The sequence below is a fragment of the Pseudomonas sp. GW821-FHT01E05 genome, assembly GCF_059422425.1.
The window spans coordinates 1-41,740 of sequence record NZ_JBWKWW010000022.1 but is presented as its reverse complement, the minus strand read 5'-3'; the positions used below and the strand labels follow the sequence as shown (position 1 = coordinate 41,740).

Sequence of the window (41,740 nt, the reverse complement as noted above, 5' to 3'; positions counted from 1 at the left end):
TTTGTTTACCAAGGAGTTTTCCGTTTCGACTGCGCCGGAAGTGGGGCGAATTATAGGCTTCCAGATTCTGCCGTCAACCTCTATTTTCACAATTCTGTCATATGAGTCAAAAAGACCCTGAAAAGCAAAAGGCCGGTACCTTTTTTCAAATAAGGGAGCCGGCCGTTTTACTCTTCTACTTATAAGCTAGGGAAAGCGAACTGCGAAGCTTCGTGACTGGCACGTTGCGGCCAGCGCTGGGTAATTGCCTTACGGCGGGTATAGAAGCGCACACCATCCGGGCCATAAGCATGCAGGTCACCGAACAACGATCGCTTCCAGCCGCCAAAGCTGTGGTACGCCACTGGAACCGGCAGCGGTACGTTGACGCCCACCATCCCCACTTCAATCTCGTCGCAGAACAACCGGGCCGCTTCACCGTCACGGGTAAAGATGCAGGTGCCGTTGCCGTACTCGTGATCGTTGATCAGTTGCATCGCCTCTTCAAGGCTGTTCACTCGCACGATGCACAGCACCGGGCCGAAGATCTCTTCTTTATAGATACGCATCTCTGGAGTGACGCGATCGAACAGGCAGCCGCCGAGGAAGAAGCCCTCTTCGTGGCCCGTTACGCTCAGACCACGACCATCGACCACCAACTCAGCGCCGGAAGAAACCCCGTCTTCTATATAGCCACTGACTTTGTCGCGATGCTGACCGGTCACCAGTGGGCCCATGTCCAGACCACAAGAAGTGCCGGCACCGATTTTCAGCGCCTTGATTTGCGGCACCAACTTGGCGACCAATGCATCCGCCACCTGATCGCCGACACACACGGCCACCGAGATCGCCATGCAACGCTCACCGCAAGAACCATAGGCCGCGCCCATCAAGGCACTGACTGCGTTGTCCAGGTCTGCATCCGGCATCAGCACCGCATGGTTCTTCGCCCCGCCCAATGCTTGCACACGTTTGCCGCGCTTGGTGGCTTCGGCATAGATGTATTCAGCAATCGGAGTCGATCCGACAAAGCTAAGCGCTTTAACCTCTGGCGCTTCGATCAACGCATCCACCGCACCTTTGTCGCCGTGCACCACGCTCAACACACCTTTCGGCAAGCCGGCTTCTTGCAGCAGCTGGGCGATCAGCAGCGTTGAACTCGGATCACGCTCGGAAGGCTTGAGGATGAAGCAGTTTCCGCACACGATCGCCAATGGATACATCCACAGCGGAACCATGGCCGGGAAGTTGAACGGCGTGATGCCGGCAACCACGCCCAACGGCTGGAAGTCGGACCAGGCATCGATGTTCGGGCCGACGTTACGGCTGTACTCGCCCTTGAGGATTTCCGGAGCCGAGCAGGCGTATTCGACGTTCTCGATACCGCGCTTCAGTTCGCCAGCGGCGTCTTCCAGGGTCTTGCCGTGCTCTTCGCTGATCAACTGAGCGATACGCGCTTCGTTCTGCTCGAGCAGTTGTTTGAAGCGGAACATCACCTGAGCACGCTTGGCCGGCGGTGTGTTGCGCCATGCAGGAAAAGCAGCCTTGGCCGTGTCGATGGCTTTTTGCACTGTTTCGCGACTTGCCAGAGGAACCTTGTGAATCGGCTGGCCGGTGGACGGGTTGAACACATCAGCGCTGCGACCGTTGTCGGTCACCAGTTCGCCGTTGATCAAATGCTGGATAAGACTCATGCGGGGCTCCTGGAAAGTTGTCCACAGGCGCCCGACATGGGGCACCTGCTAAATAAAGATGGCTTTTTGTAGGAGCACGGCTTGCCGGCGATGGCGTCCTTGAGGCCCATCGCGAGCAAGCTCGGCTCCTACAGGCTGGATCAGTCGACTTTGTTCAGCACTTCGCCGACCGCGTCGAACAGGCGATCAAGATCCTGCGGCTTGCTGTTGAAGGTTGGGCCGAACTGTAAGGTGTCGCCGCCGAAGCGCACGTAGAAACCAGCTTTCCATAGCGCCATACCGGCTTCGAACGGACGCACGATGGCGTCGCCGTCTCGCGGGGCGATCTGAATCGCGCCTGCCAGGCCATAGTTACGAATGTCGATAACGTTCTTCGAACCCTTCAAACCGTGCAAGGCATTCTCGAAATGCGGCGCGACTTCAGCCACGCTCTGCACCAGGTTTTCCTTGTGCAGCAGATCCAGTGCAGCCAAACCAGCCGCGCAAGCCACCGGGTGCGCCGAGTAGGTGTAGCCGTGGGGGAATTCCACCGCGTATTCCGGCGTCGGTTGATTCATGAAGGTCTGATAAATCTCGGAACTGGCAATCACCGCGCCCATAGGGATTGCGCCGTTGGTGACTTGCTTGGCGATGCACATCAGGTCCGGGGTCACGCCAAAGCTGTCAGCACCGAACATCGAGCCGGTACGACCAAAGCCAGTAATCACTTCGTCGAAGACCAGCAGGATGTTGTGTTGATCACAGATTTCGCGCAGGCGCTTGAGGTAACCCTGAGGCGGAACCAGCACACCAGCGGAACCGGCCAGCGGCTCGACGAACACGGCGGCGATGTTCGAGGCATCGTGCAACTCGATCAGCTTGAGCAGCTCATCGGCCAGGGCAATACCGCCCTGCTCCGGCATTCCACGGGAATAGGCATTGCTCGCCAGCAAGGTGTGCGGCAGATGGTCGACATCCATCATTGCCTGACCGAACATTTTGCGGTTGCCGTTGACGCCGCCCAGACTGGTGCCGGCGATGTTCACGCCGTGGTAGCCACGGGCACGACCGATCATTTTGGTCTTGGTCGCCTGACCTTTCAGACGCCAGTAGGCACGCACCATCTTCACCGCGGTGTCAGCACACTCGGAGCCGGAATCGGTGAAGAACACGTGATTCAGGTTACCTGGGGTCAGCTCGGTGATTTTCTCTGCCAGCTGGAAAGACAGTGGGTGACCGTACTGAAAGCCCGGCGAGTAATCGAGGGTGCCCAACTGCTTTGCAACAGCTTCCTGGATTTCCTTGCGGGTATGCCCCGCACCACAGGTCCACAGACCGGACAACGAGTCATAGACCTTGCGGCCCTTGTCGTCGATCAGGTAGCTACCTTCTGCGGCAACAATCAGTCGCGGGTCGCGCTGGAAGTTGCGGTTGGCGGTGTAAGGCATCCAGTGAGCATCGAGCTTGAGTTGGCTGGCCAGGGAGACCGGAGCGTTTTCAGGCAAGTTCATGAGCAAAACCTCGCAGGGCAATAAGCGGCGTAGGGATCAAAAGCGTTCTTGCAGCTAAATTGCCACGGGGATAAAGTCGGTGAAATCCAACTTTTCTAACGTTCAGTCAGGCCAGCACTAAACTATGAGCAGTCGTCGCCCCGATCCGCTGGCGCAAGTCAGTGACTTTGATATCCGTCTGCTGCGCATATTTCGCAGCGTCGTCGAATGCGGCGGCTTCTCCGCAGCGGAAACCGTGCTGGGGATCGGCCGCTCAGCCATCAGCCAGCAGATGAGCGACCTTGAACAACGCCTCGGCCTGCGTCTGTGCCAACGCGGTCGCGCAGGGTTTTCTCTGACCGAGGAAGGACGCGAGGTCTATCAGTCGGCCTTGCAACTACTCAGTGCGCTGGAAAGCTTTCGCACCGAGGTCAACGGCCTGCACCAACATCTGCGCGGTGAGCTGACCATCGGCCTGACCGACAACCTGGTCACCCTCCCCCACATGCGCATCACCCATGCTTTGGCGCAGTTGAAGGAGCGGGGCCCGGACGTGCAGATTCAAATCCGCATGATCGCCCCCAACGAAGTGGAGCAAGGTGTACTCGACGGCCGTTTACATGTCGGTGTGGTGCCTCAGGCCAGCGCACTCTCGGGCCTGGAATACCAGCCGCTGTACAGCGAGCGTTCGCTGCTCTACTGCGCGGTCGGGCATCCGCTGTTTTATGTCGATGACAAACAACTGGATGACCAGCGGCTCAACAGTCAGGACGCCATCGCACCGACCTTCCGTTTGCCGTCCGAGATCCAGGCGCATTATCAGGCACTCAATTGCACCGCCAGCGCGTCGGATCGGGAAGGCATGGCGTTTCTGATTTTGACCGGACGCTATATCGGATACCTGCCGGACCATTACGCCAGCCTCTGGGTGCAGCAAGGCCGACTGCGCGCTTTGAAACCCAAGGCGCGCTTCTATGACCTGAGCCTGGCTTCGGTCACCCGCAAGGGACGTCGCCCTCATTTGGTATTGGAAAGTTTCTTGGAAAGCCTGGCGGCCACGCGGTAAAACCGAACGGCTTCGAGGCTTTTATGGTGACAAGGCTTGTCTGATTCTTGTGGGTGCGCTATCAACGCATTGGTTGCACCCACAGAACTGCTCGGAAACGTCCATGACCCTTGAAGTCCCAGCCCACACCGGCAAACCTGCCAGCCGAATTCGCCAAAAAAACGAAGACGCAATCATCAAGGCCGCCGAAGACGAGTTCGCTCGTCACGGGTTCAAAGGCACCAGCATGAACACCATTGCGCAGAATGCCGGACTGCCCAAGGCTAACCTGCATTACTACTTCACCAACAAGCTCGGGCTCTATGTGGCGGTGCTGAGCAACATCATCGAGTTGTGGGACAGCACCTTCAACACATTAACCGCCGAAGACGATCCGGCCGAAGCGCTGACGCGCTACATCCGCGCCAAGATGGAGTTTTCCCGCCGCCAACCGCAAGCCTCACGGATCTTCGCCATGGAGATCATCAGCGGCGGGGAATGCCTGAGCGAGCATTTCAGCCAGGACTATCGCGTCTGGTTCCAGGGCCGTGCAGGTGTATTTCAGGCCTGGATCGACGCTGGCAAGATGGACCCGGTCGACCCGGTAAACCTGATCTTTCTGTTGTGGGGCAGCACCCAGCATTACGCCGACTTCGCCACACAGATTTGTCGCGTGACAGGCCGCACCAAGCTGACCAGGCAGGACATGGAAGACGCTGGTAACAACCTGATCCGTATCATTCTCAAGGGCTGCGGCCTCAAGCCAACCCTTTAAAAGATCCTCGCACATGCCTTTTACCCTCGCCGGCCTTTGCGAATACCGCGAAGAAATTCGCAAAAGCCGCTTCATCGCCCTCGCTGCGCCGATCAGCAGCGCCGTTGATGCTCAGGCGTTCATCGAGCAGCACAGCGACTTGAATGCCTCGCACAATTGCTGGGCCTGGAAGCTCGCCGATCAATACCGCAGCAGCGACGATGGCGAACCGGGCGGCACTGCCGGACGGCCGATTCTGGCGGCCATCGAAGCGCAGGATTGTGATCAAGTAGCGGTAGTGGTGATTCGCTGGTACGGCGGCATCCAGTTAGGTACCGGCGGACTCGCTCGGGCCTATGGCGGCAGTGCCAACAAGTGCTTGCAAACCGCTGAACGAATTGCGCTGATCAGCCGGGTGCCGTTGCATTGCGCCTGCGGCTTCGGCGAATTGGCGCTGGTCAAACTACGGGTGGCCGAACTCGGGGGCCTGATGCTGGAAGAAACCTTCACCGCCAATGGCGTGGAGTTGCACCTGGCCGTAGGTGAATCACAGATCCAGACCCTGCAAACGCAACTGGCCGATCTGAGTCGCGGACGCATTCTGTTGCAGCGGTAAAAGGCTGCGATCTTTTGGGGCAAGACTTAATCCAAGTGTTTCCACGACTTGCCCACATCTGCTGTGCACCCGACTGTGGATAACCTGAGCACATTCCCCGCAACCCCTTTTGCAACGTGGCTTTGCGGCCATTGTTCATTTTTCGTCCAATCGCCCTTCTTCGGGATTAATCCCACTGAAAAACAATCAGTTAGAGCGGTTTATCGCCTTTAGAAGAAAGCCTTTCAGTGCTTATGCCTGGGCTTTTGGCTTGCGCACAAATACTGTGGAGCAATCTGTGGATAACCCGTGCAAGGCTGGCTCAGTCGCATAGGCAGCAACGCTCTCCGTCGGCTGCTCATTTTTTAACCAGTTCGATACGGGCGAAACCGGGGCCTTATCGACAGGCTTGCCCTGAAGTGGTGCCGGAGCAGGGATCAGTATATTGCGCGAGAGGCTGCGGAGCAGGCAGAACAACGACGACACCGGGTTTTCCTGACTCAATGGCCAGGAAATTGCTTTATCCACAGGCACAACTTCAATTGTCCCGAGCCTGTCATGCCAAATCCCGTGCCGATCCCTGATCAAACACCGCGTCTGCAATTGCGCAGAATCAGCAAACGCTATCCCGGCTGCCTGGCCAATGACGGTATCGACCTGAGTATTCAACCCGGTGAGATCCACGCCCTGCTCGGTGAAAACGGCGCCGGGAAAAGCACCCTGATGAAAATTATCTACGGCGTGACCCATGCCGACTCGGGCGAGATGATCTGGCAAGGACAACACTTGACCATGCGCAACCCGGCCCAGGCGCGCAGTCTGGGGATTGGCATGGTGTTCCAGCATTTCTCGCTGTTTGAAACCCTGAGCGTGGCGCAGAACATTGCCCTGGCCATGGGCGCTGCGGCAGGCACACCCACGCAACTGGAGCCGCGCATTCGTGAAGTCTCGCAACGTTATGGCATGGCGCTGGAGCCAGAACGGCTGGTGCACAGTTTGTCGATTGGCGAGCGTCAGCGGGTGGAGATCATTCGTTGCCTGATGCAGGACATTCGCCTGCTGATTCTCGATGAGCCGACCTCGGTCCTGACTCCGCAAGAGGCGGACGAGTTGTTCGTCACCCTGCGTCGATTGGCCGTCGAGGGCTGCAGCATTCTGTTTATCAGCCACAAGCTCGGCGAGGTTCGGGCGCTGTGTCATAAGGCCACGGTGCTGCGCGGTGGTCGAGTGGCCGGACATTGCGTTCCAGCCGAGTGCACGGATCAGCAACTGGCTCGTTTGATGGTGGGTGATGCGGCGGGGTTGATCGCTGATTATCCGAAGGTCGGCGGCCGCGAAACTTTCTTGCAGATACAAAAGCTGTCCTGGCATAACCCGGATCCGTTCGGCTGCTCACTGAGGGATATCCACCTTGAAGTGCGCAGCGGCGAAATCGTTGGGATCGCCGGTGTCGCCGGGAATGGTCAGGACGAATTGCTGGCCCTGCTCAGCGGCGAAGAATGCCTTGCACGTAATGACGCCGCGACCATCAGTTTCACCGGGCAACCGGTCGCTCATTTACGCCCCGATGCAAGACGCCGCCTCGGCCTGGCATTTGTGCCGGCAGAACGCCTCGGCCACGGGGCAGTGCCGCAATTGAGTCTGGCAGACAACGCCTTGCTGACCGCTTTTCAGCAAGGGCTGGTCAGCAATGGCCTGATTCAGCGTGGCAAAGTCCAGGCATTGGCCGAAGAGATCATCCGCTGCTTCGGGGTCAAGACACCGAATACTGAAACCTGTGCTCGCAGCCTGTCCGGCGGCAATTTGCAGAAATTCATTCTCGGCCGGGAAATCCTTCAACAACCGAAACTGCTGATCGCGGCGCACCCGACCTGGGGCGTGGATGTGGGTGCCGCGGCGGTGATCCATCGCGCGTTGATTGCCCTGCGCGATGCGGGTGCCGCGATCCTGGTGATCAGCGAAGACCTCGACGAATTGTTCCAGATCAGCGATCGACTGGCGGCGCTATGCAGCGGTCGACTGTCGACGCTCAAACCGACCGCGCAAACCAGCCTGATCGCAGTCGGTGGCTGGATGGCGGGGCAGTTCGACACGTCTCACCAATCCACGCCTTTGCCGGTTTAACGGAGTTTCACATGCTGCTTTCTCTCGAACCCCGTGGCCAGCAATCGCGCCTGATGCTGTGGTGCTCGCCGCTACTTGCCGCAACGTTGACCCTGGCTTGTGGCTCGCTGCTGTTTATTGCCCTCGGTCACGACCCTTTGATGACCTTGCACACCTTGTTGATTGCGCCGATCAGTGACCTGTATGGCGTCTCTGAGCTGTTGGTCAAAGCCTTGCCGATTCTGCTGTGTGCGTTGGGTCTGGCGGTGGCGTATCAAGCGCGGATCTGGAACATCGGCGCCGAAGGTCAGTTGCTGCTCGGCGCTCTGGCCGGCAGTGCACTGGCAGTGAATATCATCAATGTGCAAAGTCGCTGGGCGCTGGTGTCAATCCTGATGATCGGCACGCTGGCCGGTGCTGCCTGGGCCGGGTTGACGGCATGGCTGCGCACGCGGTTCAACGCCAATGAAATCCTCACCAGCATCATGCTCAATTACATCGCCCTGAACCTGCTGCTGTTCTGCGTCCACGGGCCGCTGAAGGACCCGGCCGGCTTCAACTTCCCGGAATCGGCAATGTTCGGCGAGGCCAGCCGTTTACCACTATTGCTGGAGGACGGCCGAGTGCATGCCGGGGTGTATTTCGCCCTGCTGGCGCTGGTTGCCGTTTGGGTGCTGCTGCACAAGAGTTTTGTCGGTTTTCAAATCAAGGTGCTCGGCCTGGACAAGCGCGCCGCCGGTTTCGTTGGTTTTCGCGAGAAGCGGCTGATCTGGCTCGCGCTGTTGATCAGCGGTGGATTGGCGGGGCTGGCTGGCGTTTGCGAAGTCACCGGGCCGATCGGACAACTGGTGCCGCAGGTATCGCCCGGTTATGGCTACGCGGCGATCACTGTGGCATTTCTTGGCCGACTGAATCCCATCGGCATTTTGTTCTCCAGCCTGCTGATGGCGCTGCTGTACATCGGCGGCGAGAGCGCGCAGATGAGCCTTAACCTGCCGCAGGCGGTCACCCAATTGTTCCAGGGCATGATGCTGTTTTTTCTGCTCGCCAGTGATGTGCTGATTCTCTACCGCCCGCGCCTTAACCTGCGCTGGGCACGGCACTCCTCGACCACCTCTGAACGCGTTGGAGCCCTGTGATGGATATCGATCTGCTGAGTAATATTTTCTACGCCATGGTCCGCTGCGGCACGCCGCTGCTGTTGGTGGCCTTGGGTGAACTGATCTGCGAAAAAAGCGGCGTCCTCAACCTCGGTCAGGAAGGCATGATGCTGTTCGGCGCGGTGATCGGTTTTATCGTCGCCTTGAGCACCGGTAACCTCTGGCTCGGCGTGTTGCTGGCGGTGCTCGCCGGTATGTTGCTGTCGACGCTGTTTGCCTTGGTGGCGCTGGTGTTCAACGCCAATCAGGTGGCGACCGGGCTGGCGCTGACTATCTTTGGCGTCGGCCTTTCGAGCTTTGTCGGTGCGGCCTGGGTTGGCAAGCCGCTGGCGGGTTTCGAGCCAGTGGCGATTCCTTTTCTGAGCGAGATCCCGCTGATCGGGCGGATGCTGTTTGCTCAGGATCTGTTGGTCTATCTGTCATTCGCGCTGTTTGCGCTGGTGGCTTGGGCGATTCTGAAAAGCCGCGTAGGCCTGATCGTTCAGGCCGTCGGGGAAAATCCGGACGCTGCCAGCGCCATGGGATTGCCGGTGCTTGGTGTGCGCACACTGGCGGTGCTGTTCGGTGGCGCCATGGCCGGGTTGGCCGGTGCCTATCTGTCACTGGCCTATACACCGATGTGGGCGGAGAACATGAGCGCCGGCCGTGGCTGGATTGCCCTGGCGCTAGTGGTGTTTGCCAGTTGGCGCGTATGGCGTTTGCTGCTGGGCGCTTACCTGTTCGGGCTCGCCAGCATCTTGCACCTGGTTGCCCAAGGCTTGGGGCTGGCGATCCCTTCGAACCTGCTGGCGATGCTGCCCTATGCCGCGACCATTCTGGTGTTGGTGCTGCTGTCGCGGAACGCGCTGCGAACACGCTTGTACGCACCGGTTTCGTTAGGGCAGCCGTGGCAGGCGGGGCATTAGGTTCTGCCTGGAACAGCAGGCTCTTCGTAGCAGCTGGCGAAGCCTGCGTTCGGCCGCGAAGCGGTCGTAATCCTGACGACTCGAATTTCGTCCAGAATCGCGTTATGGCCTTTACGACTACTTCGTAGCCGAACGCAGGCTGCTACGGGGGCTTCGGTCATCTGCGAGATGCTTGACCGGCAACAACTGTGCAACGCCCCACGCCAGTTCGAAGAACAGGAAAACCGCCAGCAATGAGCTGGCGCCGTGGGCCAGGGCATAGATCTGCCACGTTGCGAACAAAAACCGTCCGGCTGCGTCATAGCGGCCGAACGCTTGCTGCGGATCACAAATCCGTAACACCGACCAGACGCAAACGATCGAGCCCAACAGATTGGCCATCAGCATGTGCATCGGTTCGAACGGCGGCAGTTCACCAGATAGATTGAATGTCCGGGAAAGACTCAGCATCAACCCGTGTAGCGCCATAAAACTCCAGGGGGTGACGAAAGCGACGGTCACGAGCAAGTCGTACCAGCCGCTCGCACGAACCAGTTGACGGTATTGGCTTGCAGTCCACATTGAGGCGTCTCCATTTATTCAGGGAGCACGCAGGCTAAAGCCTGGAGTATGCTCCAGGGTCAAACCTCAAAGAGTCTTCAAGATGCGTATCGGTGAATTAGCCCAGGCCAGCGCCGTCAGCCGCGACACCCTGCGCTTTTACGAGCAACGGGGATTGATCGCCGCCCAACGCAGCGCCAACGGTTACCGCGACTATCCGGCCGAGATGGTGCAACTGGTGCTCTACATCAAGACCGCCCAACGCCTGGGCTTCAGCCTCGGCGAAATCGGTAGTAGTGTGGCCTCGCTGTGGCAGGCCAAAGACCCTGACAGCGCCGTGACCCGGTTGCTGCAAGACAAACTGAGCCTGATCGAAACCCGCATCGCCGAACTCGGTGAGCTACGCCAGGAGTTACAACTACGGCTCAGGCAGAGTTGCCCATTAAGACCGTGATCCTCTTTTCCAAAGGAACCCGTTTATGAACGCTGCAAAAAACGCATTAATCATCGGCGCCTCCCGTGGTTTGGGCCTCGGTCTGGTACAACGCTTGCTGGCCGACGGCTGGCAAGTCACCGCCACCGTGCGCAATCTGCAGAAAGCCGAGGCCTTGCAGGCATTGGGTAACGTCCGGATCGAGCAACTGGACATGGATGATCAGCAAGCCGTCATCGCCCTGAGCCAACGGCTGAAGGGCCAGGTGTTCGACTTGCTGTTCGTCAACGCCGGCGTCAAAGGACCGGATGATCAGACTCCAGGTAATGCAACCCTCGCCGAGGTTGGACAGTTGTTCTTCACCAACGCCGTGGCCCCGATCAATCTGGCTCAGCGCTTCATCGGCCAGATTCGCCCGGACAGCGGTGTGCTGGCGTTCATGAGTTCGGTGCTCGGCAGCGTGACCATGCCCGACGCGCCGGAACTGGCGCTGTACAAGGCCAGCAAAGCCGCGTTGAACTCCATGACCAACAGCTTCGTCACTCAGTTGGGCGAGCAGAAAATGACTGTACTGTCGTTGCATCCGGGCTGGGTGAAAACCGATATGGGCGGTGAAGGTGCGGACATCGATGTCGAGACCAGCACCCGTGGGTTGATCGAGCAGGTGAATACTTACGCGGGTAAAGGCGGGCATCATTTTGTGAACTACAGAGGCGAGACAATTCCCTGGTAATTCATCGGTAGATCAGCGGCCCTATGTAGCCGACCAAATATGTGAGTAAACTCTGCACTTCGCCCTCCCCGGCGACCCTGGATCAGCAGACAGGGCAACACTGAGCTGGCGAACCTGAACCCATTTTTCAGAGGAGCCGGCCAATGCCTGCGACCCGTATCTGGTTAAAAACCCCCTTGGCCATTTTCACTGCCAACGCGCTCGATGCCCGTGGCGGCCTGGTGCTGCAAGACGGTTTGATCGTCGAAGTGCTCGGTATAGGGCAACAACCGACCACTGCCTGTGGACAAGTCTTCGATGCTCGCGAGCATGTGATCCTTCCCGGGCTGATCAACACCCATCACCACTTCTATCAAACCCTGACCCGCGCCTGGGCGCCGGTGGTCAATCAGCCGTTGTTCCCCTGGTTGAAAACCCTCTATCCGGTCTGGGCTCGCCTGACCCCGGAAAAGTTGGCGCTGGCGACAAAAGTCGCTTTGGCCGAGTTGCTGCTGTCTGGCTGTACAACGGCGGCCGATCACCATTACCTGTTTCCCGAAGGTCTGGAAAATGCCATTGATGTGCAAGTCCAGAGCGTTCGCGAACTGGGCATGCGCGCGATGCTTACCCGTGGCTCGATGAGCCTGGGTGAAGCCGACGGCGGGTTGCCGCCGCAACAGACTGTGCAGCAGGGTGAAGTGATTCTCGCCGATAGCCAGCGGCTGATTGCCGAGTACCACGAACGCGGCGACGGCGCGCAAATCCAGATTGCTCTGGCACCCTGCTCGCCATTTTCCGTCACGCCGCAAATCATGTCGGCCAGCGCGGAACTGGCCAATACACTCGACGTGCGTCTGCACACTCACCTTGCCGAAACCCTCGACGAAGAAGACTTCTGCCTGCAACGCTTCGGCCTGCGCACCGTGGATTATCTGGACAGCGTCGGCTGGCTCGGACCGCGCACCTGGCTGGCCCATGGCATTCATTTCAACCCTGATGAAATCGCCCGTCTGGGCGCGGCCGGTACCGGCATCTGCCATTGCCCTAGCTCCAATATGCGCCTGGCTTCAGGCATTTGCCCGACGCTGGACTTGATCGCAGCAGGTGCGCCGCTGGGTTTGGGTGTGGATGGCTCGGCCTCAAACGATGCATCGAACATGATCCTCGAGACCCGCCAGGCGTTGTACCTGCAACGCCTGCGCTACGGCGCGGAAAAGATCACCCCCGAGTTAGTGCTCGGCTGGGCCACACGCGGTTCGGCGCAACTGCTCGGGCGCACCGATATCGGTGAACTGGCGGTGGGCAGGCAGGCGGATCTGGCGTTGTTCAAACTCGATGAGCTGCGCTTCTCCGGCAGCCATGACCCGCTGTCGGCGCTATTGCTGTGCGGCGCGGACAGGGCGGATCGGGTGATGATTGGCGGTAAATGGCGGGTGATCGATGGGCAGGTTGAAGGGCTTGATTTGAAGGGGTTGATTGCCGACCACAGTCAGGCGGCCAGGCAGTTGATTAGCGGCGTTTGATCAATCTTATCGCGGGCAAGCCTCGCTCCTACGGGTACATGCGATCCGTAGGAGCAAGGCTTGCCCGCGATGCTTTCAAAGCCCTGGCGCACCAGTGGCAGGCATGAGCTTGCAGGGGTGCACTGCCTTGGTTCTTGCTGTGTTCATACACTCCCCTTCACCGGTCAGCCCGCTCCCACAGGAATGCGTCATCCGGCATTTTGTTGTCTTGTTGGTCAGCTATTTGCATTGAGCTGCTCAAGCCTTTGAGCCCAGCCAACCCTCACAACAAAATGGAGTTCGAATTCATGCATGCACGTCCGTTGAAGAAGCTGCTGTGCGCCGTTGCAGCGGCCATTGGCCTGAGCGCCAGCCTGGCTGCCAGTGCGACTGATCCGTTGAAAGTCGGCTTCGTCTATATCGGTCCGATTGGTGACCATGGCTGGACTTATCAGCATGAACAAGGCCGTAAGGCGTTAGTGGAAAAATTCGGCGATCAGGTCACCACCAACTTCGTCGAGAACGTGGCCGAAGGCGCGGATGCCGAGCGAGTGATCCGCAATATGGCCAAGGACAAGTACGACATGATTTTCACCACATCCTTCGGCTACATGAACCCGACACTGAAGGTCGCCAGACAATTTCCCAACGTGACCTTCGAACATGCCACCGGCTACAAGCAGGACAAGAACCTCGGCACCTACCTGGCGCGCACTTACGAGGGACGGTATGTCGGCGGCTTCCTCGCGGCAAAAATGACCAAGAGCAAAAAAATCGGCTACGTCGCCTCCTTCCCGATTCCGGAGGTCATCCGCGACATCAACGCCATCCAACTGGCTCTGAACAAATACAACCCGGGCACCGAGATCAAAGTGGTGTGGGTCAACTCCTGGTTCGATCCGGGCAAAGAGGCTGACGCCGCCAACGCCCTGATCGATCAGGGCGTGGACGTCGTGTTCCAGCACACCGACAGCCCGGCACCGATTCAGGCGGCCGAGCGTCGTGGCGTGTATGCGGTGGGCTATGCCTCGGACATGGCGCACTTCGGGCCCAAAGCGGTGCTGACCTCCATCGTCAACAACTGGGGGCCACACTATGTTCAGGCGACCCAAAGCGTGATCGACCATCGCTGGAAATCCCAGGACTATTGGGGCGGTTTGAAAGAAGGCACGGTTGAACTACCAATCAGTGATGTGGTGCCGGCCGAGGTGAAGGCTGAAGCCGAGCAGATCATCAGCCAAATCAAGAGCGGTGAATTTCACCCCTTCACCGGGCCGATCAAGGATCAGGCCGGCGTAGAGAAACTGGCGGCAGGTGTGACTGCCAGCAATGCCGAGCTGGCGTCGATGAACTATTACGTCGAAGGCATGAAGGCGGATATGCCGAAGTAATCCCTCAAACCAAACACACCTCCCCTGTGGGAGCGTCGACCGGCTGCTCCCACAATGGATCTTCGGTGCTCTTCAGGACCGCAACATGAACCAACTTCCGATCATAGACATCGGCCCGCTCTACAGCGATGAGCAAACCGCTTGGCAAGAGGTCGCCGACCAGATCGACAGCGCCTGCCGTGAATGGGGCTTCTTCTATATCAAGGGCCACCCGATCACCGCGACACGCATCGGCCAATTGCTCGATTGCGCCAAACAGTTCTTCGCCTTGCCGGTCGTTGAGAAGCTCAAGATCGATATCACCCAGACCCGCCACCATCGCGGCTATGGCGCCATCGCCACCGAGCAACTCGACCCGAACAAACCCAGAGACCTGAAAGAAACCTTCGACATGGGTTTGCACCTGCCGGCCGATCACCCGCAAGTGCTGGCGGAGAAACCCTTGCGCGGCCCCAATCGGCATCCCGACCTGCCGGGCTGGGAAAGCCTGATGGAACAGCACTACATCGATATGCAAGGCCTCGCCCAAACCTTGCTACGGGCCATGGCCCTGGCGCTGGGGATCGAGCGCGACTTCTTCGATCAGCGTTTCGTCGAGCCGGTCAGCGTGTTGCGGATGATTCACTACCCGCCGCGTCACACCGCCAGTTGCGAAGCGCAACAGGGCGCAGGCGCCCACACCGATTACGGCTGCATCACTGTGCTCTATCAGGATGCCGCCGGTGGCTTGCAGGTACGCAACATCCACGGCGAATGGATCGATGCCCCGCCGATCGAGGGTACTTTCGTGGTCAACCTCGGCGACATGATGGCGCGCTGGAGCAACGACCGTTATCTCTCGACGCCGCACCGGGTCATCAGCCCTTGGGGAGTTGATCGCTATTCCATGCCGTTCTTTGCCGAACCGCATCCTGACACGCGCATCGAATGCCTGCCCGGTTGCCAGGACAGTCAAAACCCGGCGAAATACCCGACCACCACCTGCGCCGAATTCCTGCTGTCGCGCTTTGCCGACACCTACGCTTATCGGCGAGAACGGAAAGCTGTGTGATGAACCGATTGGTCAGGTTTTGCCATATATTTGAGCGTCGACCTGTAGAATGCCACCATTGCACCTGATGAGAATTCGATAATGTACGACTGGCTGAACGCCCTGCCCAAGGCAGAACTGCACCTGCACCTGGAGGGCTCGCTGGAGCCTGAGCTGCTGTTCGCCCTGGCCGAACGCAACAAGATCGCCCTGCCGTGGGACGACGTCGAAACCCTGCGCAAGGCTTACGCCTTCAACAACCTGCAAGAGTTTCTCGACCTCTATTACCAGGGTGCTGATGTACTGCGCACGTCTCAGGACTTCTATGACCTGACCTGGGCTTACCTGTTGCGCTGCAAGGCGCAGAACGTGATTCACACCGAACCGTTCTTCGACCCGCAAACCCACACCGACCGTGGTGTGCCGTTCGAAGTGGTGCTCAACGGTATCGCCAGCGCGCTGAAAGATGGCGAGCACCAGCTGGGCATCACCAGCGGGCTGATCCTCAGTTTCCTGCGTCATTTGAGCGAAGAAGAAGCCGAGAAAACCCTTGATCAGGCGTTGCCATTCCGCGATGCGTTTATCGCCGTCGGCCTCGACAGTTCAGAGATGGGCCACCCGCCGAGCAAGTTCCAGCGCGTGTTTGATCGTGCCCGCAACGAAGGCTTCCTGACCGTCGCCCATGCCGGTGAAGAAGGCCCGCCCGAGTACATCTGGGAAGCCATCGACCTGCTGAAAATTCAGCGTATCGACCATGGTGTGCGCGCCATCGAAGATGAACGTCTGATGCAGCGGATTATCGACGAGCAGATTCCGCTGACCGTCTGCCCACTGTCCAACACCAAGCTTTGCGTGTTTGACGACATGTCAAAGCACAACATCCTCGACATGCTTGAGCGTGGCGTCAAGGTCACGGTGAACTCGGATGATCCGGCGTATTTCGGCGGTTACGTCACCGAGAACTTCCACGCGCTGTACACCCATCTTGGTATGACACAGGACCAGGCAAAGCGCCTGGCCCAGAACAGTCTGGATGCGCGACTGGTCAAGCCGTAATACCTCTATTGCGGCCCCCTGCTCCTACAAGGGCCATGTCGAACCACACACCATTGTGATCGACACCAAACCTGTAGGAGCGAGGCTTGCTCGCGATGGGGCCTCAAACGGACAACATTTGCCGCAACGCCACACAATCCTGCGCATGCCAATCCGTCAACTCCGGCCACGGATTATCCGGCAAGTTAACCAACACCGTCCGCGCTCCAGCCGCCCGACCGCAGTCCAGGTCAAAGCGATAATCTCCGACCATCACCAACTCGCTCGGCGCCACATCCCAGGCTTGCGCCAGTTTCAGCAAACCACCCGGATGAGGTTTTGGCGGGGCTTCATCGCGGCCCAGCACATCCTCCACCGCGAAGCAGTCCGCCAGGCCGATTGCCTCCAGGGTCACGTGGGCCAGCTCACGGGCGTTGCGGGTCAGGATGCCGAGACGATAGCCGCGCCCCGCCAGTTCCCGCACCAACTCCACCGCGCCGGGCGCAGGCCGGGAGCCCAGCGCCAGATCCCGTTCGTGTTCGAGCAACCAGGCATGTTTGGCCGCGCACTCATCGGCAGGCAGCGCGGCGAGGTGGGTCAGAATGTCGCTTTGAGCGGGAATCGCCAGCGCCTCGCGGATCGCCACGAAGTCATGCACGGCAATTGTCAGCGTGCCGTCCATGTCGAACACCCAGTACCGCACCTCGGAGAGACTCATGCCCAATCCTTGCGGTGACGAATCAAGCCTTCCTGAGTGACCGACGCCACCAGTTGCCCGGCACGATTGAACACACTGCCCCGGGAAAAACCACGAGAATTTCCGGCCCATGGACTGTCCATCGCGTACAGCAGCCAATCATCGGCGCGCAGGTCGCCGTGGAACCACAGCGCATGGTCGAGGCTGGCGACTTGCATGTCCTTTTGCCAGACCGACTTGCCGTGGGGCAGCATGGCAGTGGTCAGCAAACCGAAGTCCGACGCATAAGCCAGCAGGTATTTGTGCAGCGCCGGCGAGTCGGCCAAGGTGCCGTCAGCCCGAAACCACACGTATTTGATCGGGTCGCCGGGTTGCGGGTTGTAGGGGTCTTTTTCCGTCACCGGGCGCACTTCGATCGGCTTGGGGCACAGCAGCTTTTCACGCATGTGTTCCGGAATCAGGTGCGCGCTCTGCTGGGTGATCTCCAGTTCCGACGGCAGATTTTCCGGGCCGACCACTTGCGGCATCTGCTGCTGGTGCTCGAAACCTTCTTCGTCGTACTGGAACGACGCGCTGCAGGTGAAGATCGGATTGCCCTTCTGGATCGCCGTGACGCGACGGGTACTGAAACTGCCGCCATCGCGCACTCGATCAACCTGATAAACCACCGGCAAACCGGCATCGCCAGGGCGCAGAAAATAACCATGCATCGAATGCACATGGCGCGCTTCTTCTACGGTCTGGCTGGCCGCCGACAACGATTGGCCGAGTACCTGACCGCCGAACAACTGGCGGAAACCCAGATCCTGGCTACGACCGCGAAAAAGGTTTTCTTCGATCGGTTCCAGGGTCAACAGGTCGACCAGATCATCCAGTACATGGCTCATTCAGACTCTCCTCACAAAGAGCAATGCCGCGCAGTCTTGGCTGCAGCGGTCGATTCAGTTTTTGGCCCGAGCCAACTAGGGACACATTGTAAACGTCCGGGCAGGCTTATCCATGCAAGGTTTCCAACCATTGTTCACGGCTGATGCGGTACAGCACATGGTGGCGCAATGGATCATCGCTGCCGAGCTTCGGATGCTCGAAATCGGCCACCGGGTCGTGTTGCATGCCGATCGCCTGCATGACTTTCTGCGACAGCTGATTGGCAGCGGTGGTAAATGCCACGACTTCCTTCAGCGCCAACCGGTCAAAGCCGCAACGCAGAGCGGTCCAGGCCGCTTCGCTGGCATACCCCAACCCCCAATGCTCGCGGGCCAGACGCCAGCTGATTTCGGTCGCCGGGGTAAACGATGCATCGAACCCCACCACGCCGAGCCCGGTAAAACCGATAAACGCCCCGGTGTCCTTACGCTCCAGCGCCCACAGGCCGAAGCCATATTCGGCAAAATGGCCGCGTATTCGCCCGATCAATGCCGCGCTTTGCAGACGACTCAAGGGCGCCGGAAAATAACGCATGACCTGAGGATCGGCACACATGACCGCAAATTCCGGCAAATCCTCATCGCGCCACTGACGCAACAGCAGCCGCGCGCTCTCAAGTTCCAGTATCGGCTCCATCATGCCCCTCCGTTTCCATGCCGCAAGTCTACATCGCTGGTAGGATCCTTCATTTATTCCTACATGCCTTCCTAGATGAATCTGCCATGTCCCTGCCGCTGATCTACCACGAAGACTACAGCCCCGAATTTCCGGCGGAACATCGCTTCCCCATGGACAAGTTTCGCCTGCTGCGCGATCACCTGGTGGACAGCGGTCTGACCCGCGATCCCGAGCTGTTGCGCCCGCAACTGTGCCCGCCGGACATTCTCGCCCTGGCTCATGACCCTGGGTATATCGAACGCTATATGGGCGGCGAGTTGTCCCGCGAAGACCAGCGGCGCCTCGGCCTGCCCTGGAGCGAAGCACTGGCCCGACGCACCGTGCGTGCGGTCGGCGGCTCGCTGCTGGCCGCCGAGCAAGCGCTGGAACACGGGCTGGCCTGCCATCTGGCCGGCGGCACCCATCACGCCCATTACGATCATCCGGCGGGATTCTGTATTTTTAATGACCTGGCGGTAATCAGCCGCTATCTGCTGGAAAGCGGTCGGGTGGGGCGAGTATTAATTTTTGATTGCGACGTGCATCAAGGCGACGGGACTGCACGCATTCTGGAAGACACGCCGGACGCAGTAACCGTTTCCCTGCATTGCGAAAAGAATTTTCCGGCGCGTAAAGCCCAAAGCGATTGGGATATTGCGCTGCCGATGGGCATGGGCGATGCGGACTATCTCAACGTGGTCGACGATGCGTTAAGCTATCTACTGCCGCTCTACAAGCCGGACCTGGTGCTGTATGACGCCGGGGTAGATGTGCATAAAGATGACGCTCTGGGCTACCTCAAGCTGACCGACCAAGGCGTCGCCGCTCGTGATGAAAGCGTGATGCGTCACTGTCTGGGACGGGACATCCCGGTGGTCGGGGTGATTGGCGGTGGTTACAGCAAGGACCGTAAAGCCTTGGCGCGACGCCATGGCATTCTTCATCACAGCGCGCAGCGAGTCTGGGAGTCATCAGGTTGTCACTGAGTTGTGGATGCTTTACCCACAATGCCTGTGGAACTGCCTGTGGATAACCTGAGTGAAAGGACCTACAGGCCACAGACTGTATAGCCTTCAGAGCACTGTGCATTTTTTAATCAGCTAAAAACTTCGCGGGCGTACCTCGATTGTGCTGATAGAATGCCCGGCTTATTCCGCCGAACCGCAGCTCAAACCATGACCCAATCCTCCGCCAACCTCCTGCGTCACGTCACCATCATCGGCGGCGGCCCTGCCGGTTTGATGGCGGCCGAAGTACTGAGCCAGGCTGGAATCAAGGTCGAGTTGTACGACGGCATGCCCTCCGTGGGTCGCAAGTTTCTGCTGGCCGGCGTCGGTGGTATGAACATCACGCATTCCGAAGCCTACCCGGCGTTTCTCTCGCGCTATGCCGAGCGGGCACCACAAATCGCCCCACTACTGCGTGCATTCGGCGCCGAAGCGCTGTGCCAATGGATTCATGAATTGGGGATCGAAACTTTTGTCGGCAGTTCCGGCCGAGTGTTTCCAACCGACATGAAGGCCGCGCCCCTGCTGCGTGCCTGGCTTAAACGCCTGCGCGACACGGGCGTAGTTATCCACACCCGTCACCGCTGGCTCGGTTGGAATAACGACGCCAGCCTGCGAATCGACAGCCCGGAAGGTGAAAAAGCCCTGCAAACCGATGCCCTGCTGCTGGCCCTTGGCGGTGCCAGTTGGGCGCGCCTGGGGTCGGACGGCGCCTGGTTACCTCTGCTGGAACAGCGCGGCATCAGCCTTGCACCGCTGCAACCCAGCAATTGCGGTTTCGAAGTAACCGCCTGGAGTGACCTGATGCGCAGCAAGTTCGCTGGCGCACCGCTAAAGAACATCGCTATTGGCCTGAATGACGACGTGCCGCGTCTGGGCGAATGCGTGATTACCGCCACTGGCATCGAGGGCAGTTTGATCTATGCCCTGTCTGCACCGATCCGCCAAGCCATCACTCAAAGCGGCTCGGCGACCATTCACCTGGACCTGTTGCCGGGAAAAACCCTCGACAAGATTCAAACAGCGCTGACCAAGCCTCGTGGTTCACGCTCGATGGCCAAACACCTGCACAGTCAACTCGGCATCGACGGCGTGAAAGCCGCCTTGCTGCGCGAACTAACGCCCGCTGAATGCTTCGCTGATCCGGTGCAGCTGGCCAAAGCAATAAAGGCCCTGCCCCTGACATTGGTGAAAACCCGCCCTCTGGACGAAGCCATCAGCAGCGCTGGTGGCGTGCCGTTCGAAGCGATGAATGAAAGCCTGATGCTCAAGCAACTGCCCGGCGTGTTTTGTGCCGGGGAGATGCTCGACTGGGAAGCGCCGACGGGCGGCTATCTGCTCACCGCCTGCTTTGCCAGTGGCCGAGCGGCGGGGTTGGGGATGCTGGAGTGGTTACAAGCGCACCGCGGAAAGCTTCTGTAGCAGCTGGCGAAGCCTGCGTTCGAGCGCGCAGCGGTCGTGAAATGCCTGACCGTGATTTTTTTGATCGTTCCCACGCGTGGGAACGATCTCGGGTTCAGTCGGGCTTAAGGCTTACGCTTGCGCGGTCCGGTGTTGAACACCGGCACCTTACGCACAGGTTTGATCGCCGGTGCTTCAGCCGCCACTTCACCGCTGTCCACCCACTTGCCCAGGTTACGCTTGCCGCCACCGGAGACTTTGGGCTTCTTCGGCTTTTTCGGTTTCTTGATAACCTGGCCGCTGGCATCGGTGTCCGGCACACGGTGCTCGGGTTCGAAATCCTGCTCTTCATGACGAGTCAACGTCTGACGGGTCAACATTTCGATAGCCGACAGCAAATTCACTTCATCAGCGCAAACCAGCGAAATCGCCTCGCCGGTAGCACCCGCACGACCGGTACGGCCGATACGGTGGATGTAATCCTCAGCAACGATCGGCAGGTCGAAGTTCACCACCAGCGGCAAGTCTTCGATATCCAGACCACGGGCTGCCACGTCTGTGGCTACCAGAATCTGAATCTCGCTGGCCTTGAACCGGTCCAGAGCACGCTGGCGAGTAGCCTGGGGTTTGTCGCCATGAATACCGTCGGCATTCACGCCCAGGCCCTGGAGTTTTTCCACCAGTTGGTCGACGCCGTTGCGGGTCTTGGCGAACACCAGCACCTGCTTCCAGCGATTTTTGCGCAACAAGTGGCTGAACAGTTCCGGCTTGCGCTTCTTGTCCACCGTCACCACCCATTGCTTGACGGTGTTGGCGGCGACGTTGCGCGGGCTGACTTCGATGCTCAGCGGATCATTGAGCATTTGCCCGGCCAGCAGGCGGATCGCATCGGAGAAGGTCGCGGAGAACAACAGTGTCTGACGTTTCTTCGGTAAGGCTTTGTAAATGTCCCGCAGCTCTTCGGAAAATCCAAGGTCGAGCATACGGTCGGCTTCATCGAGGACCAGGGTTTGCAGCTGGTTGAACTTGAGCGCGTTCTGCCGATACAGGTCGAGCAAGCGGCCCGGGGTCGCTACCAACAGGTCAACACCCTTGCGCAGCTTCATCATCTGCGGGTTGATGCTGACACCGCCGTACACCGCATAGGTGCTCAACGGCAGGTGTTCGGCGTATTGGCGAACACTCTCGTGAACCTGTTCGGCAAGCTCGCGGGTCGGCACCAGAATCAGCGCGCGCACTGAGTTACTGCTGACCTTCGGCCCTTCCATGGCCAGCAACTGCAACAGCGGCACGGCAAAACCGGCGGTCTTGCCGGTGCCGGTCTGGGCCGCGGCCATCAAGTCGCGACCGGCCAGCACCGCAGGGATGGCTTGCACCTGAACCGGCGTCGGGGTCTGGTAACCGAGCGTCTCAAGGGCGCGCAGCAAGGGTTCGATCAGGCCAAGAGTGGCGAAAGTCATGGGGGGTACCGTAGGGAAATGTCAGCGCATGTGTGCAATGCGCCGCAGTTTACCCTAAATCAAGCCGGTTTCTGCCTGCGCCACTGCGGCAAGCCAATCAACACTACAGCACTGATGATCACCGCCATCGCCAGGGACTCTGCGATGCCGATGCTTTCGCCGGCAAAGACGATCCCCAGCAGCACTGCCACCGCCGGGTTGACGTAGGCGTAGCTGGTCGCAGCCGCCGGGCGGACGTTTTTCAGCAGGTACATATAGGCGTTGAAGGCGATGATCGAGCCGAAGCCAATCAAATAGGCCAAAGCAACCCAGCCCTCGACAGGCGGCAAGCTGTCCAGATGCTCACCGCTCAGCGCGCTGCCGATCAACAGCACCACGCCGCCCACCAACATTTCTGCAGCGCTGGCCATCGCCCCTTGTGGCAGCGGCAAGTGTTTGCTCCAGACCGAGCCGAAAGCCCAGGCCGCTGCCGCAGACACCAGCAACACCGCGCCCAACGGGCTCGACTGCAAGTTGGAACCGAGGTTGAGCATGGCAATGCCGACCAGTCCGAGCACGATCCCGGCCCACTCCAGACGGGTGTTGCGCGCGCCCCAGAAGTAGCCGCAAAGCAAGGTGAACAGCGGCACAGTCGCCACCGCCAACGCCGCGACCCCGGAGGCCACACCGATATGTTCGGCAACACTCACCGCGCCGTTACCCACACTCAGCAGCAAGATGCCGATCATCCCCGCCGCCCGCCATTGCGACCAGGTCGGCGCTGGTACTCCGCGCCAACGCAGGAAGCCGTACATCAAGGTCCCGGCGATGATAAAACGAATCCCGCCGAGCATCAGCGGTGGCCAATATTGCACACCGATTCGAATCACCAGATAAGTCGATCCCCAAATCACATACAACGCGAAAAAGGCACCCACCAGTTGTAACGGAAAACGCCGTGGGCCAGGCACGGAAAGCTCGATGGCAGACATGGAACGCTCGAAGACTGGATAGGGGAGCGCTATTTTAGAAAGCTCTCGGGCGGAATTTAAGTTACAAAACCTTTTTATAGCGCCCGTACACTTTTCAAAACATGGAGATCACAGCTATAAACCGTGCTTTCGAAAGTTATGCATTTCAGGAGCCGAATGATGGATAAATACGACCGCATGCTCCTCAGTGCACTCCTGGAAAACGGCCGGGCCTCGTATGCGGAACTGGCGCGCAAGGTCAACCTGTCCGCGCCGGCTGTGGCCGAGCGCGTGGCAAAACTGGAAAGCAGTGGGGTGATTACCGGCTACCAGGCAAAGGTCGACATGACCAAGGTCGGCCTGCCGATCCAGTGCGTCATCGAACTACGACTGAGCCGCCACGGCAGCCAGAAATCCTACGATGAACTGATCAAAATCCCGCAACTGACCGAATGCCACCGAGTCACCGGCGACCCCTGCGTCATCATGCAGGCCGCCGTCGGCTCAATGCCGGAACTCGAAGAACTGATCAACCGCATCGCCCAGTTCGGGTTCAGCAAAACCTCGATCGTGCTCTCCAGCGCGATAGAAAAGCGTGTGCCACTGGGGCAGTTGGAGAGTAATGGCAAGAATGGTGGGTGAATGCTCTACCGTCTGCCGCAAAGAGCATAGGTATCTACACATTTCTTGATGCTTGGCAGGGCGTAGCAGCTGTCGAGTAGAACGAGGCTGCGTCCGGCTGCGAAGCAGCCGTAAAACCCTGCACCTCGGTGTTTCAGATAAACCGCGCGCGCAGATTTTACGAGGACTCCGCCCTCGGACGCTGCCTCGTTCTACTCGACAGCTGCTACGGGAATTCTAACCTTTAGAGATATGTAGATACCTATGCCGTGAAGAGGCCGGCAGGATCAACGCTGAACTTTAAAACCCGCGATGGCGCTTGAGATGCTCATTGATCTTCGCCGCAGGGACTTTCTGCAAGCTGCACAGCAGATCATGAGACAACTCCCGAAAGCCATGTCGCTGACGAAGTTCCTGGGCCAGATGCGCGGTGAGGTTAGCGGCCATTTCGGCGTCGGCCATGGCTCGGTGAGCCTGGCCGGTGTGGGGCAGTTTGGCGAACGTGGTGAGGGTGCCGAGTTTGTGATTGGGTGCGGCCGGCATCAGGCGCCGGGCGAGTAGCAGGGAGCAGGCAAAGTTCTGCAACCGTGTACGTTTGATTCGCCCCAGCTCGTAGTCCCAGAACTTCTGGTCGAACGCGGCATTGTGGGCCAACAGCGGTGTCGTACCGACGAATTCGTTGACTTCGTTCATCACCTGTTCGGCAGACGGTGCAGTGCGCAGCATGGCATTGCTGATGCCGGTCAGGCTTTCGATGAAGGCCGGGACCCGCACGCCGGCGTTCATCAGGCTTTGGTAACGCTCGACGATGCGTCCTTGCTCAAGAATCACCACGGCAATTTCCGTAGCCCGGCAGGTGCTGCTCGGGGAGATCCCGGTGGTTTCAAAGTCGATGACCGCTATCCGTTCCAAACCTGTTCCAACTCCATCAAAAAGTAATCAATCTCAGTTTTTAAGCAGCAACGCGCCTTCGATCGGCACGTAGCGGCTGGCGGCGCGTATCAATGAGTTGGCAGTCAAGCCAGGGACGCCGTAAGCGACGGCTTCAACACCGTGTTTATTGATGATGCGTTCAAGCAGCATGTCGAAATCACCATCACCGGACGCCAACACCACTTCGTCGACATGAGAGGCGGCGTCCATGATATCGATGGTGATGCCCACGTCCCAGTCGCCCTTGGCCGAGCCATCGCTGCGCTGGATGTAGGGTTTGAGTTTTACGGTGAAACCAATGTTGCGCAGGATCTGCTGGAATTGCTGTTGCTTGCTGTCGCCACGATCGATGGCGTAGGCGTAGGCCTCGACGATCTGCCCGCGCTGGCTGATATCAGCCCACAGGGCGGCGTAGTTGAAGTGGCAGCCGTAAGCCTGGCGCACGGTGTAGTAGAGGTTCTGGACATCGGCGAACACAGCGATTTTTTTCACCGTAAATCCTCATGGCGCAGACGCGCGCAGGCAATTGATCAAGTACAAGACCTGAAAAGTCGCCCAGTATGCCAGCCAGAAGGAAATTTCCGCGAATAATCGGTCTGGGGCGCTATAGCGCCCCGGACGAATGGTGCATCAGACGAAGGAATCGTCGTCGTCGAAGAACGATGAGCTGTCATCGCTGTAGTCGGCGTCGGTAAACCCGCCTTGGTCATTGCCATAGGAATCGTTACTGACCATACGTTGGTCGTCGTTGTCATTGCTTTTGTCATTGACCTGCGCAGGTTCTTCCTTGATGACTTCGACAATTTCCTGCGGCTGCTGATTGCTGTGGAACAGGCTGCTGATACCTTGCGCAAGCATCACACCACCGGCCACACCGGCCGCGGTTTTCAAGGCGCCGCCCAGGAAGCTGCTGCCGGCTGCGGCCGGAGCCTGTTGCTGTGGTGGCGCGTAGTTCTGTTGCGGGGCACCGAAATTTTGCTGTGGCGCCACACCCGGCTGAGTATTGAACGAAGGCCGCGCCGGCTCACGCCAGCCACCGCCAGTCGAGGCCGGAGCGCTTGGGGCCGGTTGCGAATCACGGGAACCGCCACCGAAGATGCTCGACAGGAAACCGCCGCCACCGCTGCTTGGTGCCGGAGCAGGCGCCGCTGCCTGGGATCTGGCTTGCTGCAGTTCAGCTTGCAGCTGCTGGTTTTGCTGAGTGAGCTGTTTGTTCTGTTCGTCGAGGCTTTTGATCGCCGCCTCTTGCACCAGAATCGCCTGGGTCATGAAATACCCCGCCGCAGGCTGGCGAGCCAGGTGCTCCTTGATCCGCGCCTCGGCCAGGGCATCGCGCGGGGCTGAATCCGTTTCGGCTTGCTGCAGCCGTGAAAACAGTCCATCGATCAGGGTTTGTTCTTCGCTGTTCATGGCGACCTCGTTAGATTGCCGGAAAAATCGTTGCCCTTTCCGTTGTGGAGAAGGTGCACACCAGTAATGGGGTTATTACGGGCCGTTTCAATGGCCTTTACCTAACGTTTACGTTTGCTCGCAGGGGTGCTGCATCGGTTAAAGTGTCGAACTGCTTTTTACCTGCGATATCGACCCATGAATCCGTTAGAAGTGCTCCGCGACTCTTTGTATTTCTTTAAGCGCAACCTGGGCCGGATCATTCCGCTGTGCCTGCCGTTGGTGGTGCTTGAGGCACTGATCCAGCAACTGGTCGATAACGCCCAGGGCCCGGATGCTTTCCCCGGTTATAGCGTGATCGTCGGGCTGTTGATCTATCCACTGTACACCGCTGCGCTGATTCTTTTTCTGGATGCGCGCAGCCGTGGCGAATCGCCACGAACCCGTGATCTACTGGCGATGTCTGCCAGCCTGTGGCCCAGGTTCGCGTTGCTGACAGCGATCAATACACTGCTGATCCTGCTTGGCCTGTCGCTGTATTTCCTGCCAGGTTTGTGGCTGATGGTGACACTGGCCTTTGCCGAGTACCTGTTGGTCCTGCGAGGCCTGCAACCGCTGGCGGCCATCAAGGAGAGCTTTCGCCTGACCCGCGGGCACTTCCTGCGCATCCTGGTCTGCATTCTGTGTGTGATGGGCCCGCTGTGGCTACTCAAGGGCGCAAGCCTTGCGGTTTACCCAGAACCACAAAACCCGGTACTGGCACTGTTGATCGAAAGCGCCCACAGTTTTCTGCAACTCTTTACCAGCGTGGTGCTGTTTCGCCTGTTCATGTTGATCAGCGAAGCCACCGACAAGAATCGATAAAACGCTCTGAAAGGCCTGGTCTTGGGGTCTGACCTGCTCTCGGGTATGCTCGGGCTTAATCCTGCAACGCTATAAGCCGAGCCGATGACCCGTCTACTGCGTTATACCCTGCTGGGCCTGCTGCTGATCGCCGGCCTTTTGTCAGCGCTGATCTACAGTTTGACCTGGCGCCCGGACGCCAAGGAGCAAATACTCGTCAGCTGCAGCGCCCAGGCACCGACCCTGGTGCCCGGCCAGGCGCTCAAGGTGATGACCTGGAACGTCCAGTACCTGGCGGGAAAACGCTACGTATTCTGGAACGACCTGGCCCATGGCGACGACGAAACCCCCACAGCCGAAGATATGGCCTTCAGCCTCGATGAAGTCGCACGAGTGATTCGCGATGAGCAGCCGGATGTCGTCCTGCTGCAAGAACTGGATGACGGCGCCAAAGCCAGCGATTATCAAGACCAGCTAAAACTGCTCCGCGAGCGTCTGACCGACCTTTACCCGTGCAGCACCCATGCCTTCGACTGGAAGGCTGACTTCGTTCCCGAGCCGCACATTTTCGGCAGTGTCGGCCGACAACTGGCGACATTGAGCCGCTATCGGATCGCAGACGCCGAACGCCTGCAATTACCGCAAGCACCGGCCAATCTCATCAGCAGTCAATTCCAGCCGAAAAACGCGCTGCTGGTGAGTTATCTGCCGCTGAGCGACGGTGGGCAAATGGCAGTACTCAATACCCACCTGGACCGACCGGCTCAGCCTGACGACACGCCACAACAGCAAGTGACGGAGACCGCCAGGGTGCTCGACACATTCGAACGTCAGGGTACGCCGTGGTTGATCGGCGGCGATTTCAACCTGTTGCCGCTGGGCCAGTATCAGCGCCTCGATCCCCAGCAGCGCGCGCCCTACTCCGTCGACAGCGCGCTGCATGTGCTCTGGGACAAATACCCGATGATCCCTGCCAACAACGAAGCCGGTGGCATCGACCGCGAGCAATGGCTGACCCACTACCCCAATGACCCGGCCCTCAGCGGCCCGGACCGGACCGTCGACTACCTGTTTTATAGCCCGCGGATCAAACGGGTTGAGGCTCAGGTGAGGCAGGACGACACGCTGCGTATATCTGATCATCTGCCGGTGATTGCACGGTTTCTGCTGCCTGCGGCACCGTAGGTCAAAAGCTTCGCGGCTAATAGAAGCGGACGCGGAGCGTCCAGTGAGGCATTCCCACGCAGAGCGTGGGAACGATCGCCAATAGGCTCGCCGACTTACTTACGCGGCTTGATCCGCGCTGTCGCCTCGGCCACCAGCGGGTCATCCGGCCAGTAGTGTTTCGGGTAACGCCCCTTCAGATCCTTCTTCACTTCGGCGTAGGTGCTGCGCCAGAAATTCGCCAGATCCTGCGTCACCTGCACTGGCCGCCTGGCCGGTGACAACAGGTGCAGTTTGACCACCTGCCGGCCGCCAGCGATGCGCGGGGTTTCAGCCAGCCCGAACAGCTCTTGCAAGCGCACCGCCAGAATCGGCGGCTGCTCACTGTAGTCCAGTCGAACCGAGGATCCGGAAGGTACCGTCAAATGGTGCGGCGCCAGTTCATCCAGGCGTTGAGGCAATGGCCACGGCAGCAGGTTATGGACAATGCTGGCCAGTTCCAGATTGGCGAAGTGACTGAGTCGCGACACCCGCCCCAGATACGGCAACAGCCAATGCTCCAGGCCTGCCAGCAGCGCCGCATCGCTGACATCCGGCCATTCGCTGTGCCCCAGGCTGCTCAGATCCAGCTGACGCAACAACGCCACCCGAGCCTGCCACTGGCGCAACTCCGGCGTCCAGGGCAGCAACTCGAGCCCTTTACGTCGCACCAGATTGACCAGCGCCTGGCTGCGTGCCGCTTCATCCAGCCCGGTCAACGGCTCTCGACTGAGTATCAGCTCACCAACCTTGCGCTGCCGCTCGGCTCGTAGCACGCCTTCGCGCTCGTCCCAATCAAGCTGATCGACGTTGCGCACTTGTTCAGCCAGCACCGAATCAAACAGCGCCGGATCGAAATCCGCAGCCAGATAAATCCGCTCTTCACGCTGCCCCTGACGGCTGCCCAAATCAGCAATCACCAACCAGGGTTGTTTCATCAAGCTATCGGCCTCGGCGAACAGCGCGGCGCGACCGTTGGCCAGGCGATACTCCGCGCCACCGGCACGCCGCTGCTGTGCGACGCGATCCGGATAGGCCAGGGCCAGCAGCGCACCCAGCCAGCGCGGATGATCGGGATCGCTGACCGGCTGCAGTGCCTTGCCCCGCAGATAGCCGCGGTACTGCCGCGCCAGTTGCCGGGCCCGCTGAACGCCACCTTGAGCACCGCGAGCCGCTCGCTCTTCGCCCGACAACAGCACCAGCCGGCTGTGCAGATCCGCGCCGGCGCCGCGCAGAATATCCCGCTCGCCCAGCAGCGCGGCGACGTCACAGGCCATGTCCGCCAACCCCAGCGCCTGCCCGCGCAACAACAAATGTGCAATGCGCGGATGCGCCGGCAGTTCGGCCATCGCCTGCCCATGACGGGTCAGTTTCCAGTCATCTGCGGTCTTGCCCTCCAGCGCGCCCAATCGCTCAAGTAAATCCTGAGCCTGTGCATAAGCCGCCGTCGGTGGCACATCGAGCCAGACCAATTGCCCGGGCGTTACGCCCCAGCGACCCAGTTGCAAGGCCAGGCCGGCGAGGTCGGCTGAAAGAATCTCTGCACTGGCATAAGCCGCCAATTGTTCATGCTGGTCTTGCGACCACAGGCGATAACACACGCCCGGCTCCAGACGCCCCGCTCGCCCGGCACGCTGTGTAGCGCTGGCGCGGGAGATCCGTTGAGTATCGAGGCGAGTCATGCCGCTGCCCGGATCAAAACGCGGTACCCGCGCCAACCCGGCATCGATCACCACCCGCACACCATCGATAGTCAGACTGGTCTCGGCGATGTTGGTGGCCAGCACCACTTTGCGCTTGTCGGCGGGTGCCGGCTCAATGGCAGCGCGCTGTGCCGCCAGGTCCAGTTCGCCGTGCAGCGGGCAAAGCAATACCTCAGTGCGCTCGCCCAACGCATCAGCCAGCTGCTGATGCACCCGACGAATCTCCGCTTGTCCCGGCAGAAAAACCAGGAGACTGCCGCTTTCGTCGTTCAGGGCCTCGAGGATGGTCTGCACCAAGCGCGGCTCAATGAATTCTCCAGGCTGAAACGCCCTGCCCCAACGCATCGTCACCGGGTACATGCGCCCTTCACTGCGCAAAATCGGTGCGTCATCCAGCAACCCCGCCAGACGTTCGCCTTCGAGGGTCGCCGACATCAAGAGAATCTTCAGCGGCTGATCGTCACGAAACAGATCGCGGCCATTGAGGCTCAATGCCAGCGCCAGATCAGCGTCGAGGCTGCGCTCGTGGAATTCGTCAAAGATCAGCAATCCGACGCCATCCAGCGCCGGATCATCTTGCAAACGCCGGGTGAGAATCCCCTCGGTGACCACTTCGATGCGGGTGTTCGGCCCTACTTTGCTGTCGAGGCGAATGCGATAGCCCACGGTTTCACCGACCTTTTCCCCCAGCTCACTGGCCAACCTCTCGGCTGCGGCCCGTGCAGCGAGTCGACGCGGTTCAAGCATCAAGATGGTTTGGCCGGCCAACCATGGCTCATTCAATAAAGCCAAGGGCACGCGGGTGGTTTTACCAGCGCCGGGCGGTGCTTCGAGCACGGCTTCGTGGCGTGTCGCCAAGGCTTCACGCAGCGCAGGTAAAACTTCATCAATCGGCAAAGAAATCATGCTGGCTCCAAAACAGAGGCACGAGTATAACGGCGAACTGCCTGGCGTTAATCACGGTCTGAACTGATACCAGCGACGCTCTTTCATCGTTTCGTTTCGAATTTGATCAGGAGATTCACATGCGTATTCCCTCCCGTATTGTTGGCGGCGTTCTGCTCGCCACCCTGTTGACCCAAATGACCGCTTGCGGCTCGATCTTCTTCCCGGATCGTCGTGGGCAGATCGAAGGCAAAATCGACCCGGTGGTAGCCGCCCTCGACGCTGTAGGCCTGTTGTTCTATATCATTCCGGGGCTGATCGCTTTCGGCGTGGACTTCGCCACCGGCGCCATTTACCTGGAGCCGGGCAAGACCGTCCAGGTCGCCCCGGAAAAACTCCGGCAAGCCATCGATGCTGACGGCAAGGTCGATAACCGCAAGTTGCAGGCTATTCTCGAAAGTGAACTGGGCCGCAGCTTTGCGCTGGATGATCCGCGTCTGATTCAATACAAAGGCAGCGTCCAGCAACTGGCCATGTACGGTCTGCAACCCGCCGCTTGATCGCGTGTATTCGAAGGAACGCAAACGCCTATGACCAGTAACCCGGAACACGCTCGCCTGTTGCGTCTGGCGACACGCGCCTCGCTGGCGGTGGCGAGCATTCTGATCGTGACCAAGGCCATTGCCTGGTGGTTGAGTGGATCGGTCAGCCTGCTGGCCGGCCTGACCGACTCGCTGCTCGACGGCGCGGCATCGTTCCTCAATCTCCTGGCCGTGCATTACGCGCTACGCCCGGCGGATGATGACCATCGTTACGGGCATGGCAAAGCCGAGTCGCTGTCGGGTATGGCGCAGGCGTTGTTTATTGCGGTGAGTGCGGTATTGATTGCCGTGCAAGCGATCGAACGCCTGAAACACCCCGAGCCACTGGGAGCCCCCTGGATCGGTATCGGCGTGATGCTCTTGTCGCTGGCACTGACGGTCGCCCTGCTGATGCTGCAACATCGGGTGATCCGCGAAACCGGCTCGACTGCGGTACGCGCTGACTCACTGCATTACCGTTCCGATCTGCTGCTCAATGCCAGCATCCTGGTAGCGCTGGTACTGGCCAGTTTCGGCTGGGAACAACTGGATGCCTGGTTTGGTCTGGCAATCGCCCTGTACATCCTCTGGAGCGCGGTGCAAATCGCTCGGGAGAGTGTGGCGGTGCTGATGGACGAAGAACTGCCGCCAGACGTCAGCCAGCACATGCTTGAGCTGGCCTGCAGCGTACCGGGCGTACTGGGTGCCCATGACCTGCGCACACGCATTTCCGGCAGCCACTGGTTCGTGCAATTGCATCTGGAGTTGCCGGGGGAGCTGACGTTATCCGTCGCTCACGGCATCAGCGATCGCGCTGCCGAGGCGATCAACGCCGCTTACCCACGGGCCGAGGTGCTGGTGCACGCCGACCCGCAAGAAGTGGTGACAGGCGCGAAGGCCTGAGTGCTTCGACCTAATAGGCAACCTGATAACCGCGACTGCTCAAGCAGTCGCCTTGCGCTTGACGGTAGGCTTGCACCACCGCAGGCGCCGGTTGGTAGGTGACGGCCGCGGGATCGAAGCCGCTTTGCTCAACCGCCCAGCGATAGCAATCGTAGCGATCCTGATCGACCTGCTCAGGCGTTTGTCCATTGGCCGGGTAAGCGACCACGTCATAGCCGTTACTGGCGAGTTGTGGTTGAGGTGGATCGACCACTACGTACTGCTGGGTGCTCTCTTCATACGTGTAATACGCGCCGGCCGCGAGGAAGAACAGTGCGCCGCCGATCCACACTTCCTGCGCGAAGTCGGGCAGGTAACTCACGCGGATGCCATGAGGAGGCCTTACCACCACATAACGCACCCCATGTGGGCGATACCAGTAACCGCCAGAGAAGAAGTAATCCTCGCCGCGATATGGCACGCGGAATTCACGATCAGGGAACCGATCGGTCTCGAAGCCAGGCCGATACTGCGGGCCTGGGCCCCAACCGTTGCCGTGCCCCTCCGGACGACCCGGCCAACGATGGTCATTATGGCGGTCGAAATCACCACGCATACCGGCACCACCGACCTGCCAGTTCTGATCGCGATCGTTACGCCGAGGAACGTCCTGATAGTAGCCACGCTGTGGCTCCTGGGTCTGGCGGACGGTATCCGGTCGGCTTTGAATCGGCAGGTTGATGCTCGGCTGCGGCGCCGGCCAACCCTGCCCGTTCGGATCATGCTGCGGACGGTTTTGCCACTGGCCGCCCTGCCCCTGATTCTGGCCGTTGTGTTCGAACTGACGGCTGTTGTCGCCGCGAATAATCTCATTCTGCAGGCGAGGCTGATTGTTTTCTGGTCGCGCTTGATTGATTTGTGGACGTGGCTGATTGATTTCCGGGCGCGGTTGAACGATTTGTGGACGTGGCTGATTCATTTCCGGACGCGGTTGAACGATTTGTGGACGTGGCTGATTCATTTCCGGGCGCGGTTGAACGATTTGTGGACGCGGCTGATTCATTTCCGGGCGCGGTTGATTATTTTCCGGACGCCCTTCGGGGCCATGCTCATGTTGTCCCCCGTCATTTTGACCATTATGTTGGCGAGGTTGCAGCGGATCATCTCGCGCCTCTGCCAGCAATTGCGCGCTGACACTCATGCAAAGCAATCCAACACCTGCCACACGCCAGATGCGCGACTTCATGCTATTCCTCACTGCGGTTCAGGACCTACTCATAAGACTGAAAAAGCGTAGGCCGGTTCTGCAACAGGTTATCAGTCACGAGACTTATTTCGCAGGCAATAAAAAAGGGAAACCCGTCGGCCTCCCCTTGAGAACTTCGTCCGTGCTCGACGCTTATGACGCCGGCTCACCTCACTCCGTCTTCTGGACAGTGTGTAGCCCGGGGGCCGACTCAACCCTGTGGGATTGGCGACCGCAGCTGGCCTGATTCGGCGAGCCGCACTGGACTGTTTGTCCGGGCAGTGATTCTGGTAATAAGAATAGGCTCAAGGCGCCGGCAGAGGATTGCGAAGATTGCTCAAATAAACATGGCTTGCGCAATTTTTAACTAAGGATAGATAATTAGCCGCAATAGTTACGACAAAGGCCTGATCCATGAGCAAACTAGACCGATACGACCTGAGCATTTTGGCGGAATTGCAGCGTGACGCCCGCATCTCCAATCAGGAGCTCGCCGAACGCATCGGCCTGTCACCGTCGCCCTGCTCACGACGGGTCAAGCAGCTGGAAGACGACGGTTATATTTCGCGCCAGGTCGCCTTGCTCGATCGCAAGATGCTTGGGTTGAGCCTGACTGCTTACGTACTGATCGGCATGGACCGCCACACGCCTGAGCGCTTCGAGAACTTCGAAGCGGCGATTCGCAGTCTGCCACAAGTGCTCGAATGCAGCCTGGTGACCGGAATGGACGCCGACTATCAGCTCAAAGTGGTGGTGCCGGACATGGATCACTACCAGAAGCTGCTGCTCGGCCACCTGACCCGCATCGAAGGCGTGACCAGCGTGAGGTCGAGTTTTGTGCTGAATCAGGTGCTCAACAGCACCGAGTTGCCGTTGACTCACCTTCGCAGCTGAACGCAGAAGAAGACCCGTAGCAGTTGGCGTAGCCTACGTTCGGCTGCGAAGCAGTCGCAATCCAGACAACTCGATTGTTGCAGGATAACGCGGTATGGCCTTTCACGACTGCTGCGAAGCCGAACGCAGCCTGCCGGCAGCTGCTACAGCCGACACAGGTCAATGCACCGGCAATCACCCTTGGCGTATACTCTCCTGGCCTTTTTTACCCTGCCTGCGCTGGAGAGTTTCGATGGATCCTGCAGTATTCGAAGAGTGGATGATGACCGGTCTGGTGACCATCCTGATCATTTTCATGGGCTTCATCGTCTGGGATCTGGCGAAAAAATCCAAGGCAGGCAAGTTCGGTACTTTTATTCTGTTCTTTGTACTGGGCCTGGGCATTCTCGCGTTCATCATCAAAAGCGTTGTCATCGCTTATATCGAGAATGGCTCCTCATAGGCTGGCAGGCACTTCCCGCCACTGACCCTGATCAAGCCCTTCAATCGTCCAGTCGCCGATTCGCACGCGTACCAGACGCAGCGTCGGCAAACCCACCGCGGCCGTCATGCGTCGCACCTGTCGATTGCGCCCTTCGCGAATCACCAGTTCCAGCCAACTGGTTGGCACGCTTTTGCGGAACCGCACCGGCGGATTGCGCGGCCACAGCTGCGGCTCTTCAAGTTGCCGCGCCTCGGCGGGCAAAGTCATGCCGTCATTCAACTCGACGCCGTCGCGCAAACGCTGCAATTGCTCAGCGTTTGGCTCCCCCTCCACCTGAACCCAATACGTCTTGGCCAACTTGTGTTTTGGGTCAGATATCCGTGCCTGTAGCTGGCCGTCGTTGGTCAACAGCAGCAAGCCTTCGCTGTCACGATCGAGTCGACCCGCCGGGTAAATACCGGGAATGTCGATAAAATCCTTGAGCGTCGCCCGCCCTTCGCCGTCGCTGAACTGGGTCAGCACGTCGAACGGTTTATTGAACACAATCAGCTTCGGCTCGGCCGGCGGCGCTTTGGCGACACGGCGTGGTGCCAAGGAGGATTGCGGGTTATTCGCGCCAGGGCGGCGGGAGGCGGGACGAGTTGGACGAGACATGGCAAAAAGAACATCTAACGGTCAGGACTGGCAATGCTAGTGCCCTGACCGTCAAATGACCATCGCAACGATCAGCGGAACGGCGGTTCGTCGAAGCTACGCAGCTTGCGTGAGTGCAGCGAATTGAGCTCGGTGCGCAGCAGATCCACCGCAGCAATGCCGATCTTCAAATGCTGGCTGACCGCACGTTCGTAGAACGCGTTGGCCGAACCCGGCAGTTTGATTTCGCTGTGCAACGGCTTGTCCGAAACACACAGCAAGGTGCCGTAAGGCACTCGCAGGCGATAACCCTGGGCAGCGATGGTGCCGCTTTCCATGTCCACCGCCACGGCTCGCGACAGGTTGATCAGCGGGCGCTCCTGAGCCCAACGCAGTTCCCAGTTACGGTCGTCATAGGTCAACACAGTGCCAGTACGCAGGCGTTTTTTCAGATCCTCGCCCTTCTCGCCCGTGATGTTGGCTGCTGCTTGCTGAAGCGCCAACTGCACCTCGGCCAGGGCCGGGATTGGAATATTCGGCGGCACGACCCGGTCAAGAATCCCGTCGCGACGCATATAGGCGTGAGCCAGCACGTAGTCGCCAATGGTCTGCGACTGACGCAAGCCGCCGCAGTGGCCAATCATCAGCCAGCAGTGCGGACGCAGCACGGCCAAATGGTCGGTAATGTTTTTCGCGTTGGATGGGCCGACACCGATATTCACCAGGGTCACGCCATGACCGTCACTGGCTTGCAGGTGATAGGCCGGCATTTGGTAACGATGCCAGACCACTCCAGCGGCAATCGCCGAGGCTTCGCCGTGATCCATGCTCTTTTCGATGATGACGTTACCCGGCAACACCATGCGCACGAAGCGCGGATCAGTGCGCAATTGCTCCAGGCCGTGAAGGATGAACTGGTCGACGTAACGGTGGTAGTTGGTCAGCAAGATCCACGGCTGGACATGCCGCCAGTCACTGCCGGTGTAGTGCACCAAACGACGAAGCGAGAAGTCGACCCGCGCCGCGTCGAACAGCGCCAACGGCAGCGGATCGGTGTTTTCCCAATCGTACAGGCCATCGGCGATACCGTCGCTGGCGGCCGACAAATCGGTACTCGGGAACACCCGCGCCAGCGCCGCAGCAGTGACACCCGAACCGCCGAGCTCATCGCCCTGCTCAACCACGTACGGATAAGGAATGTTCTGCTCGCTGACGCCCACTTCCACCGTCACGGTGAAGTCGTGCATCAGCGGCACCAGTTGCTCCAGCAGATAGTTACGAAAAGCTGCCGGGTGGGTCACGGTCACGCTGTAGGTGCCTGGCAACTGGACTTTGGCGTAAGCCCGAGTGGTCTGCGGGACTTCGCCCTGGCAGAGGTAGGTCAAGCGCAATTCGGGGTAACGAAACAAGGCGCGCTGCTCGGCATCGGGCTCGACCCGATCCTTCAGGTAGCGTTTGAGGGCCTGGCTCAGTGCGGTGGTGGCACGCTCGTGCAGAGCGGCAAGCCGATCCACGGCCTGCTCGGCGGTTTGAACGACAATAAAGGCTTCGGTCACGATAAGCATCCTGTGTTCTGACTTGCAGGCCTTCATCTTGCCTGCAAGTCAGCGCGATCAGAAGCCCTGAGGTGTAGAACGCGCGACAATCGCTTGCACATCCAGGCCTCGCGGCAACGTGCCATAGACTCGACCGGCGGTACCCAGGCGGCTGGCAATGAAAGCATCGCTGACACTGGCATTGCCCGCTTCCAGCAATAGCTTGGCTTGCAAGCCCAGCGCTATGTCTTCTGTCAGCTGCCGAGCGCGGTATTGTATGTCGCTGAAGTCCTGAAATGCGGCTTTCAGATGGGCGATATGCCCGGCCAGGCGCTTGTCGCCATGACCATCGCCCAATTCGGCAAAGAGTGCGTCGAGCACGCCCGACTCTTTCGACAAGGCCCGCAGTACGTCAAGGCATTGCACGTTACCGGAGCCTTCCCACGTCGAGTTCACCGGCGCCTCACGGTACAGACGCGGCAGGATGCTGTCTTCGACGTAACCGGCACCGCCCATGCACTCAGCGGCTTCGTTGATCATGGCCGGTGCACGTTTGCAGATCCAGTATTTGCCCACCGCCGTCACCAGTCGGGCGAACCTGGCTTCCTGTGAGTCGTCGAGATGATCCAGAGCGCGGCCCATGCGCATGCTCAAGGCCAATGCGGCTTCACTTTCCAGCGCCAGATCGGCCAGTACGTTTTGCATCAAGGGTTGTTCGCTAAGCAAACGGCCGCCGACCATTCGATGCGCACAATAATGAGCGGCCTGAGTCAGCGCCTGACGCATCAGCGCGCTGGAACCGACCATGCAATCGAAACGGGTCATGGCAACCATCTCGATGATGGTCGGCACACCGCGCCCTTCCTCACCGACCATCCAGGCCAGAGCACCACGAAACTCCACTTCGCTGGAGGCGTTGGAGCAATTGCCGAGTTTGTTTTTCAGGCGCTGGATATAGAACTGGTTGCGGGTGTCATCCGGACGGTGGCGCGGCAGCAGGAAACAGGTCAAGCCCTTATCGGTCTGGGCCAGGGTCAGGAACGCATCGCACATCGGCGCGGAACAGAACCATTTGTGTCCGACCAGCTCATAGGCTTGGCCCGGACCTGCAGCCCCTACCGGATAAGCCTTGGTGGTATTGGCCCGCACATCGGTGCCGCCCTGCTTTTCGGTCATGGCCATGCCGATGGTGGCGCCGGCCTTATGGGCGATACCGACGTTGCGTGGGTCGTATTCGGTGGCAAGAATTTTCGGTAACCATTGCTCGGCGATGTCCGGTTGCAGTCGCAGCGCCGGCACAGAGGCGAAGGTCATGGTCAGCGGGCAACCGCTGCCGGCCTCGGCCTGGCTGTGCAGGTAGCTCATGGCCGCTCGGGCCACGTGTGCACCGGACTGCGGATCGGTCCAGGGCAATGAAGTCAGGCCATGTTCGACTGCCGTACGCATCAGTTCATGGTAGGCCGGGTGAAACTCCACCAGGTCGATGCGATGGCCATAACGGTCATGACTCGAGAACACGGGTTTGTTCTGATTGGCCAGAAAACCCGCCGCCATCAACGGCCCACCGGCCAGCGCGCCATAGCCATCAATCCGTGCTTCGGCCCAGCCAGCGCCAAATCGCCGCGCCCACTCCTGTAGCGGCAGGTCGATACGATAGAGGTTAGTGCCATCCAGCGGTGGCGGCTGATTGGTGACCTCGTGGGTTTCGGCGAACTGATGCAGGTTCATGACGGGGCTCCTTGGGGGTGGACCAGAACTCCAGTTAATCACCGCCCCCCGCCCGAACAAAGTGGCATATGCGCCTAAATATCGGCGCTTTCACCATACCCAGGACACAGCACCCGGCGATACAAAACCGCCTGTAGCTCCTCGAATTTCACCGGTTTGCTCAAATAATCCGTCATCCCGGCCGCCTGGCAATGCTCACGTTCGGCACTCTGGGCCACCACCAGCACCGGCAGCTCTGCGCTACCTGGCAGAGCGCGCAATTGGCCGCAGATCGAGATGCCATCAAGCTGCGGCAGCTGACAATCGAGCAACACCGCATCAAAGGATTCTCGCCGCAACAGCTCCAGCATCGCCCGACCACTGTCCGCCGTGCGCACTCGATAACCCAACTTGAGCAGCATGCCGCGCACCACCAATTGATTGATGCTGTTGTCATCGACCAACAACACTGTGCACTCCTGAGGCACACGACGAACAATCGGCGCACGCCCTTTGAAGGTTTGCTCAGCCTGGGACGGCTGCACGCTGCGAACATCGAACTCGACGTCCAACTGGAAACGACTGCCGCGTCCAAGCTCCGATTGATGGGTCAAACGCCCGCCCAACAGTTCGATCAACTGCCGGCAAATTGCCAGACCGACTCCCAACCCGCCGTACTCGCGGGTCATCGAACCGTCGAGCTGGAAGAATCGCTGATACAGGGTGGCTTCATCCAGATCGGTGAACCCGATACCAGTGTCGATCACTGCGAAGGACAGCGCCATCCGCCCCTCGTCCGCCGACTTTCCGGTCACCCGCAACACCACCCCACCCACGCGGGTGAACTTGATGGCGTTGTCCAACAAGCACTCCAGGCATTGAATCAGCTTTGTGTTGTCACCTTGCAGGCGGTCTGGCAGACCCGTCGCCACCTCGAACTCAATATCCAGCGCCTTGCTCATGGCATTGGCGGCGAACTGCATTCGCAGCCTGTCGAGCACGCCACGCAGGCTGAAATCTTCCGTTTGCACCTTGAGCCTGCCGGCCTGCAACTCCGTCAGGGTCAGGATGCCATTGACCATGCGCATCATGTCCCGCGCCGAGCCGGCGGCAGTCTGTTGGTATTGCTCCAGCTCCGGTTCCATATCCATGGTCTGCATGAGTTCCAATGAACCGATCACCCCGTTCATTGGCGTGCGCAACTCATGGGTCAGGGTCGCAAGAAACTCATCCTTGAGCCGGTTGCTGTGGGCCAACGCCTGGTTCAACACTTCGAGTTTCTGACCGGCATCGAACAAAGTCTGGGCCTGCTGTTCGCGCATCGAATTGATACGATCGGCCAGCGCCAGCGACAGCAATGCCACTTCAATTGCCGAACCGATCTGACTGGCATACATGGTCAAGAACACGTTAGGCAGATAACCCAACACCATCAGCGTGTTGATCACGCCACCAAACAGAAACGCCGACCAGGCGATGATGAAATACCGCGCCACTCGCAGACCGCGCCACCAGGCAAAAATCCCTGCTGCGAAGATCGTCACGGTAAAGGCCAACGCCAACGCCGTCGCCAAACGCAAGGCCAGGGCATAGCTGGTCATCAACGACAGTGCAATCACCACCGCGCTGCACGCGATCAGCAGCAATAGCAGCCGATCGAGCCAGCGGCTGTGGCGGGCCATCTGCAAAAAGCTGCGGGCAAACTGACTGCCGAACAAACCCGCAGCACCGATGAAGAAAGGTGTCGAGGCGTTGGCCCACCAAGGGTTGTTCGGCCAGAAATACTCGACCGCGGCACCATTCACCGACAGTTGGTACAAACCGAACGAAGCGATATAGAGGATGTAGTAGAGATAGCTGGTGTCACGTACAGCGAGGTAGATGAACAGGTTGTAGACCAGCATGCCCAGCAGTACGCCATAGATCAGGCCCAGTACATACAGACGCACCGGTTGCTCTTCCACAAAGGCGGTACTCGACCAAAGGGTCAGCGGAGCCTGGATCGAGCCTTGGCTTTGCAGGCGCAGATACACGATTTTGTGCTGATCCGGCGCGAAATCCAGGTCAAACAGATAGTTATTCTGGCGGATCTGCCGGCTGGAAAACGGCAAGGCGTCGCCCGTACGCTGGACCAATTGATAGCGGCCTGCAGCATCGGGGAGGTACAAGTCGAGGTGATCAAGGGGCGGATAGGCCAATTCCAACAACCAGTTGCGCTGAACGGCAGGGTTGTTCGGGCGGTAATGCAAATCAATTTTCAGCCAGAATGCCGAGTGAGAGTAACCGGCATTGAGGGTGGCTTTATCGTGAGTTTTGAAGCTGCCGGCCAGTGCCTGCGAACTGACATCGTCAATACTGGCCTCGCCGCCCACGTCTTCGAACACCTGCATCACCCGGCCCAAAGGGAGGCTTTGAGTGAACTCATCAAACTCGGTCGCGCAAGCCAGCATCGGCAAGCTCAACAGCAACATCAGCAAATAGCGCATAAAGCCCCAGCGTGGCCTGTCCGGTTGTGTCAGGAAGCCCCCCATTCCCTTTGAGTAGACGTAAAACCGGCATTACCTGTTATTGGTTTGGATCCACTCTAGCATAGCCGTTGATGGCCATTGAACACCATTAAAAACTTTAGTTTAAAGGCTCTAGAACGGGCTTCTCAGCGAAATAAGTTGATCTAGAGCTGTTTGTCTGATCAGGTTGTGATAAGGCCCGTGCAAGCAACTGTCGCTACATGCCTTTGCAGGAGCAGCCGGTCGACGCTCGATTGCTCGCGATGGTCGTTAACGATTACGCGTGCTTCCTGACGAAATGCGTCAGC

At 59.2% G+C, this 41,740-nt stretch carries 39 protein-coding genes; 21 read left to right on the top strand and 18 right to left on the bottom strand.

The window, feature by feature from the left end; translation table 11 throughout:
• Window positions 1-179 precede the first annotated feature (179 nt).
• Both AC07W5_RS29290 and aptA read right to left on the bottom strand, forming a co-directional pair.
• On the bottom strand, window positions 180-1,673 hold the full coding sequence (locus AC07W5_RS29290) for a CoA-acylating methylmalonate-semialdehyde dehydrogenase (RefSeq protein WP_494995081.1): 1,494 nt from the start codon (window positions 1,671-1,673) through the stop codon (window positions 180-182).
• Between the two features lie 140 nt (window positions 1,674-1,813).
• Window positions 1,814-3,163: an omega-aminotransferase AptA gene (gene aptA, locus AC07W5_RS29285; protein ID WP_494995080.1), complete on the bottom strand. Its 1,350-nt coding sequence runs from the start codon at window positions 3,161-3,163 to the stop codon at window positions 1,814-1,816.
• Window positions 3,164-3,287: 124 nt separating this feature from the next.
• Between aptA and AC07W5_RS29280 the strand changes: the two genes are divergently transcribed.
• From AC07W5_RS29280 to AC07W5_RS29270, 3 genes are all read left to right on the top strand, one after another.
• Window positions 3,288-4,208 carry a LysR family transcriptional regulator gene (locus tag AC07W5_RS29280; RefSeq protein ID WP_494995079.1) on the top strand — a complete coding sequence of 307 codons (921 nt, stop codon included), beginning with the start codon at window positions 3,288-3,290 and terminating at the stop codon, window positions 4,206-4,208.
• 103 nt (window positions 4,209-4,311) lie between these two features.
• Window positions 4,312-4,962: a TetR/AcrR family transcriptional regulator gene (locus AC07W5_RS29275; RefSeq protein ID WP_494995078.1), complete on the top strand. Its 651-nt coding sequence runs from the start codon at window positions 4,312-4,314 to the stop codon at window positions 4,960-4,962.
• A 13-nt stretch (window positions 4,963-4,975) separates the two neighbouring features.
• Window positions 4,976-5,557: an IMPACT family protein gene (locus tag AC07W5_RS29270; protein ID WP_495024843.1), complete on the top strand. Its 582-nt coding sequence runs from the start codon at window positions 4,976-4,978 to the stop codon at window positions 5,555-5,557.
• A gap of 231 nt (window positions 5,558-5,788) precedes the next feature.
• Here the strand turns inward: AC07W5_RS29270 and AC07W5_RS29265 are convergent, their stop codons facing one another.
• Complete coding sequence (locus AC07W5_RS29265) at window positions 5,789-6,064, bottom strand: hypothetical protein (RefSeq protein WP_494995076.1); 276 nt, start codon at window positions 6,062-6,064, stop codon at window positions 5,789-5,791.
• 30 nt (window positions 6,065-6,094) lie between these two features.
• Between AC07W5_RS29265 and AC07W5_RS29260 the strand changes: the two genes are divergently transcribed.
• The 3 genes from AC07W5_RS29260 to AC07W5_RS29250 are packed head-to-tail and all read left to right on the top strand — an operon-like array spanning window position 6,095 to window position 9,704.
• A complete protein-coding gene (locus AC07W5_RS29260) occupies window positions 6,095-7,660 on the top strand; it encodes an ABC transporter ATP-binding protein (RefSeq protein WP_495024842.1) in 1,566 nt (521 codons plus the stop codon).
• Between the two features lie 11 nt (window positions 7,661-7,671).
• On the top strand, window positions 7,672-8,778 hold the full coding sequence (locus tag AC07W5_RS29255) for an ABC transporter permease (protein ID WP_495024841.1): 1,107 nt from the start codon (window positions 7,672-7,674) through the stop codon (window positions 8,776-8,778).
• Entirely contained in the window at window positions 8,778-9,704 is a 927-nt protein-coding gene (locus AC07W5_RS29250) for an ABC transporter permease (protein WP_494995073.1), read from the top strand. Before AC07W5_RS29255 ends, AC07W5_RS29250 begins: the two co-directional genes overlap by 1 nt.
• Window positions 9,705-9,821: 117 nt before the next feature.
• Here the strand turns inward: AC07W5_RS29250 and AC07W5_RS29245 are convergent, their stop codons facing one another.
• A complete protein-coding gene (locus AC07W5_RS29245) occupies window positions 9,822-10,265 on the bottom strand; it encodes a hypothetical protein (RefSeq protein WP_495024840.1) in 444 nt (147 codons plus the stop codon).
• An 82-nt stretch (window positions 10,266-10,347) separates the two neighbouring features.
• Here AC07W5_RS29245 and AC07W5_RS29240 point away from each other — a divergent pair, with 82 nt between their 5' ends.
• The 6 genes from AC07W5_RS29240 (at window position 10,348) to AC07W5_RS29215 (ending at window position 16,368) form a co-directional block, all read left to right on the top strand.
• Entirely contained in the window at window positions 10,348-10,698 is a 351-nt protein-coding gene (locus AC07W5_RS29240; RefSeq protein WP_495013478.1) for a MerR family transcriptional regulator, read from the top strand.
• A gap of 25 nt (window positions 10,699-10,723) precedes the next feature.
• Window positions 10,724-11,410, top strand: coding sequence for an SDR family oxidoreductase (locus AC07W5_RS29235; RefSeq protein ID WP_494995070.1), 687 nt, complete (start codon window positions 10,724-10,726; stop codon window positions 11,408-11,410).
• A 143-nt stretch (window positions 11,411-11,553) separates the two neighbouring features.
• A complete protein-coding gene (locus tag AC07W5_RS29230; protein WP_495024839.1) occupies window positions 11,554-12,912 on the top strand; it encodes an 8-oxoguanine deaminase in 1,359 nt (452 codons plus the stop codon).
• Between the two features lie 287 nt (window positions 12,913-13,199).
• On the top strand, window positions 13,200-14,282 hold the full coding sequence (locus AC07W5_RS29225) for a BMP family ABC transporter substrate-binding protein (protein ID WP_495024838.1): 1,083 nt from the start codon (window positions 13,200-13,202) through the stop codon (window positions 14,280-14,282).
• 85 nt (window positions 14,283-14,367) lie between these two features.
• Window positions 14,368-15,333, top strand: coding sequence for a 2-oxoglutarate and iron-dependent oxygenase domain-containing protein (locus AC07W5_RS29220; RefSeq protein ID WP_495024837.1), 966 nt, complete (start codon window positions 14,368-14,370; stop codon window positions 15,331-15,333).
• A gap of 81 nt (window positions 15,334-15,414) precedes the next feature.
• Window positions 15,415-16,368 carry an adenosine deaminase gene (locus AC07W5_RS29215; protein WP_494995066.1) on the top strand — a complete coding sequence of 318 codons (954 nt, stop codon included), beginning with the start codon at window positions 15,415-15,417 and terminating at the stop codon, window positions 16,366-16,368.
• 103 nt (window positions 16,369-16,471) lie between these two features.
• Here the strand turns inward: AC07W5_RS29215 and AC07W5_RS29210 are convergent, their stop codons facing one another.
• From AC07W5_RS29210 to AC07W5_RS29200, 3 genes are all read right to left on the bottom strand, one after another.
• The gene (locus AC07W5_RS29210) at window positions 16,472-17,065 is read right to left on the bottom strand and encodes an HAD family hydrolase (protein WP_494995065.1); all 594 of its coding nucleotides are present in this window, start codon (window positions 17,063-17,065) and stop codon (window positions 16,472-16,474) included.
• Window positions 17,062-17,931 carry an acyl-CoA thioesterase II gene (gene tesB, locus AC07W5_RS29205; RefSeq protein ID WP_494995064.1) on the bottom strand — a complete coding sequence of 290 codons (870 nt, stop codon included), beginning with the start codon at window positions 17,929-17,931 and terminating at the stop codon, window positions 17,062-17,064. The genes AC07W5_RS29210 and tesB overlap by 4 nt, the downstream gene beginning before the upstream one ends.
• Window positions 17,932-18,037: 106 nt before the next feature.
• On the bottom strand, window positions 18,038-18,607 hold the full coding sequence (locus AC07W5_RS29200; RefSeq protein WP_495024844.1) for a GNAT family N-acetyltransferase: 570 nt from the start codon (window positions 18,605-18,607) through the stop codon (window positions 18,038-18,040).
• Window positions 18,608-18,693: 86 nt separating this feature from the next.
• Between AC07W5_RS29200 and AC07W5_RS29195 the strand changes: the two genes are divergently transcribed.
• Together AC07W5_RS29195 and AC07W5_RS29190 are read left to right on the top strand one after the other, a co-directional pair.
• Complete coding sequence (locus tag AC07W5_RS29195; RefSeq protein WP_494995062.1) at window positions 18,694-19,614, top strand: histone deacetylase family protein; 921 nt, start codon at window positions 18,694-18,696, stop codon at window positions 19,612-19,614.
• Between the two features lie 189 nt (window positions 19,615-19,803).
• Window positions 19,804-21,057 carry a TIGR03862 family flavoprotein gene (locus tag AC07W5_RS29190; RefSeq protein WP_495024836.1) on the top strand — a complete coding sequence of 418 codons (1,254 nt, stop codon included), beginning with the start codon at window positions 19,804-19,806 and terminating at the stop codon, window positions 21,055-21,057.
• Between the two features lie 104 nt (window positions 21,058-21,161).
• On the opposite strand, the gene rhlE1 is transcribed toward AC07W5_RS29190, so the two are convergent.
• Window positions 21,162-22,496, bottom strand: coding sequence for an RNA helicase RhlE1 (gene rhlE1 / locus AC07W5_RS29185; RefSeq protein ID WP_494995060.1), 1,335 nt, complete (start codon window positions 22,494-22,496; stop codon window positions 21,162-21,164).
• Between the two features lie 59 nt (window positions 22,497-22,555).
• Window positions 22,556-23,446, bottom strand: a complete 891-nt coding sequence (yedA, locus tag AC07W5_RS29180; protein WP_494995087.1) for a drug/metabolite exporter YedA — start codon at window positions 23,444-23,446, stop codon at window positions 22,556-22,558.
• A 180-nt stretch (window positions 23,447-23,626) separates the two neighbouring features.
• On the opposite strand from yedA, the gene AC07W5_RS29175 reads away from it, so the two are divergent.
• Window positions 23,627-24,088 carry an Lrp/AsnC family transcriptional regulator gene (locus AC07W5_RS29175; RefSeq protein WP_495024835.1) on the top strand — a complete coding sequence of 154 codons (462 nt, stop codon included), beginning with the start codon at window positions 23,627-23,629 and terminating at the stop codon, window positions 24,086-24,088.
• Between the two features lie 279 nt (window positions 24,089-24,367).
• Here AC07W5_RS29175 and AC07W5_RS29170 read toward each other — a convergent pair whose 3' ends face one another.
• The 3 genes from AC07W5_RS29170 to AC07W5_RS29160 all read right to left on the bottom strand — a co-directional run bounded on the left by AC07W5_RS29170 (window position 24,368) and on the right by AC07W5_RS29160 (window position 26,410).
• Window positions 24,368-24,979, bottom strand: coding sequence for a 3'-5' exonuclease (locus tag AC07W5_RS29170; RefSeq protein ID WP_495024834.1), 612 nt, complete (start codon window positions 24,977-24,979; stop codon window positions 24,368-24,370).
• 33 nt (window positions 24,980-25,012) lie between these two features.
• The gene (locus tag AC07W5_RS29165; protein ID WP_494995057.1) at window positions 25,013-25,492 is read right to left on the bottom strand and encodes a LabA-like NYN domain-containing protein; all 480 of its coding nucleotides are present in this window, start codon (window positions 25,490-25,492) and stop codon (window positions 25,013-25,015) included.
• Between the two features lie 138 nt (window positions 25,493-25,630).
• A complete protein-coding gene (locus AC07W5_RS29160; protein WP_494995056.1) occupies window positions 25,631-26,410 on the bottom strand; it encodes a DUF2076 domain-containing protein in 780 nt (259 codons plus the stop codon).
• Window positions 26,411-26,587: 177 nt separating this feature from the next.
• Here AC07W5_RS29160 and AC07W5_RS29155 point away from each other — a divergent pair, with 177 nt between their 5' ends.
• Both AC07W5_RS29155 and AC07W5_RS29150 read left to right on the top strand, forming a co-directional pair.
• Window positions 26,588-27,253, top strand: a complete 666-nt coding sequence (locus AC07W5_RS29155) for a YciC family protein (RefSeq protein WP_494995055.1) — start codon at window positions 26,588-26,590, stop codon at window positions 27,251-27,253.
• An 84-nt stretch (window positions 27,254-27,337) separates the two neighbouring features.
• Complete coding sequence (locus tag AC07W5_RS29150; RefSeq protein ID WP_495024833.1) at window positions 27,338-28,417, top strand: endonuclease/exonuclease/phosphatase family protein; 1,080 nt, start codon at window positions 27,338-27,340, stop codon at window positions 28,415-28,417.
• A 95-nt stretch (window positions 28,418-28,512) separates the two neighbouring features.
• Here the strand turns inward: AC07W5_RS29150 and hrpB are convergent, their stop codons facing one another.
• The gene (gene hrpB, locus AC07W5_RS29145) at window positions 28,513-31,044 is read right to left on the bottom strand and encodes an ATP-dependent helicase HrpB (protein ID WP_495024832.1); all 2,532 of its coding nucleotides are present in this window, start codon (window positions 31,042-31,044) and stop codon (window positions 28,513-28,515) included.
• Between the two features lie 119 nt (window positions 31,045-31,163).
• Between hrpB and pmcY the strand changes: the two genes are divergently transcribed.
• Both pmcY and AC07W5_RS29135 read left to right on the top strand, forming a co-directional pair.
• Entirely contained in the window at window positions 31,164-31,583 is a 420-nt protein-coding gene (gene pmcY / locus AC07W5_RS29140; protein WP_494995052.1) for a periplasmic Zn2+ metallochaperone PmcY, read from the top strand.
• 30 nt (window positions 31,584-31,613) lie between these two features.
• A complete protein-coding gene (locus AC07W5_RS29135) occupies window positions 31,614-32,507 on the top strand; it encodes a cation diffusion facilitator family transporter (RefSeq protein ID WP_494995051.1) in 894 nt (297 codons plus the stop codon).
• Between the two features lie 10 nt (window positions 32,508-32,517).
• Here the strand turns inward: AC07W5_RS29135 and AC07W5_RS29130 are convergent, their stop codons facing one another.
• Window positions 32,518-33,732 (bottom strand): DUF6515 family protein, encoded by a 1,215-nt coding sequence (locus tag AC07W5_RS29130; protein WP_495024831.1) that lies wholly within the window; start codon window positions 33,730-33,732, stop codon window positions 32,518-32,520.
• 414 nt (window positions 33,733-34,146) lie between these two features.
• On the opposite strand from AC07W5_RS29130, the gene AC07W5_RS29125 reads away from it, so the two are divergent.
• Window positions 34,147-34,626 (top strand): Lrp/AsnC family transcriptional regulator, encoded by a 480-nt coding sequence (locus AC07W5_RS29125; protein ID WP_040071220.1) that lies wholly within the window; start codon window positions 34,147-34,149, stop codon window positions 34,624-34,626.
• Window positions 34,627-34,858: 232 nt separating this feature from the next.
• On the top strand, window positions 34,859-35,068 hold the full coding sequence (locus AC07W5_RS29120) for a DUF2788 domain-containing protein (RefSeq protein WP_494995049.1): 210 nt from the start codon (window positions 34,859-34,861) through the stop codon (window positions 35,066-35,068).
• Here AC07W5_RS29120 and AC07W5_RS29115 read toward each other — a convergent pair.
• The 4 genes from AC07W5_RS29115 to AC07W5_RS29100 all read right to left on the bottom strand — a co-directional run bounded on the left by AC07W5_RS29115 (window position 35,063) and on the right by AC07W5_RS29100 (window position 41,411).
• A complete protein-coding gene (locus AC07W5_RS29115; RefSeq protein WP_495024830.1) occupies window positions 35,063-35,704 on the bottom strand; it encodes a pseudouridine synthase in 642 nt (213 codons plus the stop codon). The two genes, AC07W5_RS29120 and AC07W5_RS29115, sit on opposite strands and share 6 nt — an antisense overlap.
• 71 nt (window positions 35,705-35,775) lie before the next feature.
• Window positions 35,776-37,275 carry an AMP nucleosidase gene (gene amn / locus AC07W5_RS29110; RefSeq protein ID WP_494995047.1) on the bottom strand — a complete coding sequence of 500 codons (1,500 nt, stop codon included), beginning with the start codon at window positions 37,273-37,275 and terminating at the stop codon, window positions 35,776-35,778.
• A gap of 21 nt (window positions 37,276-37,296) precedes the next feature.
• Window positions 37,297-38,946: an acyl-CoA dehydrogenase family protein gene (locus tag AC07W5_RS29105; protein ID WP_495024829.1), complete on the bottom strand. Its 1,650-nt coding sequence runs from the start codon at window positions 38,944-38,946 to the stop codon at window positions 37,297-37,299.
• 74 nt (window positions 38,947-39,020) lie between these two features.
• Entirely contained in the window at window positions 39,021-41,411 is a 2,391-nt protein-coding gene (locus tag AC07W5_RS29100; protein ID WP_495024828.1) for a hybrid sensor histidine kinase/response regulator, read from the bottom strand.
• Between the last annotated feature and the right edge of the window lie 329 nt (window positions 41,412-41,740).

Bases quoted from the DNA above. Each gene is read 5' to 3' on its own strand.
- AC07W5_RS29290 (WP_494995081.1), bottom strand. From the start codon at position 1,673: ATGAGTCTTATCCAGCATTTGATCAACGGCGAACTGGTGACCGACAAC.
- aptA (WP_494995080.1), bottom strand. From the start codon at position 3,163: ATGAACTTGCCTGAAAACGCTCCGGTCTCCCTGGCCAGCCAACTCAAG.
- AC07W5_RS29280 (WP_494995079.1), top strand. From the start codon at position 3,288: ATGAGCAGTCGTCGCCCCGATCCGCTGGCGCAAGTCAGTGACTTTGAT.
- AC07W5_RS29275 (WP_494995078.1), top strand. From the start codon at position 4,312: ATGACCCTTGAAGTCCCAGCCCACACCGGCAAACCTGCCAGCCGAATT.
- AC07W5_RS29270 (WP_495024843.1), top strand. From the start codon at position 4,976: ATGCCTTTTACCCTCGCCGGCCTTTGCGAATACCGCGAAGAAATTCGC.
- AC07W5_RS29260 (WP_495024842.1), top strand. From the start codon at position 6,095: ATGCCAAATCCCGTGCCGATCCCTGATCAAACACCGCGTCTGCAATTG.
- AC07W5_RS29255 (WP_495024841.1), top strand. From the start codon at position 7,672: ATGCTGCTTTCTCTCGAACCCCGTGGCCAGCAATCGCGCCTGATGCTG.
- AC07W5_RS29250 (WP_494995073.1), top strand. From the start codon at position 8,778: ATGGATATCGATCTGCTGAGTAATATTTTCTACGCCATGGTCCGCTGC.
- AC07W5_RS29245 (WP_495024840.1), bottom strand. From the start codon at position 10,265: ATGTGGACTGCAAGCCAATACCGTCAACTGGTTCGTGCGAGCGGCTGG.
- AC07W5_RS29240 (WP_495013478.1), top strand. From the start codon at position 10,348: ATGCGTATCGGTGAATTAGCCCAGGCCAGCGCCGTCAGCCGCGACACC.
- AC07W5_RS29235 (WP_494995070.1), top strand. From the start codon at position 10,724: ATGAACGCTGCAAAAAACGCATTAATCATCGGCGCCTCCCGTGGTTTG.
- AC07W5_RS29230 (WP_495024839.1), top strand. From the start codon at position 11,554: ATGCCTGCGACCCGTATCTGGTTAAAAACCCCCTTGGCCATTTTCACT.
- AC07W5_RS29225 (WP_495024838.1), top strand. From the start codon at position 13,200: ATGCATGCACGTCCGTTGAAGAAGCTGCTGTGCGCCGTTGCAGCGGCC.
- AC07W5_RS29220 (WP_495024837.1), top strand. From the start codon at position 14,368: ATGAACCAACTTCCGATCATAGACATCGGCCCGCTCTACAGCGATGAG.
- AC07W5_RS29215 (WP_494995066.1), top strand. From the start codon at position 15,415: ATGTACGACTGGCTGAACGCCCTGCCCAAGGCAGAACTGCACCTGCAC.
- AC07W5_RS29210 (WP_494995065.1), bottom strand. From the start codon at position 17,065: ATGAGTCTCTCCGAGGTGCGGTACTGGGTGTTCGACATGGACGGCACG.
- tesB (WP_494995064.1), bottom strand. From the start codon at position 17,931: ATGAGCCATGTACTGGATGATCTGGTCGACCTGTTGACCCTGGAACCG.
- AC07W5_RS29200 (WP_495024844.1), bottom strand. From the start codon at position 18,607: ATGGAGCCGATACTGGAACTTGAGAGCGCGCGGCTGCTGTTGCGTCAG.
- AC07W5_RS29195 (WP_494995062.1), top strand. From the start codon at position 18,694: ATGTCCCTGCCGCTGATCTACCACGAAGACTACAGCCCCGAATTTCCG.
- AC07W5_RS29190 (WP_495024836.1), top strand. From the start codon at position 19,804: ATGACCCAATCCTCCGCCAACCTCCTGCGTCACGTCACCATCATCGGC.
- rhlE1 (WP_494995060.1), bottom strand. From the start codon at position 22,496: ATGACTTTCGCCACTCTTGGCCTGATCGAACCCTTGCTGCGCGCCCTT.
- AC07W5_RS29175 (WP_495024835.1), top strand. From the start codon at position 23,627: ATGGATAAATACGACCGCATGCTCCTCAGTGCACTCCTGGAAAACGGC.
- AC07W5_RS29160 (WP_494995056.1), bottom strand. From the start codon at position 26,410: ATGAACAGCGAAGAACAAACCCTGATCGATGGACTGTTTTCACGGCTG.
- AC07W5_RS29155 (WP_494995055.1), top strand. From the start codon at position 26,588: ATGAATCCGTTAGAAGTGCTCCGCGACTCTTTGTATTTCTTTAAGCGC.
- AC07W5_RS29150 (WP_495024833.1), top strand. From the start codon at position 27,338: ATGACCCGTCTACTGCGTTATACCCTGCTGGGCCTGCTGCTGATCGCC.
- hrpB (WP_495024832.1), bottom strand. From the start codon at position 31,044: ATGATTTCTTTGCCGATTGATGAAGTTTTACCTGCGCTGCGTGAAGCC.
- pmcY (WP_494995052.1), top strand. From the start codon at position 31,164: ATGCGTATTCCCTCCCGTATTGTTGGCGGCGTTCTGCTCGCCACCCTG.
- AC07W5_RS29135 (WP_494995051.1), top strand. From the start codon at position 31,614: ATGACCAGTAACCCGGAACACGCTCGCCTGTTGCGTCTGGCGACACGC.
- AC07W5_RS29130 (WP_495024831.1), bottom strand. From the start codon at position 33,732: ATGAAGTCGCGCATCTGGCGTGTGGCAGGTGTTGGATTGCTTTGCATG.
- AC07W5_RS29125 (WP_040071220.1), top strand. From the start codon at position 34,147: ATGAGCAAACTAGACCGATACGACCTGAGCATTTTGGCGGAATTGCAG.
- AC07W5_RS29120 (WP_494995049.1), top strand. From the start codon at position 34,859: ATGGATCCTGCAGTATTCGAAGAGTGGATGATGACCGGTCTGGTGACC.
- AC07W5_RS29115 (WP_495024830.1), bottom strand. From the start codon at position 35,704: ATGTCTCGTCCAACTCGTCCCGCCTCCCGCCGCCCTGGCGCGAATAAC.
- amn (WP_494995047.1), bottom strand. From the start codon at position 37,275: ATGAAGGCCTGCAAGTCAGAACACAGGATGCTTATCGTGACCGAAGCC.
- AC07W5_RS29105 (WP_495024829.1), bottom strand. From the start codon at position 38,946: ATGAACCTGCATCAGTTCGCCGAAACCCACGAGGTCACCAATCAGCCG.
- AC07W5_RS29100 (WP_495024828.1), bottom strand. From the start codon at position 41,411: ATGCGCTATTTGCTGATGTTGCTGTTGAGCTTGCCGATGCTGGCTTGC.